The sequence below is a fragment of the Streptomyces sp. NPDC045778 genome (assembly GCF_056431945.1).
On record NZ_JBWKJZ010000005.1, the window covers coordinates 283,528 to 340,523 of the forward strand.

Annotated in this window: 44 protein-coding genes and 1 pseudogene (2 of these 45 only partly in view); 19 read left to right on the forward strand and 26 right to left on the reverse strand. The window is 74.1% G+C overall.

Annotated features, from left to right (window positions below):
- Positions 1–736 carry the 3' portion of an LURP-one-related family protein gene (locus AC07GB_RS09240; protein ID WP_478843135.1) on the forward strand. The gene continues 131 nt to the left of window position 1, outside the view, so the window shows 736 of its 867 coding nt (coding positions 132–867); its start codon lies beyond the left edge, outside the window; its stop codon occupies positions 734–736.
- Between the two features lie 125 nt (positions 737–861).
- On the opposite strand, the gene AC07GB_RS09245 is transcribed toward AC07GB_RS09240, so the two are convergent.
- Both AC07GB_RS09245 and AC07GB_RS09250 read right to left on the reverse strand, forming a co-directional pair.
- Complete coding sequence (locus AC07GB_RS09245; RefSeq protein WP_478843137.1) at positions 862–1,782, reverse strand: DMT family transporter; 921 nt, start codon at positions 1,780–1,782, stop codon at positions 862–864.
- Positions 1,779–2,675, reverse strand: coding sequence for a phosphatase PAP2 family protein (locus AC07GB_RS09250; protein ID WP_478843139.1), 897 nt, complete (start codon positions 2,673–2,675; stop codon positions 1,779–1,781). The genes AC07GB_RS09245 and AC07GB_RS09250 overlap by 4 nt, the downstream gene beginning before the upstream one ends.
- Positions 2,676–2,856: 181 nt before the next feature.
- On the opposite strand from AC07GB_RS09250, the gene AC07GB_RS09255 reads away from it, so the two are divergent.
- Positions 2,857–3,486, forward strand: a complete 630-nt coding sequence (locus AC07GB_RS09255; protein WP_478843141.1) for a TetR/AcrR family transcriptional regulator — start codon at positions 2,857–2,859, stop codon at positions 3,484–3,486.
- Between the two features lie 208 nt (positions 3,487–3,694).
- On the opposite strand, the gene AC07GB_RS09260 is transcribed toward AC07GB_RS09255, so the two are convergent.
- The 4 genes from AC07GB_RS09260 to AC07GB_RS09275 form a co-directional block, all read right to left on the reverse strand.
- A complete protein-coding gene (locus AC07GB_RS09260) occupies positions 3,695–4,762 on the reverse strand; it encodes a DUF2510 domain-containing protein (RefSeq protein ID WP_478843143.1) in 1,068 nt (355 codons plus the stop codon).
- A gap of 192 nt (positions 4,763–4,954) precedes the next feature.
- Positions 4,955–6,145, reverse strand: coding sequence for an anhydro-N-acetylmuramic acid kinase (locus AC07GB_RS09265; protein ID WP_478843145.1), 1,191 nt, complete (start codon positions 6,143–6,145; stop codon positions 4,955–4,957).
- 352 nt (positions 6,146–6,497) lie between these two features.
- Positions 6,498–7,496, reverse strand: a complete 999-nt coding sequence (locus AC07GB_RS09270; RefSeq protein WP_478843147.1) for an acyl-CoA dehydrogenase family protein — start codon at positions 7,494–7,496, stop codon at positions 6,498–6,500.
- The gene (locus tag AC07GB_RS09275; RefSeq protein WP_478843149.1) at positions 7,496–8,761 is read right to left on the reverse strand and encodes an acyl-CoA dehydrogenase family protein; all 1,266 of its coding nucleotides are present in this window, start codon (positions 8,759–8,761) and stop codon (positions 7,496–7,498) included. The genes AC07GB_RS09270 and AC07GB_RS09275 overlap by 1 nt, the downstream gene beginning before the upstream one ends.
- Before the next feature lie 123 nt (positions 8,762–8,884).
- On the opposite strand from AC07GB_RS09275, the gene AC07GB_RS09280 reads away from it, so the two are divergent.
- From AC07GB_RS09280 to AC07GB_RS09295, 4 genes are all read left to right on the forward strand, one after another.
- Complete coding sequence (locus tag AC07GB_RS09280; protein ID WP_478843151.1) at positions 8,885–9,667, forward strand: SDR family oxidoreductase; 783 nt, start codon at positions 8,885–8,887, stop codon at positions 9,665–9,667.
- Between the two features lie 131 nt (positions 9,668–9,798).
- Positions 9,799–10,413 (forward strand): TetR/AcrR family transcriptional regulator, encoded by a 615-nt coding sequence (locus AC07GB_RS09285; protein ID WP_478843312.1) that lies wholly within the window; start codon positions 9,799–9,801, stop codon positions 10,411–10,413.
- 45 nt (positions 10,414–10,458) lie between these two features.
- On the forward strand, positions 10,459–11,616 hold the full coding sequence (locus AC07GB_RS09290; protein ID WP_478843153.1) for an acetyl-CoA C-acetyltransferase: 1,158 nt from the start codon (positions 10,459–10,461) through the stop codon (positions 11,614–11,616).
- Positions 11,617–11,808: 192 nt separating this feature from the next.
- Positions 11,809–14,454: an ATP-binding protein gene (locus AC07GB_RS09295; RefSeq protein WP_478843155.1), complete on the forward strand. Its 2,646-nt coding sequence runs from the start codon at positions 11,809–11,811 to the stop codon at positions 14,452–14,454.
- Between the two features lie 80 nt (positions 14,455–14,534).
- On the opposite strand, the gene AC07GB_RS09300 is transcribed toward AC07GB_RS09295, so the two are convergent.
- From AC07GB_RS09300 to AC07GB_RS09315, 4 genes are read right to left on the reverse strand one after another with little or no spacing between them, the layout of a single operon-like run.
- Complete coding sequence (locus AC07GB_RS09300) at positions 14,535–15,590, reverse strand: NAD(P)H-dependent flavin oxidoreductase (protein ID WP_478843314.1); 1,056 nt, start codon at positions 15,588–15,590, stop codon at positions 14,535–14,537.
- Positions 15,591–15,604: 14 nt separating this feature from the next.
- Entirely contained in the window at positions 15,605–16,372 is a 768-nt protein-coding gene (locus AC07GB_RS09305) for a CoA-transferase subunit beta (protein WP_478843157.1), read from the reverse strand.
- On the reverse strand, positions 16,369–17,313 hold the full coding sequence (locus AC07GB_RS09310; protein WP_478843159.1) for a CoA transferase subunit A: 945 nt from the start codon (positions 17,311–17,313) through the stop codon (positions 16,369–16,371). The genes AC07GB_RS09305 and AC07GB_RS09310 overlap by 4 nt, the downstream gene beginning before the upstream one ends.
- A complete protein-coding gene (locus tag AC07GB_RS09315) occupies positions 17,310–18,149 on the reverse strand; it encodes an enoyl-CoA hydratase family protein (RefSeq protein WP_478843161.1) in 840 nt (279 codons plus the stop codon). The genes AC07GB_RS09310 and AC07GB_RS09315 overlap by 4 nt, the downstream gene beginning before the upstream one ends.
- 71 nt (positions 18,150–18,220) lie before the next feature.
- Here AC07GB_RS09315 and AC07GB_RS09320 point away from each other — a divergent pair, with 71 nt between their 5' ends.
- Positions 18,221–18,985 (forward strand): SDR family oxidoreductase, encoded by a 765-nt coding sequence (locus tag AC07GB_RS09320; RefSeq protein WP_478843163.1) that lies wholly within the window; start codon positions 18,221–18,223, stop codon positions 18,983–18,985.
- A gap of 63 nt (positions 18,986–19,048) precedes the next feature.
- Entirely contained in the window at positions 19,049–19,975 is a 927-nt protein-coding gene (locus AC07GB_RS09325; protein WP_478843165.1) for an SDR family oxidoreductase, read from the forward strand.
- A gap of 27 nt (positions 19,976–20,002) precedes the next feature.
- Here AC07GB_RS09325 and pcaG read toward each other — a convergent pair whose 3' ends face one another.
- From pcaG to AC07GB_RS09345, 4 genes are read right to left on the reverse strand one after another with little or no spacing between them, the layout of a single operon-like run.
- Positions 20,003–20,569, reverse strand: coding sequence for a protocatechuate 3,4-dioxygenase subunit alpha (gene pcaG, locus AC07GB_RS09330; protein WP_478843167.1), 567 nt, complete (start codon positions 20,567–20,569; stop codon positions 20,003–20,005).
- Complete coding sequence (gene pcaH / locus AC07GB_RS09335) at positions 20,566–21,324, reverse strand: protocatechuate 3,4-dioxygenase subunit beta (RefSeq protein WP_478843168.1); 759 nt, start codon at positions 21,322–21,324, stop codon at positions 20,566–20,568. Before pcaH ends, pcaG begins: the two co-directional genes overlap by 4 nt.
- A 33-nt stretch (positions 21,325–21,357) precedes the next feature.
- A complete protein-coding gene (locus tag AC07GB_RS09340) occupies positions 21,358–21,996 on the reverse strand; it encodes a CoA transferase subunit B (RefSeq protein ID WP_478843170.1) in 639 nt (212 codons plus the stop codon).
- Positions 21,996–22,751 (reverse strand): CoA transferase subunit A, encoded by a 756-nt coding sequence (locus tag AC07GB_RS09345; RefSeq protein ID WP_478843172.1) that lies wholly within the window; start codon positions 22,749–22,751, stop codon positions 21,996–21,998. The genes AC07GB_RS09340 and AC07GB_RS09345 overlap by 1 nt, the downstream gene beginning before the upstream one ends.
- A gap of 163 nt (positions 22,752–22,914) precedes the next feature.
- On the opposite strand from AC07GB_RS09345, the gene AC07GB_RS09350 reads away from it, so the two are divergent.
- The gene (locus AC07GB_RS09350; protein ID WP_478843174.1) at positions 22,915–23,379 is read left to right on the forward strand and encodes a MarR family winged helix-turn-helix transcriptional regulator; all 465 of its coding nucleotides are present in this window, start codon (positions 22,915–22,917) and stop codon (positions 23,377–23,379) included.
- Here the strand turns inward: AC07GB_RS09350 and AC07GB_RS09355 are convergent.
- The 3 genes from AC07GB_RS09355 to AC07GB_RS09365 all read right to left on the reverse strand — a co-directional run bounded on the left by AC07GB_RS09355 (position 23,366) and on the right by AC07GB_RS09365 (position 27,342).
- Positions 23,366–24,328: a DUF3048 domain-containing protein gene (locus tag AC07GB_RS09355; RefSeq protein WP_478843176.1), complete on the reverse strand. Its 963-nt coding sequence runs from the start codon at positions 24,326–24,328 to the stop codon at positions 23,366–23,368. The two genes, AC07GB_RS09350 and AC07GB_RS09355, sit on opposite strands and share 14 nt — an antisense overlap.
- A gap of 30 nt (positions 24,329–24,358) precedes the next feature.
- Positions 24,359–26,143: a hydroxysqualene dehydroxylase gene (locus AC07GB_RS09360; RefSeq protein ID WP_478843178.1), complete on the reverse strand. Its 1,785-nt coding sequence runs from the start codon at positions 26,141–26,143 to the stop codon at positions 24,359–24,361.
- A 125-nt stretch (positions 26,144–26,268) separates the two neighbouring features.
- Positions 26,269–27,342: an ATP-dependent DNA ligase gene (locus AC07GB_RS09365; RefSeq protein WP_478843180.1), complete on the reverse strand. Its 1,074-nt coding sequence runs from the start codon at positions 27,340–27,342 to the stop codon at positions 26,269–26,271.
- A gap of 75 nt (positions 27,343–27,417) precedes the next feature.
- Between AC07GB_RS09365 and ligD the strand changes: the two genes are divergently transcribed.
- A complete protein-coding gene (ligD, locus tag AC07GB_RS09370) occupies positions 27,418–28,440 on the forward strand; it encodes a non-homologous end-joining DNA ligase (RefSeq protein WP_478843182.1) in 1,023 nt (340 codons plus the stop codon).
- Positions 28,441–28,462: 22 nt separating this feature from the next.
- Here the strand turns inward: ligD and AC07GB_RS09375 are convergent, their stop codons facing one another.
- Entirely contained in the window at positions 28,463–30,670 is a 2,208-nt protein-coding gene (locus tag AC07GB_RS09375; protein WP_478843184.1) for an OmpL47-type beta-barrel domain-containing protein, read from the reverse strand.
- On the reverse strand, positions 30,670–33,123 hold the full coding sequence (locus AC07GB_RS09380; protein WP_478843186.1) for a ThuA domain-containing protein: 2,454 nt from the start codon (positions 33,121–33,123) through the stop codon (positions 30,670–30,672). Before AC07GB_RS09380 ends, AC07GB_RS09375 begins: the two co-directional genes overlap by 1 nt.
- A 323-nt stretch (positions 33,124–33,446) precedes the next feature.
- Between AC07GB_RS09380 and AC07GB_RS09385 the strand changes: the two genes are divergently transcribed.
- The 4 genes from AC07GB_RS09385 to AC07GB_RS09400 all read left to right on the forward strand — a co-directional run bounded on the left by AC07GB_RS09385 (position 33,447) and on the right by AC07GB_RS09400 (position 37,819).
- Complete coding sequence (locus AC07GB_RS09385; RefSeq protein WP_478843188.1) at positions 33,447–34,454, forward strand: multicopper oxidase domain-containing protein; 1,008 nt, start codon at positions 33,447–33,449, stop codon at positions 34,452–34,454.
- Between the two features lie 230 nt (positions 34,455–34,684).
- Entirely contained in the window at positions 34,685–35,761 is a 1,077-nt protein-coding gene (locus AC07GB_RS09390) for a LacI family DNA-binding transcriptional regulator (protein WP_478843190.1), read from the forward strand.
- Between the two features lie 366 nt (positions 35,762–36,127).
- A complete protein-coding gene (locus AC07GB_RS09395; RefSeq protein WP_478843192.1) occupies positions 36,128–37,300 on the forward strand; it encodes an acyltransferase family protein in 1,173 nt (390 codons plus the stop codon).
- Between the two features lie 258 nt (positions 37,301–37,558).
- Entirely contained in the window at positions 37,559–37,819 is a 261-nt protein-coding gene (locus AC07GB_RS09400; RefSeq protein WP_144321902.1) for a WhiB family transcriptional regulator, read from the forward strand.
- Between the two features lie 65 nt (positions 37,820–37,884).
- Here AC07GB_RS09400 and AC07GB_RS09405 read toward each other — a convergent pair whose 3' ends face one another.
- A complete protein-coding gene (locus AC07GB_RS09405; RefSeq protein ID WP_478843193.1) occupies positions 37,885–40,356 on the reverse strand; it encodes a glucosidase family protein in 2,472 nt (823 codons plus the stop codon).
- Positions 40,357–40,495: 139 nt separating this feature from the next.
- Between AC07GB_RS09405 and AC07GB_RS09410 the strand changes: the two genes are divergently transcribed.
- Positions 40,496–43,906: a hypothetical protein gene (locus AC07GB_RS09410; protein ID WP_478843195.1), complete on the forward strand. Its 3,411-nt coding sequence runs from the start codon at positions 40,496–40,498 to the stop codon at positions 43,904–43,906.
- 263 nt (positions 43,907–44,169) lie between these two features.
- On the opposite strand, the gene AC07GB_RS09415 is transcribed toward AC07GB_RS09410, so the two are convergent.
- Together AC07GB_RS09415 and AC07GB_RS09420 are read right to left on the reverse strand one after the other, a co-directional pair.
- Complete coding sequence (locus AC07GB_RS09415) at positions 44,170–45,138, reverse strand: acyl-ACP desaturase (protein ID WP_478843197.1); 969 nt, start codon at positions 45,136–45,138, stop codon at positions 44,170–44,172.
- Positions 45,139–45,266: 128 nt separating this feature from the next.
- Positions 45,267–45,761: pseudogene (locus AC07GB_RS09420) on the reverse strand (PucR family transcriptional regulator); the annotation flags it as partial.
- Between the two features lie 1,739 nt (positions 45,762–47,500).
- On the opposite strand from AC07GB_RS09420, the gene AC07GB_RS09425 reads away from it, so the two are divergent.
- A complete protein-coding gene (locus AC07GB_RS09425; RefSeq protein WP_478843199.1) occupies positions 47,501–48,376 on the forward strand; it encodes a DUF4394 domain-containing protein in 876 nt (291 codons plus the stop codon).
- 42 nt (positions 48,377–48,418) lie between these two features.
- Here the strand turns inward: AC07GB_RS09425 and AC07GB_RS09430 are convergent, their stop codons facing one another.
- Positions 48,419–50,707, reverse strand: coding sequence for an ATP-binding cassette domain-containing protein (locus tag AC07GB_RS09430; protein WP_478843201.1), 2,289 nt, complete (start codon positions 50,705–50,707; stop codon positions 48,419–48,421).
- A gap of 10 nt (positions 50,708–50,717) precedes the next feature.
- Positions 50,718–52,382: an ABC-F family ATP-binding cassette domain-containing protein gene (locus tag AC07GB_RS09435; protein WP_478843203.1), complete on the reverse strand. Its 1,665-nt coding sequence runs from the start codon at positions 52,380–52,382 to the stop codon at positions 50,718–50,720.
- Positions 52,383–52,802: 420 nt separating this feature from the next.
- On the opposite strand from AC07GB_RS09435, the gene AC07GB_RS09440 reads away from it, so the two are divergent.
- A complete protein-coding gene (locus AC07GB_RS09440) occupies positions 52,803–53,636 on the forward strand; it encodes an isocitrate lyase/PEP mutase family protein (RefSeq protein WP_478843205.1) in 834 nt (277 codons plus the stop codon).
- 56 nt (positions 53,637–53,692) lie between these two features.
- Here AC07GB_RS09440 and ssgD read toward each other — a convergent pair whose 3' ends face one another.
- Positions 53,693–54,109, reverse strand: a complete 417-nt coding sequence (gene ssgD, locus AC07GB_RS09445) for a spore wall synthesis regulator SsgD (protein WP_478843207.1) — start codon at positions 54,107–54,109, stop codon at positions 53,693–53,695.
- A gap of 339 nt (positions 54,110–54,448) precedes the next feature.
- Between ssgD and AC07GB_RS09450 the strand changes: the two genes are divergently transcribed.
- Entirely contained in the window at positions 54,449–55,507 is a 1,059-nt protein-coding gene (locus AC07GB_RS09450) for a WD40/YVTN/BNR-like repeat-containing protein (RefSeq protein WP_478843208.1), read from the forward strand.
- Here AC07GB_RS09450 and AC07GB_RS09455 read toward each other — a convergent pair.
- Positions 55,504–55,803: a YciI family protein gene (locus AC07GB_RS09455; protein ID WP_478843210.1), complete on the reverse strand. Its 300-nt coding sequence runs from the start codon at positions 55,801–55,803 to the stop codon at positions 55,504–55,506. The genes AC07GB_RS09450 and AC07GB_RS09455 overlap by 4 nt on opposite strands.
- Before the next feature lie 434 nt (positions 55,804–56,237).
- Here AC07GB_RS09455 and AC07GB_RS09460 point away from each other — a divergent pair, with 434 nt between their 5' ends.
- Positions 56,238–56,996, forward strand: partial view of an NB-ARC domain-containing protein gene (locus AC07GB_RS09460; protein WP_478843212.1) — the beginning only. 1,413 nt of this gene lie beyond the right edge of the window; 759 of the gene's 2,172 nt are visible here — the first part of the coding sequence; its start codon is at positions 56,238–56,240; its stop codon lies beyond the right edge, outside the window.

Here is a 56,996-nt window from a genome sequence, read left to right on the forward strand (position 1 = left end):
GCAGGTCCCGCCGCAGCCGGGCCCCGCGGCGGGCGCCCCCGCACAGGCGCCGTTCGCCGCGCCGCAGGCCGACCCGGCGAAGGTCCAGCGCCAGGTCCAGCAGCAGGCGGGCATCACCCCGGCCGCCCAGGGCGGCGGCACCCTGTTCACCGAGCCGGTCCTGGTGGTGAACCAGAAGGCCAAGCTGATCGAGCTGACCAACGAGTACAAGGTCATGGACCAGGCGGGCAACCAGCTCGGCTCGGTCACCCAGGTCGACCAGAGCGCGCTCAAGAAGGTCGCCCGCTTCGTCTCCAGCCTCGACCAGTTCATGACGCACACGCTGGAGATCCGTGACGTCCACGGACAGCCGCAGCTGCGCCTGACCCGCCCCCGCAAGTTCATGAAGTCGCGGGTCGTCGTGGAGCGCCCGGACGGCCAGCCGGTCGGCGAGATCGTCCAGCAGAACGTCTTCGGGAAGATCAACTTCGCGATGATGGCCAACGGCCAGCAGGTCGGTGCCATCAAGGCGGAGAACTGGCGCGCCTGGAACTTCTCGATCGTCGACCACGCCGACAACGAGGTGGCCCGGATCACGAAGACCTGGGAAGGCCTCGCCAAGACGATGTTCACGACGGCGGACAACTACGTCCTCCAGATCCACTTCCAGCTCCCGGAGCCGCTCCTGAGCCTGGTGGTGGCGACGGCCCTGACGGTCGACACGGCCCTCAAGCAGGACTCGCGCGGTCTCGGCTGACGAGGACTCCTGCGTACGCGGAGCGGCCGCACTCCCTGGGGGGGGGTGCGGCCGCTTCTGTGCGTCTTTGCTGTGTGTACTTGCCGTGTGTACTTCTGCGCGTGCGTCTGTGCGGACCGGTGGTGCTATCCGTGCCGCGCGGACAGCGGCTGCGCGGACAGGGCGTCCGCGGGCTCGGGCTGGCCGGGGATCGACGGCAGCGAGCCGGGGACGGGCGCGGGGGTCCGCGGCGACCGGGTCAGGAGCACCACCCCGTACGCGGCGAGCGCCGCGCCCGCCGCCGCGAGGAACACCCCGCCCGCGCCGCCCCGCAGCCGCTCGCCGAGCAGCGCGACGCCGATCGCGGACGCGGCCACCGGGTTGGCGAGCGTGACCACGGCGAGCGGCGCGCCCAGACCACCGCGGTACGCCGTCTGCGACAGGAACAGGCCGCCGACGGCCAGCGCCGCGACGAGAAGCGCCACGACCACGACCCGCGCGCTGAGCAGCGGCCCGGACGTGTCGGTCGCCGCGACCGTCACGGTCTGCGTGAGCGCGGAGGCCACACCCGACGCGAAGCCGGACGCGGTCGCGTGCCGCAGCCCCGGACGGGTGCCGCGCCGGGACAGCATCCCGATCACGACGGCCGTCACCGCGGCGACCGTCAGGGCCTCCGGCAGGGAAAGCGTGTCGTCGGGCGCCGGGCCCGACGCGGTGAGCAGCAGCGCGCCGAGACCGATCAGGGTGAGCCCCGTGCCGCGCCACTCCAGGCGGGTGACGCGCCGCCCGGCGAGGCGCGCGCCCAGCGGCACGGCGGCGACCAGGGTGAGCGCGCCGAGCGGCTGCACCAGCGTGAGCGGCCCGTACTTCAGGGCCGCGACGTGCAGCAGCGCGGCGGAGGCGTTGAGCCCGACGGACGCCCACCACGCACCGCTGCCGAGCAGCCCGAGCACCCGCGGCCCGCTGTCCGTGAGGCGCGCCGCCAGACGCTCCTGGGCGACGGCCGCGGCGGCGTACGCCACGGCCGAGACCAGGGAGAGCGCGACGGCGAGCAGCGTGGCGCTCACCGCACGGCTCCGGAGCCGACCAGCTCGGCGGCCCGGGCGGCTTCGCCGGCCTCGGCCGTGCGGCCCTCCGCGGGCACGGAGCGGCGTACCACCCGCGAGCGCGCCGGGCGCGGCGGCCGGACGACGGCCAGCGTGACGCCGAGCAGCGCGGCGGCCACGAGCGCGTCGAGCCAGTAGTGGTTGGCGGTCCCGACGATCACCAGGAGCGTCACGAGCGGGTGCAGCAGCCACAGCGGGCGCCAGCGGGAGCGGGTCGCCGCGATCATGCCGATCGCCAGCATCAGCGCCCAGCCGAAGTGCAGCGACGGCATGGCCGCGAACTGGTTGGCCATGGTGTCGGCCGCGGGCTTCGCCGCGTACACGGAAGGCCCGTACACCTGCGCCGTGTCCACCAGGTGCGCCGCGGGCAGCAGCCGGGGCGGCGCGAGCGGGAAGCCGAGGTGCAGCGCGAGCGCGGCGGCGGTGAGCACGGCGAGGACGCGCCGCGCCCACACGTAGTGCCGGGGCCTGCGCAGATACAGCCACACCAGGAAGAGCAGCGTGGCGGGGAAGTGCACGGTCGCGTAGTACGTGTTCGCCACGTGCACGAGGCCGTCGCCGTGCAGCAGCGCGTCCTGGACGAGGCCTTCGCCCGGCAGCCGCAGCGTCCGCTCGGCGTCCCAGACGCGGCGGGCGTTGCGCAGCGCCTCGCCGGTGTGGCCGTTCGCGAGCTGCCTGCCGAACTTGTAGACGAGGAAGAGCCCCACGACGAGGAGGAGCTCGCGCAGGAGGGGCGGCCGGGCGGTGGCGCGCTCGGCCGCCTCGACCGGCGGTGCGGTGGCTGTCCTCGGCGGCCCCGGGGGTATCCCGGGCTCTCCTTCGGCAGCCGCGGTGCGGGATTCGCGGGCTTCCATGCCCCGGCCCCTTTACGTGACGACTGGGTGGTGCGGTGATGTGGTGCGGTGCGGCAAGCGGTGATGTGGGCACCCCTGAACGCACACATCGATACGCCAGTGTACCGATACGGGAGCGTACCGGTACACTGGCGTATCGATAAGGTGGCCCCGGCAGGCGGCCCCACCGAGGAGAAGAGCCATGACGTCGCGGGAACCGGTACGTGAGCACGGGTGCGGCAAGCCGTCCGCCTCGCGCCGCTCCAAGCTCACGCCCGAGCGTGAGCAGGAGTTCTACGACGCGGTCCTCGACCAGCTCCGCGAGTGCGGCTACGAGGCCGTGACCATGGAGGGCGTCGCCGCCGCCACCCGGTGCAGCAAGTCCACGCTCTACCGTCAGTGGAAGACCAAGCCCCAGTTCGTGGCCGCCGCGCTGCGTGCCAACCGCTGTGTGCGGTTCGCGGGCATCGACACCGGCTCGGTGGCCGGTGACCTGCGGGAGGCGGCCCGCTCGGCCGCCGCGTGGAGCGAGCGCGACACGATGCTGGTGCAGGCCCTCAGCCACGCCGTCCAGCAGGACGCGGACCTCCAGCGGGCGCTGCGCGAGGCGCTGGTGGAGCCGGAGGTGCAGGCGATCGACGCCGTCCTGAGGCGGGGCGTCGAGCGCGGTGAGCTGGCCGCGAACCATCCGGCGACGGAGTTCGTGGCCGCGCAGCTCTTCGGCGTGCTGCGGGTGCGGCCGATGCTGGAGGGCAAGAACGCGGACGCGGAGTATCTGACGCGGTTCGTGGACGCGGTGCTGCTGCCGGTGCTCGGCCTCACCGGCGACTGAACCGGTGCTCGGCCGCAGCGTCGGCTCGACCGGTGTTCGGCCGCAGCGTCGGCTCGACCGGTGCTCGGCCGCAGCGCCGACCGAAAACGTGGGCCCGGGGCCGGAGGATGACCGGACCGGGCCCGCCCGCGCCGCACCGTGGGGACGGGGGCGGCGCGCCGTCACCGCCGGGCGGGCTGAGCGTGCTCAGTCCGCCCGACGGTGGTTCCTAGCGCTCCCGGGCGCCCCGGGGCGCCGCGACCTGCTGCCCGTCGCCGCCTCCGCCCCCGCCGCGGGCCTTCTTGATCCCCTTGGTGATCTGGTCCATGGCCGACAGGGACGGGGCGTCGTCGTGGTCGTCGATGCCGAAGCGGACGAGGACCATCGTCATGTCGTCGGCGGGTGACTTGAACGCGAGCGACTGGACGTAGCCGTCGGGGCCGCTGCGCGCGTCGACCTTCCAGCGGACCAGATAACCCTTCTGTCCGGCCACGGTGACGGCCTTCGAGGCGAGCTGGTCGTGCGACTTCGGGGCGCCGCCGTAGATCTTGCCGCCGTAGGATTCCTCCGCGTTCTTCTTGATGTCGGCCTTGGCGGCCGCCTCCGGGGTCGACGCGGTGACCTTGAGGCGGACCGCGGGCGCGGAGAAGGCGCCGCCGCGCACGCACTGCTTGGCGGAGTCGCCGGGGCAGGGGTACTTGCCGGTCGTCACGCCCGCGCCCGCGCCGCCCGACTGGCCCTCCCAGCCGTCGGGGACGGGCATGCTGATGCCGCTCGCGGTGTCGGTGGCGTACCCCTCCTCGGTCCGGGGGCCGCCGGACGGGCCGGGCGAGCCCTCGGGGTCCTCGCTGCCGCCGTCGTCCTGCCCGTCCGGCGCTCCGGGCTTCGAAGGCGCCGACGCGGCCGGGGGCTTGGCGCTGTCCTTGCCGTCGTCGTCCTTGTCGTCGTCGCCGGCGGTCAGCGCGTAGACCCCGCCGCCGATGCCCGCGAGCACCGCGAGGGCGACGGCCACACCGATCACCGTCCGTATTCGGCGCCGGGGCGGGCCCGGCGGCTGCTGGGGGTAGCCGGGTGTGGCGTAGCCGGGGGTCGCGTAGCCGGGGACGGGCGAGCCCGGCGCGGGCGGTCCGGCGGCGGGGAAGCCCGGCGTGGGCGGGCCGGGGGTGGGGAAGCCGCTGCCGCCCTGCGCACGGACGTGATCCGTCCACGTGTTTCCGTCCCACCACCGCTCGGACGGCGGGGCGCCAGGGGTCTGCCCGGGGTCCGGATACCAGCCGGGAGGAGTCGCGTGCGTCATGGGCGTCAGCGTATGGGCACCGCCTGAAAGCCCGATGAGAGGGGTCCGCCGGATCCGGCCAACTCCTGCCGGGCGGCGAGGATTCGCCCCTGTCGCACGGATATGCCCGGGGTCACCGCCCGGCGTCGGCCTCCGCTCATCCCCTCCCCGCGAATCGCCTCCCCACGAATCGTCCCCTCACGAATCGCCTCCTCACGAGTGGCCGTTCACCACGAGCCGGGTCGGCGCGCTCACGGCGTCCGCGCTGGCGAGGCCCGGGAGGCGGAATCCCGCGCGACCGGGGGTGAGGGAGCCGAGCACGCTGGAGTGCCGGGCTCCGGTGCTCGTCGGTACGGTGCCGGGCAGCCCGTGGGCCGTCAGGAAGCCCAGGACGGCGAAGGCGTACGCCTCCTTGGCGGTCGACGGCAGGCCCAGCTCGTCGGAGCCGCGGACCGGCACGGCCCTGCCCAGCTCGGACCGCAGCATCGCCATGAGCGTGGGGTTGCGGACCCCGCCGCCGGAGGCGATCACCTCCGTGGCGCCGGTCGTGCGCACCGCGTCGGCGACCGTCACCGCCGTGAGCCGCGTCAGCGTCGCCACCACGTCCTCGGCGCCCAGCGGCCCGAAGTCCGCCAACGCCTCCCGCAGATACGCCGGATGGAACAGCTCCTTGCCCGTCGTCTTGGGCGCGGGCTGCGCGTAGTACGGCTCGGTGAGCAGGCGGGCGAGGAGGCCCTCGTGCACGGTGCCGCGCGCGGCCAGCTCCCCGTCCCGGTCGAACGGCAGGTGGGAGGCACGGCCCTCCGGCGTCAGCTCCCGCACCGCCGCGTCGATCAGCGCGTTGGCCGGGCCCGTGTCGAAGGCGGTGCCGTCGGGGGCGGTGATGTTGGCGATGCCGCCCAGGTTCAGCGCCACGGGTGTGCCCGGCCTGCCGCGCAGCCACATCTGGTCGACCAGGCTCACCAGGGGCGCGCCCTGGCCGCCCGCGGCCACGTCGCGCGGGCGGAAGTCCGCGACCACGGGCAGGCCCGTGGCCTCCGCGATCCACGCGGGCTGCCCGATCTGCAAGGTGCCGCGCACCTGGCCGTCCGCCACCCAGTGGTAGACCGTCTGGCCGTGCGAGGCGACCAACTCGGCACGGCCGTCGCACAGTTCCCGGTCCGCCTCCACCGCCGCCGCGGCGAAGGCCTGCCCGATGAGCGTGTCGAGACGGCAGACGTCGGCCAGGCTGGTGGCCGCCGGGGGCAGGGCGGTGGCCAGGGCCGAGCGGAGCGCGTCGTCGTAGCCGCGGCTGATGAGGCCCAAGGGGGTCATGACGAGGCGGTCGCCGTCGAGGGTGAGGTCGACGGCACCGGCGTCGATGGCGTCGTAGGAGGTGCCGGACATCAGGCCGATCACACGCACGAAGTCTCCTCTTTCCGGTTCGGCAAGACCGCGGGCCGGGCCCGGTCCCTCCCACTATGCCTTCACCTCGGCGGGCCCCACCGGACCGCCCTGGCCCGCCAGGCTCAATTCCCTCCACGCTCCCGCCCCTTCCGCCCGTCTCCGTGCCCGCGCACAACCTCGGGACAGCCATGCCTTCCCTAACCGCCCGCCCGTTTCACAGCGCCGCCGCGCCCGCCCCGCCGCCGCCCCGGCGCGCCCTTCCGCCGCTGTCGGACCGGCTTGATTTCTCCCCGCGCGTCCGGCCTGCCCCGCGCCGCCGCGTGCCCCCTTCCACCGCGTCGGCGCGCCGGTCGGACGAGACGCTCCGGGGTCAGGCGGGCGGTGGCACGGCCCGGGCGCGCCACTGCCCGGTGCCGCCCCAAGCCCCCCGCAGGGCGCGGGCCTTGAGGAGCCAGAGGGACAGGTCGTACGCGGACGTGTACCCGATGGCGCCGTGGAGCTGGAGCGCGGCCCGCGCCGAGCGGTACGCGGACTCGGCCGCGCAGACCTTGGCGGCGGCCACGTCCCCCCAGGCCTCCGTCCCGTCGAGCGTCACCGCGGCCCCGAACACCAGCGGCCGCGCGAACTCGAGCCCCACCAGCACGTCCGCGAGGCGGTGCTTGACGGCCTGGAAGGACCCGACCGGCACGCCGAACTGCGTCCGCTGCTTCACATACGCCACCGTGCGGTCGAGCAGCGCGCACCCCACGCCGAGGCACTGCGCCGCCGTGGCGAGCGCCGCCCAGCGCAGGGCGCACCGGGCCGCCTCGTCCACCGCGGGGCCGGACGCGAGCACCTCCCCGCCCGGCAGCGGCCGGGCGAGCCGCCGCGCCGGATCGAGGGAGGCCCGCACGCGCGCGTGCCCGGGGGCGAGTCTCAACTGCCCGGCGCCGACAACGAGGACGACGGGGACGGCGTCCGCGTCGAGGACGTACGGCCCGGTGTCGGGGAGGGCGAGGGTCGCCCGCGCCTCGCCCGTCACCAGGGACGGCAGCAGCCGCTTCGCGGGCCCCGGCACGCCCAGCTCGGCGAGGCGGGACAGCAGCGCGGCCGCGGCCACGGTCTCGACGAGCGGCCCGGGCACGGCGTGCCGCCCCAGCTCCACGAAGGCGACGGCGGTGGCTATGGGCAGCTGTCCCACGCCCTCGTACTCCTCGGGTGCCGTGAGGGTGAACACTCCGGCGTCCGCGAGCCGGTGCCACACCGCCGCCCCGGGCGCGTGGTCCCCCGCGGCCCAGGCCCGCGCCACGGCGGGCGTGTCCGCGGCCTTCAGCAGGCCGTCGAGCGCCCGGGCGAACGCCCGCTGCTCGCCGTCCAGGAGGAACCTCATCAGCGCCGTCCCTTGGGCAGGCCGAGCAGGCGCTCGGCGATGATGTCGCGCTGGATCTCGTTCGTCCCCGCGTAGAGGGGGCCGGCGAGGGAGAAGACGTACCCCTCTGTCCAGTCTGCCCAGGGCGCGGGGGCCGGGGAGGCCGGGGCGGGGCGCTCGCCGCCGTCCGCCGCCCGGACGTCCGCCGACCCGCCGTCCGCCGACCCGCCGCTCGCCCTCTCACCGCCTGCCGGCCCGCCGCCCGCCAACTCCCCGTCCGCGCCCAGGAGGTCGAGGGCCGCCTCGTGCACCGCTATGTCGTACTCCGACCAGAAGACCTTGTTCAGGCTGGACTCCGCGCCGAGCTTGTCGCCCGCTGTCGCCCGCGCGGCGTGGGCCCAGGTGAAGAGCTGATACGCGCGGGCGCCGATCACCGCGTCCGCCACCCGCTCGCGCAGCGCCGTGTCGGCGGGGTCGCCGTGGGCGTGCCAGAGCCGGACCAGGCGGTCGGCGGTGGCGAGGAAGCGGCCGGGGGAGCGCAGGGTCAGGCCGCGCTCGTCCGCGGTGCTCGACATGGCGATGCGCCAGCCGTCGCCGGGGGCGCCGATCACGTCCTCGTCGGGGACGAACACGTCGTCCAGGAAGACCTCGGCGAACGCGGGTCTGCCGTCGAGGCGGCCGATGGGGCGGAGGGTGACGCCGGGCGCGTCGAGCGGGAACATGACGTACGTGAGGCCCTGGTGCGGCCGCTCCGCGCGCGGGTCGCTGCGGAAGAGGCCGAAGGCGCGGTCGGCGAACGCGGCCCGCGACGACCACGTCTTCTGCCCGCCCAGCCGCCAGCCGCCGGGCACGCGCCGGGCCGTGGAGCGCAGCGACGCGAGGTCGGACCCGGCCTCCGGCTCCGACCAGGCCTGGGCCCAGACGACCTCGCCGCGCGCCATCGGCGGCAGGACGCGGGCGCGCTGCTCCGGCGTGCCGTGGTCGAAGAGCGTGGGGGCGAGGAGGCTGATGCCGTTCTGCGAGACGCGGCCGGGGGCGCCCGCCGCGTAGTACTCCTCCTCGAAGAGGAGCCACTGGACGAGGCCGGCGCCTCGCCCGCCGAACTCCTCGGGCCAGGACACCACCGACCAGCGGTCCGCCGCCAGCGTGCCCTCCCAGGCGCGATGGGCGGCGAAGCCCTCCTCGGTCTCCAGCGAGGGCAGCGGAGCGCGCGGGACGTGCGCGGCGAGCCAGGCGCGCGCCCGCAGCCTGAACTCCTCTTCCTCCGGGGTGAAGTCGAGGTCCATCCCCCTGCTCCCCTCTCTCGCCCGCCCGGTCGGCGGTCCCGCCGCCCACTCTTCCCTAACAAGTGTTTGGTAGATTATCGTGAGGGTGGTCCGCAGTCGAGCACTCGATCGAGGGATTCACCCATGGGAGCGCCGGAGTACGTGCCAGGGCACGGCCTGCTCACCGGCCGCGCCGCCGTGGTCACCGCGGCGGCCGGAGCGGGCATCGGCGCGGCCACGGCCCGCCGCTTCCTGGAGGAGGGGGCCCGCGTCGTCATCGGGGACGCGCACGCGCGCCGCACCGAGGAGGTGGTGGCCGCGCTCGCCGGTGAGTTCGGCCCCGACCGCGTCGACGGCGCCCGCTGCGACGTGACCGAGGAGTCCGACGTGACCGCCCTCCTGGACCTCGCCGAGCGCCGCCACGGCAGCCTGGACATCGTGGTGAACAACGCGGGCCTGGGCGGCACAGCCGCCCTCACGGACATGACCGACGACCAGTGGCACCAGGTCGTCGACACCACCCTGACCGGCACGTTCCGCTGCACCCGTGCCGCCCTGCGCCGCCTGCGCGCCACCGGCGCGCCCGGCGTGGTGGTGAACAACGCCTCGGTGCTCGGCTGGCGCGCCCAGCACGGCCAGGCGCACTACGCGGCGGCCAAGGCCGGCGTCATGGCCCTCACCCGCTGCGCCGCCCTGGAAGCCGCCCCGCACGGCATCCGGGTCAACGCGGTCGCGCCGAGCCTCGCCCTGCACCCCCACCTCGCCAAGGTCACCACCGCCGACCTGCTCGACGAGCTGACCGCGCGCGAGGCCTTCGGACGGCCCGCCGAGCCCTGGGAGATAGCCAACGTGATCGTTTTCCTCGCCAGCGGCTACTCCTCGTACATGACGGGCGAGACGGTCTCGGTCAGCAGCCAGCACCCCTAGTCGGCCAGCAGCCGGCACCCCTATCCGGTCAGCAGCCGGCACCCTGGCCGGTCAGCGGCCCGCACCCCTAGGCGGAGAATGATCCCGTGCCGACCCAGAAACAGCCGCCCCAGAGCCCCGCCAAGCCCCCCGTGGCCCGGAAACGGAAGAAGCCTCCGGCGCCGCCCTCGCCCGAGCGCCGCGCCGAACTGCTCGGCATCGCCGCGGAGGTCTTCGCCGAGCAGGGGTACAACGCCACGACCGTCCGCAAGATCGCGGACGCCGCGGGCATGCTCGCGGGCAGCCTCTACTACCACTTCGACTCCAAGGAGTCGATGCTCGAAGAGATCCTGCGGATGTTCCTGACCGAGCTGTGGGACGGGTACGACGCGGTCCTGGCCGCGCCGCTCGGCCCCCGCGAGACGCTTGAGGCCCTCGTCACCGAGTCCTTCCGGGAGATCGACCGGCACCGCGCGGCTGTCGCGATCTACCAGAAGGAGTCCCGCCACCTGGTCGCCCAGACCCGCTTCGAGTACCTCCTGGAGTCCCAGCAGCGCTTCGAGAAGACCTGGCTCACCACGCTCGAACGGGGCGTGGCCGACGGTGTCTTCCGCGCCGACCTGGACGTCCGCCTCACCTACCGGTTCGTGCGCGACACCGTCTGGGTCGCCGCGTCCTGGTACCGGCCGGGCGGCGGCCACAGCCCCGAGGAGATCGCCCGCCAGTACCTGTCGATGGTCCTGGACGGCATCGCCGTCCGCGCCTAGCCCCGCGCCGCCGCGCGGCGCCCGTCACGCGAGGAGTACGCAGCCATGGCCGAGGCCTACATCGTCGAGGCGGTCCGCACGCCCGTAGGCAAGCGCGGCGGCGGCCTCGCCGCCGCGCACCCCGCCGACCTCGGCGCCCATGTGCTCACCGCGCTCATGGAGCGCAGCGGCGTCGACCCCGCCGCCGTCGACGACGTGGTCTTCGGCTGCCTCGACGCGGTCGGGCCGCAGGCCGGAGACATCGCCCGCACCAGCTGGCTCGCGGCCGGGCTGCCCGAAGAGGTGCCCGGAGTGACCGTCGACCGGCAGTGCGGATCCTCCCAGCAGGCCCTGCACTTCGCCGCGCAGGCCGTCCTCTCCGGCACCCAGGACCTCGTCGTGGCGGGCGGCACGCAGAACATGTCGATGGTCCCCATCGCCTTCGCCTCCCGGCAGGCGGCCGGGCCCCTCGGCCTCACCGAAGGCCCCTTCGCGGGCAGCGACGGCTGGCGCGCCCGCTACGGCGACCGGCCGGTCGACCAGTTCCACGGCGCCCAACTGATCGCCGACAAGTGGGGCATAACCCGCCAGGACATGGAGGAGTTCGCGCTCCGCTCCCACCGGCGTGCCCTCCGCGCCGTCGACGAAGGCCGCTTCGCCCGCGAGATCGCGCCCTATGGAGACGTCGTCACCGACGAGGGCCCGCGCCGCGACACGACCCTGGAGAAGATGGCGGCCCTGCCGCCCGTCATGGACGGCGGCAGCATCACCGCCGCCTGCTCCTCCCAGGTCTCCGACGGCGCCGCCGCCCTGCTCGTCGCCGGTGAACGGGCCGTGCGGGACCACGGGTTGACGCCCCGCGCGCGCCTCCACCACCTCTCCGCCCGGGGCGAGGACCCGATCCGCATGCTCTCCGCGCCCATTCCGGCCACCGCGCACGCCCTGAAGAAGACCGGCATGACACTCGACGCCATCGACCTCGTCGAGATCAACGAGGCGTTCGCGCCCGTCGTGCTCGCCTGGCTGCGGGAGACCGGCGCCGACCCACGGAGAGTCAACGTCAACGGCGGCGCCATCGCCCTGGGTCACCCCCTCGGTGCCACCGGTGCCCGCCTGATGACGACGCTCCTGCACGAACTGGAGCGCACGGGCGGCCGGTTCGGCCTCCAGACGATGTGCGAAGGAGGTGGCCAGGCCAACGTCACCGTCATCGAACGGCTGTGATCCCGCGACCCGCCGCCACCCGCCGCCCCGGGCGCCGCGCGGGCGTCCCGTACCCGTACCCCCCAGGTGGTCTGGCATATGACCGACCGTCACCCGTGCGGGAGTAGCTGAGCGGTCCGCGCTCCGCGACGGCCCCGGCCCGGCTAGTCTCAAGTTCTGTACGTCGATTGAGCGACCCCGGGAGGTAGCGCGATGACGCAGGGACGGCCCGGAGGTGGCACCTGGGCCCCGCTGTGGGAGCGCGACGAGGAGATCGGCGCGGTCGAGCGGGCCGTTTCCGGACTCTGCTCGGACATGACGACCGAGGGCGGCCTGCTCGTCTTCAGCGGCGAGGCCGGCATCGGCAAGACCGCGCTCATGACCGAGGTCCGTCGCGTCGCCCACGGCCGGGCCACCGTCTGGGCGGCACGCGGCGGCCCGACCCTCAGGACCGTGCCCTTCAACGTCGTACGACAACTGCTCCAGCCCGCCCTCGTGGCCCTGTCCCCCGACGAGGCCCGTGAATATCTCGGCGACTGGTACGAGATCGCAGGACCCGCCCTCGGCATAGCCGAGCCCGGGGGCGGCAGGCCCGAGCCGCAGGCCGTGTGCGACGGCCTGATCGCGGTGGTCTCCCGCCTCGCCCACCTCCACTGGCCGCTGGTGCTGCTCGTCGACGACGCGCACTGGGCGGACCAGGAGACGCTGCACTGGCTCGCCGCGTTCGCCGAGCGCCTCGACGACCTGCCCGTGCTCGTCGTGGTCGCCTACCGCCCCGGCGAGGCCGAGGGCGACAGCGTCCACCACCTCGCGCGCATCGCCGCCGCCGCCCGCCCGGCGACCCGGCTGCGCAAGCTCACCCCGGACGCCACGGCCGGGCTCACCCGCGCCACGCTCGGCGAGCACGCGGACGGCCCGTTCTGCCGCGAGGTCTGGGCCGTCACCGACGGCAATCCGTACGAGTCCGTGGAACTGCTCGCCAAGGTGCAGGACTGCGAGCTGGAGCCGGTGGAGGGCTCGGCCGCCGAACTGCGTGCCCTGAACCGCTCCGCCCGCGGCCGCGGCCTCGTCGCCCGCCTCGAAGAGCTGGGCACCGACGTCACCCGCTTCGCCTGGGCCGCCGCGATCCTCGGCTCCGCGATCTCCGTCGACCTCGCCGCGACCCTCGCGGGACTGCCCCGCGACGGCGCCGAGCTGTGCGCCGAGCGACTGCGCGCCGCCCGCATCGTGACCGGCGGCGAGGAGGGCCTGGAGTTCGTGCACCCGCTGATCGCCTCCGCCGTGTACCACTCCATCCCGCCCGCCACCCGCACCGCGATGCACGGCCGGGCCGCCTGGGCCGTCACCCGCTCCGGGCGCGGCGCCGCCGCGGCCTCCCGGCACCTGCTCGAAGTGATCCCGGACGACGATCCCGAACTCGTCGAGCAGCTGCGCGAGGCCGCCGCCGAACACCTCGCGGTCGGCGCGCCCGACGCCGCCCGGCGCTGCCTGGAGCGGGCCCTGCGCGAGCCGCCCCGGCCCGACGTGCACGCCCGCGTGCTCTACGAACTCGGCTGCGCGACCCTGCTCACCTCGCCCGTCACCACCATCGGGCACCTGCGCGAGGCCCTCTCCATGAGCGGCCTCAGCCCGGAGCTGCGCGTCGACGCGGTCTGCCGCCTCTCGCAGGCCCTGGTGCACAACGACCAGCTCACCGAGGGCCTGCGCGCCATCACCGAGGAGGCGGCCCGGCTGCCCGCGGGCCCCGACCGGCTGCGCCTCCAGGCCGTGCACTTCATGTGGGAGGGCATCCACGCGGGCGAGGAGGACGCGCCGGGCCGCTCCCGCCGGCTCGCCACGCTCGCCGGGTCCGTGTCCGGGCGTGACAACGCCGAGCGCGCGCTGCTCATCCTGCGTGCCTTCGACGCGATGACCCGCGGCGAGAACGCCGAGGAGGTCGTCGAGCTGTGCGACCGCGCCCTCGTCAACGGCCGCTTGGCACCCGGGCTCGGCTGGACCGACGCCGAGTGGAGCTTCGAACTGCGCCTGATGCTCGGCGGTTCGTACGCCTTCGCCGACCGGCTCGACCGCGCCGAGAGCCTGTTCACCGAGGCCGTCAAGGCGTACGAGACGGCGGGCTGGAGCGGCGGCCACCTCGCCCTCGCGCACGCCTTCCTCGGCTACGTCTACCGCAGGCGCGGGCGCCTCAGGGACGCCGAGAAGTCGCTGCGCGAAAGCCTGCGGCTCGCCGACCGCGTGGGCCAGGGCGGCCTGCCGATGCACTGGGAGGCGGCCAGCATGCTCATCGACACGCTGCTCGCCCGCGGCCACGCCGACGAGGCGAGCGCCGTCGCCGACCGCTACGGCTTCGCGCCGCCCAACGCCTCCACGATCTACGTCCCCGACGCGATGTCCGTACGCGGCAGGCTCCTTCTGGCCCTCGGCCACCGGGAGGAGGGGCTCAACGAACTGGAGGCCACCGCCAAGGCGCTGACGGCGCGCGGTCAGTACAACACGGTGCTCGCGCCGTGGGCCTACGACCTGGCGCGGGCCCTCGCCGACGAGGATCCGCGGCGCGCCGCCGACGTGGTCGCCGACGCGCGTGTGCAGGCCGAGCGGTTCGGCACCGACACGGCGATCGGCGAGGCGCTGCGGTGCGAGGCCGCGCTGGCCTCCGGGACACGCTCCGTCGCGCTGTACGCGAAGGCAGTGACGTATCTGGAGGCCTCGCCCTGCGCGTACGAACACGCCGTCGCGCGCGTGGAGTACGGCGTCGCCTCGGGCAGCGTGGACGAGCTGGAGCGCGGGCTCGCGCTGGCGCGCAGCTGCGGGGCGGACGGCCTTGCCGCCAAGGCCGAGCGGTTCCTCGCCGGGGTCTAGCGTCCGGGTGGAGTGGGCCCCCGGCGCGGGTCGACCGGCCTGCGGCCTCGTCCTCAGCCGCCGACTGGGCCGGACCTGTCCTAGGCGTGCTCGGGGGACCCCAGGCGCTCCAGGGTGTTCCCGGCCTCCCTCATGAGTCTCCCGACCAGCTCCTCGCACGTCGGGACGTCGGACAGGACGCCCGCCACCTGGCCCGCGGCCATGACGCCCCGGTCCGGGTCGCCGTCCACCATGGCGGACTTGAGCAGCATCGGGGTGTTCGCGGCGAGCAGGGCCTGGGGCCAGGTGAGGTGCTTGGCGCGCTTCAGGGCGCGGCCGTCGCGGGCCAGGGCGGGCCAGCTCTGGCCCGACATCCGGCGGAACGCCGCCGCGTGGCGCAGCGCGCGCAGGAGCGTCGCGGCGCGGCCGGAGCGCTCCAAGGAGGCCACCAGGTCCGTGCGGAGCATCCGGTGGGGGAGGCCGTCCACGCGCGAGGTCAGGGTGACGTCCTTGACCGTGGCGGCCAGATAGCGGGCCTTCACCGCGTCCGGGACCGGGGACTCGGCGGTGAGGAGGAAGCGGGTGCCCATGGCCACGCCCGCCGCGCCGAACGCGAGCGCCGCGACCAGGCCGCGGCCGTCGTGGAAGCCGCCCGCCGCGACCACGGGGATGTCCACGGCGTCCACGACCTGGGGCAGGAGCACGGTCGTGGCCACGTCGCCGGTGTGGCCGCCGCCTTCGCCGCCCTGGACGAGGACCGCGTCCGCGCCCCACGCCGCCACCTTCTCGGCGTGCCTGCGGGCGCCCACGGACGGCATCACGACGACTCCGGCCGCCTTCAGCTCCCCGACGAGGGCCTCGGACGGGGCCAGGGCGAAGGAGGCGACCCGCACGCCCTCGCCGATGAGGAGCCGGACGCGGTCGCGCGCGTCGGCCGCGTCCGCGCGGAGGTTCACCCCGAACGGGGCGGACGTGCCGGACCTCACCTCCCGTATCGCGGAGCGCAGTTGGCCCAGGGTCATCGTGGCGGAGGCCAGGACGCCGAGCGCGCCCGCGTTCGCCACCGCCGTCACCAGGCGGGGGCCCGCGACCCAGCCCATGCCGGTCTGCACGATCGGGTACCGCACGCCGACGAGCCGCGTCAGGGGCGTCTCCAGGAGCGGTGCCGCCGTCATGGGCGGACCTCTCGGTCGCGCAGCCCCGTGGGGTCCAGGACGTTGCGGATCAGGCGCAGTTCGGCCGCCGTCGGCTCGCGGGTGAAGGGCGGCCCCTCGGCGGCGGGCAGCGCGAAGGACGTCGCCTCGCGGACCTCCTCCACCGTCACGCCCGGATGCAGGGACACCAGGCGCATCGAGCGGTCGGGCGTGGCGAAGTCGAACACGCCCAGGTCCGACACGACACGGCGCAGGTCGTGATAGCGGGTCGCGGAGGGGCCGACGGCGGCGGCTCGGTCGTGGCCGACGCCGCTGACCATGTCGACCTTCTCGACGAACACGCGCCGCGCGTGCTTCGGAATCCAGTAACTGACCGCGTGGTTCAGGGTGTTCAGCGGCGCGCCGCGTACGCCGAGGAGCTGGCGGGTGGGGTGGTGCCAGTCGCCGACACACGAGATGTTCTGGTTGCCGAAGCGGTCGATCTGGCTCGCGCCCATCATCACGTGCCGCCGGCCGCCCATCGCCATCGTCAGATGGCGGCGGTACGGCAGCCAGCCCTCCGTCACACGCGAGCGCTCCCCGAGCGCGGGCACGTCCCCCATGAGCAGCGCGTCGCCGTCCGTGAGCAGCAGGTCGGGCGCGTACGTCAGCTTCGCGAGCCGGGCCGCGAGCGTGGGCACCGTGCCCATGGGGGAGGCCAGGACCTCGCCGTCGCCGTGCCAGGCGTCGGCGCAGGCGACCACGCAGTACTCGGCGCGGGTGACGGCGGTCGTGGGGCGCGTCATCGCTGCTCCTTGTGCCAGGTCCGGACGGCCTGGTGGTAGTCCTCCTCGTCGCCCGCGAGGAAGCGGTCACGGAACTCCGCCCAGGCGCCGGGGGCGGCCGCCGCGGTGGCGTACGCCTTCTGGAACGGCTCGTCGCGGCCGTAGTCCGGGACGCAGGACGTGAAGTGCGCGCCCCCGGGGGTCTCGGACACGCCCGCCACGCTGTGCCGCGAGACGAGGAGCGTCTGGGGCGCCGCGTGGGGGGCCGGGGCGTCGGCAGTGGCGGGGGCGTCGGCAGTGGCGGGGGTGCCGAAGTCGACCAGGCGCTCGCACGACACGTACGCCGTGTCGGCCGCCTCGCAGAACAAGTCGTCGAAGTACGGGTCGGGGCCCAGATACTGGCCGTTGCCCCGGCGGTCCGCGCGGTTCAGGTGCACCAGGGCCGCGTCCATGCGCAGGGCGGGGGCCGCGACCAGCTCCTCCCCGTCCTCGTACGGCGACGTGACCGTCCGCAGATGGGGGTTGACCCGCAGCACGTCCGAGCCGAGGCCCGCGCGCACCGGCAGGAACGGCAGGCGCTGGGCGGCAGCCGTGAGCCCTTGCAGGAACATCGCCTCGTCCAGCTCGACCAGGTCGAGCCCGCCGCGCTCGCGGGCGGCCCGGAAGTGCGGCTCCAGGGGGATCGAGTCGAGCGTCACGAAGGCCGTGACCAGCTTGCGGATCCTTCCGGCGGCGAGCAGCAGGCCGACGTCAGGGCCGCCGTACGTCACGACGGTCAGGTCGGTGACGTCGGAGCGCAGCAGGGCGCGCACCAGCGCCATCGGCTTGCGGCGCGCCCCCCAGCCGCCGATGCCGAGCGTCATCCCGCTCTCCAGGCGTCCCACGACGTCCTCGGGGGCCATGGTCTTGTCCCGGCCGCCCCGGCCCTGACGGGTGCCTGCCGCATCGCCCGTATCGCTCATGCCCTGTCCTCCCCGGCCGCCACGGAACCGTCGGACGGCGCGGCGGTCACAGCCCCGTCGGACGGCGCGGCGGTCACGGACCCGTCACACGGCGCGGTGGGCGCGCCGAAGCCGTCGCGGAGGCGGGCCGCCGCCCCGCTCAGGCTCGCCTCGAAGGTGAAGCCCTGCTCGAAGCGGTAGCTGCGGCGCACGTCCACCGGGTCGATGCCGTTGAGCGCGGCCTTGGCCAGGCGCAGCAGCGTGCCGTCCTTGCGGGCGATCTCGCGCGCGAGGGCGAGGGCCGCCGCGCGCAGGCCGGAGCGCGGCACGACCCGCCACACCGAGCCGTGCGCGTGCAGCTCGGCCGCGGTGGCCGTACGCGCCGTGTAGAACAGCGCGCGCATCAGGTGCTGGGGGACCAGGCGGGCCAGGTGCGTGGCGGCGCCGAGCGCGCCGCGGTCCAGCTCCGGGAGGCCGAAGGTGGCGTCGTCGCTGGCCACGATCGCGTCCGCGTTGCCCACCAGGCCGATGCCGCCGCCCAGGCAGAAGCCCTGGACGGCGGCGACGACCGGGACCGCGCAGTCGTACACCGCCGCGAAGGCCTCCGCGCAGCCGTGGTTGACCCCGAGCAGCGCGCCGTGCCCCGGGTCGCGGCGCAGCTCCTTGATGTCCACGCCCGCGCTGAACCCCCGGCCCTCGGCGGCCAGCAGGACGCAGCGCACCCCGGGGTCGCGGCCCGCGGCGCGCACCGCCTCCGCCAGGGCGAACCAGCCGTGCGCGGGCAGGGCGTTGACCGGTGCGTAGTCGACGGTGACGACGGCCACGCCCTCCTCGGGGGGCGAAGTGGAGACAGGCATCAGAGGATCCGCTACCTTTCGACCAGCGCCTTCAACCAAACATTTGTTAGTTCCTCAGGAAGGTAGCAGCGATGACTGACAATCGACAGGTGGTCGTGGTCACCGGCGGCACCCGCGGCGTCGGGGCCGGCATCGCCCGCGGCTTCCTCGCCGCGGGCGCACACGTCGTCACCTGCGCCCGCAGACCGCCCGAGCTGCCCGTCGAAGTGCCGGGCGCCACCGCCGAGTTCCGCCCGGCCGACCTGCGGGACGCCGAGGCGGCGCAGGCCCTGGTCGCCGGGGTCGCCGCCGACCACGGGCGGCTCGACGTCCTGGTGAACAACGCGGGCGGCACGCCCTTCGGCCTGCTCGCCGGCACCACCGCCGCCCGCCAGACGAAGATCGTCCAGCTGAACCTGCTCGCCCCGCTCTACACCTCCCTCGCCGCCCACGAGGTGATGGTCCGTCAGGAGACCGGTGGCGCCATCATCATGATCGGCAGCGTCAGCGGGACGCGCCCCTCACCCGGCTCCGGAGCCTACGGCGCAGCCAAGGCGGGCCTGGCGAACCTGGCCCGCACCATGGCGGTCGAGTGGGCCCCGCACGTGCGCGTGAACACCGTGGTGCTCGGCCTGGTGCGCACGGAGAGCACGCATCTGCACTACGGCGACGAGGAGGGCGTCGCCGCGGTGGCCCGCACGATTCCGCTCGGCCGCCTCGCCGACCCGGCGGACGCCGCCGACGCCTGTGTGTTCCTCGCCTCCGCCGCCGCGCGGTACATCAGCGGCGCGGCCCTCCAGGTGGACGGCGGCGGCGAGCGGCCCGCGTTCCTGGACGCCGCGACCGTGAACCACTGACCCCGCGGCGCCCCCTCGCCCGCAGGCCCGGCCGAAACCCCGTTCCGTACGAAGGAGTTCCGTATGACCGCAGCCGTCGATTCCGGGATCTGCGCGGGCCGCGTCGTGATCGTCACGGGCGCGGGCCGGGGCCTCGGCCGGGCCCACGCGCGCGCGTACGCGGCCGAAGGCGCGAAGGTCGTCGTCAACGACCTCGGGGCAGGGCTCGACGGCTCCGGCGTCTCCGGAGGCCCCGCCCAGGACGTCGTCGAGGAGATCCGCGCGGCCGGCGGCGACGCCGTCGCGCACTGCGGCGACATCGCGACACCTGAGGGCGCGGCGTCTGTCGTGCGGGCCGCCCTGGAGACCTACGGCCGCCTGGACACCCTCGTGAACAACGCGGGCTTCCTGCGCGACCGCATGCTGGTCAACCTCGACGAGGACGACTGGGACGCCGTCCTGCGCGTGCACCTGAAGGGCCATTTCCTGCCCCTGAAGCACGCGGCGGCGCACTGGCGGGCCGCCGCGAAGGCCGGGCGCGCCCCGCACGCGTGCGTGGTCAACACCAGCTCCGGAGCGGGCCTCCTGGGCAGCGTGGGGCAGGGCAACTACAGCGCGGCCAAGGCAGGCGTCCTCGGCCTCACCCTGGTCGCCGCCGCCGAACTCGCCGCCTACGGAGTGCGCGTGAACGCCATCGCGCCCGCCGCCCGCACCCGCATGACCGAGCGGACCTTCGCCGGCGCCATGGCCGCTCCCGGTCAGGGCGCCTTCGACGCGATGGCCCCGGAGAACGTGTCACCGCTGGTCGTCTGGCTCGGCTCCGCCGCCTCGTCCGGGGTCACGGGCCGCGTCTTCGAGGCCGAGGGCGGCCGCATCACCGTCATGGAGGGCTGGCGCCCCGGGCCGAGCGCCGACAAAGGCGCCCGCCACAGCCCCGCGGAAGCGGGCGAGACGGCCCTGAAGCTGCTCTCCCGCGCCGAGCCGCCCCTGCCCGCGTACGGAGCCCGCTGAGCGCACCCCCGCACCGGGGCGCCGAGGTCACGTGAACGCCAGGAACACCGTCTCGTCGTCCCCTTGGAGGTGGATGTCGAACCGGTACGTGCCGTGCGGGCCCGGGCGCGCGAGCAGCGTCGCGCGCCGGTCGGGGGCCAGGGAGCGGAGCAGGGCGTCGTCCGGGTCGTCCGTCAGGTACGCGCGCGTGTAGAGGTGGTCGAGGAGCCCGCGCGCGAACACCGCGAGACAGACGTACGGAACGCCGCCGGGCCTGAGGGTGCGCACCACCCAGTGCCCGTCCGGGTCCGTCGGCACCCGGCCGAAGCCCGTGAACGTGACGCCGTCGCGTCCCCTGGGCTTGCCGCTGACCGCGTCCTGGCGCAGCGAGCCGGGCGCGCCCACGCGCGAGCCGTCGGGCGCGGGCTGCCACGTCTCCACGAGGCCGTCGTCCACCGGGACGCCCTTGCCGTCGTACACGTACCCGTGGAGCGTGACGGCGTCCGGGTGGCCCACGGGCGCGATCTCGCCGCCGCGCGGGAACGGCAGCGCGTAGCCGTGGTACGGGCCGATGGTCTGCGACGGCGTCGGCGCGTGCGACGGCACGGGGCTCATGCGGCACCGCCCTCGAAGCGGGTGGCGGACGGGCCGTCCAGGACGATGTCCCAGCGGTAGCCGAGCGCCCACTCCGGCACCGTGAGACCGTGGTCGTACGCGGCCACCAGACGGCCCCGCGCCGCCTCGTCGGGGATCGACTGGAAGACGGGGTCGTGGGCGAGCAGGGGGTCGGCCGGGAAGTACATCTGGGTCACCAGGCGCTGCGCGAACGCCGTGCCGAACAGCGAGAAGTGCAGATGGGCGGGGCGCCAGGCGTTGTCGTGGTTACGCCACGGATAGGCGCCGGGCCGGATCGTGGTGAAGGAGTAGACGCCGTCGTCGTCGGTCAGGCAGCGGCCGAAGCCGGTGAAGTTCGGGTCGAGCGGCGCCGCGTGCCGATCGCGCCGGTGGGCGTACCTGCCGGCCGCGTTGGCCTGCCACAGCTCGACCAACTGTCCGCGCAGCACCCGCCCTTGACGGTCCATCAGCCGACCGGTGACGGTGATGCGCTCGCCCAGCGGCTCGCCCGGGTGCTGGCGGGTCAGATCGCGCTCGGGCTCGGTGACGTCCGCGACGCCGAAGACGGGCCCGGTCAGCTCCACCGCGTCCGGGTCGCGCACGGGCACGGCGGAGTGGCGCGGGTGGCGCAGGAGGGCTCCGCGGTAGGGCGGGACGCCGCACGGCGCGGCGGCGCCCGGTGCGGGCCGTCCCGGGCCCGGCGCGGTGCCCGCCCGGCGCGCGGCCACGCCGTCGTACGGGGGATGGGGGGTCATGCCGCTCCCTTCCGGACCGGTACGGGCCGGCCCTCACGCGTCCGGGACGCGCACCTTCGCCGCCGTCCGCGCGACGATCTCGGTGACGCCGACTCCCGGCGCGCACTCGGTCAACTGGAGTCCGTCCTCGGTGATGTCGAAGACCCCGAGGTCCGTGATGACGCGGTGCACGCACCGCCTGCCGGTGAGCGGCAGGCCGCACTCCTCGACGAGCTTGGGCGAGCCGTCCTTCGCGGTGTGCGCCATCGTCACGATCACCCTGCGGGCGCCGTGCACCAGGTCCATCGCCCCGCCGATCCCGGTGACGAGGCGCCCGGGGACCGCCCAGTTGGCGAGGTCCCCGCGCGCGGAGACCTGCATCGCGCCCAGGACGGCCACGTCGAGATGGCCGCCGCGGATCATCCCGAACGACAGCGCCGAGTCGAAGTACGCGGCCCCCGGCAGCACGGTGACCGTCTCCTTGCCCGCGTTGATCAGGTCCGGGTCGACCGCGTCCGGCGCGGGGTAGGGGCCGACGCCGAGCACGCCGTTCTCGGACTGGACGACCACCTCCACGCCCGGCGGCAGGAAGCCCGGGATCAGCGTCGGCAGGCCGATGCCCAGGTTGACGTACTGGCCGTCGCGCAGCTCGCCCGCGGCCCGGGCCGCCACCTGCTCGCGGGTCCAGGCCATCAGCCGCTCACCGTCCGCTTCTCGACGCGCTTGGCGGCGGCCTCGCGCGGGCCGAGCGCGACGACGCGGTGGACGAAGACACCCGGCACGTGCACCGCGTCCGGGTCGATGGCGCCGGGCTCCACAAGCTCCTCCACCTCCGCGACGGTCACCCGCCCGGCCATCGCGGCCAGCGGGTTGAAGTTCCGCCCGGCCTTGGCGAACACCAGATTGCCGTGCCGGTCGCCGCGCGCCGCCCGCACCAGCGCGAAGTCGGTGCGGATGCCGTGCTCCAGGACGTGGGCCACCCCGTCGAACTCCCGCACCTCCTTGGGCGGCGATGCCACCACGACCGCGCCCGCGCCGTCGTACCGCCAGGGGATCCCGCCGTCGGCGACCTGCGTGCCCACCCCGGCCGGGGTGTAGAAGGCGGGGATGCCGCAGCCCCCGGCGCGCAGCCGCTCCGCGAGGGTGCCCTGCGGGATCAGCTCCACCTCGAGGCCGCCGGTGAGGTACTGGCGCGCGAACTCCTCGTTGCCCCCGATGTACGAGGCCGTCACACGGGCGATCCGGCCCGCGGCGAGCAGCACGGCCAAGCCCGTGCCGAGCGCCCCGCAGTTGTTCGACACCACGCGCAGGTCCCTGGTCCCGCGCCGGTGCAGCGCCTCGATCAGCGCGCTCGGCACGCCGCTGAGCCCGAAGCCGCCGACCGCGAGCGACGCGCCGTCCCCCACGTCGGCCACCGCCTGCGCCGCCGTGGCGACCACCTTGTCCATCCGGGCAGCCTCATCTCCGCAGAGTCGTCAGCACACTGAGCATGTCCATCTGCCGTCCCGTGAACTCCAGTTCACGCTGCCACTGCCCTGGCGAGGCCGTCAAGGCTGCCTCAGGTCAGCTATCGTTCAGTGCACGAACCGTCGTGTCAGGGAGGGAACCGCCATGGCAGCGGTGGATCTGACCAGCCATCCGGGGCACCTCGCCCGCCGCCTCCAGCAGGCCCACCACCTCCTGTGGACCGCGATGGTCTCGGAGGAGACCACCTCGCCCCAGTTCGCGGTCCTCAACAGCCTGGTCGCCGAGCCCGGCCTCGACCAGCGCGGCGTCGGCGAGCGCGTGGGCCTCGACCGCTCCACCGTCGCCGAGGTCATCAGCAGGCTCAGCCGCCGCGGCCTCGTCGACAAGGTCCGCGACCCGCAGGACGGCCGCCGCGCCCTGCTGCGCCTCACCGCCGACGGCCGGCGCGTCCACCGCAAGCTGACGGTGCGCACGGCCCGCATGAACCAGGTCTTCCTCGCCCCGCTGAACGCCGCGGAGCGGCGGCTCTTCCTCGACCTGACCCAGCGGGTCGCGGACGCGGCCGAGCAGCTGCGCGACCCGCGACCCGCGCCGCTCACGCCGTCGTGAACACCACCCAGACGGGCCCCTGGGCGAAGGTGAGCGGCTCGCCCTCGCGGGTCGTGAACGTGGTGCCGTCCCGGGGCGAGCCGCGCCGCCAGCGCGCCTCGTAGGCGCGGCCGTCGCGCAGCACCCGCGCGCTGCCCGAGCCCACCGTGTCGCTGAACGGCGACGCGCTGCCCGCGCGGTCGTGGAAGCGCGAGTCGCGGATGTCGACGCGCTGCTCGACCACCGTGGCGGCGCCGAGCGCGGCACCGGACGCGGTGCGGGCGGGCGTGCCGTCCATCGCGATGTGCCAGCGTCCTTCGTACTCCACCCAGGTGAAGGTGAAGCGCGCGGCGGGGAAGAGCGTCGTGTGCCGGGTCGTGGGCGTGCCGCCCGCCGGGCGCGGCCCGAACCGGAAGCCCGTGCTCTTCAGGCCGTCGGCCGACACCCGCGCCCCCAGCGCGGCCGGGCGGACGTAGAGGTTGTGCGGCGCGGGCTTCGCGCCGCCCCGGTAGTAGGCCCTGCCGGGGGTCCCGTCCGGGGGCAGGGCGCGCAGCGGGGCCGCGGCGATCAGCGGGAGCAGCTTCCGCTGTGCCCCGGAGAAGGCGAGCGCCGGCTCGTCGAACTGGCGCAGCAGCTCCAGGTCCGTCTCCCGGGCGCTGCGCACCGGCCCCACCACGGGCGGCAGCCGGCGCGCGTAGACGGCCATCAGCCGGCTGAGCCCGGCCTCCACCCGCTCCACGTACACGACGTCCGCCGCCTCCAGGCCGGTCTGCGGGCGCGCGGGGCCCACGTTGTCGACCTTCACGGCGAGGACCCGGCCGCCGTCCGTGCGCGACGGCCGCCCGTCCGTCCGCTGTCTCTCCAGCGTGCAGGCGGGCGCGAGCGTGGCCAGGGCCAGCACCGCGACCGCCGTACGCCATGCTCGCGCTCCGCGCGCCGTGGTGTGCCCCACGCGTGTTCGCTGTTTCATGCCGGGGATGTACCCCGCGGACGGCTGTTTTCAGCCGAGGTCGAAGGCGTTCCGCAGACCGAGGCGGTAGCGCGTGCGGTCGGCGCGCTTGAGTCCCTCGATCTCCGGGGCGCGGTAGAGGGCCTTCACCGTGCACCGCTTCGCGTCCGAGCCCTCCCGGTCGAGCAGGGCGTTGACCGCCTGCCGCGCGGCCGCGTTGGCGCCCTCCATGGTGGCCAGGTCGATGTCCACGGCCACGTAGTCGCCCGCGAGGAAGAAGTTGGGGATCTTCGTCGCGGCCGAGGGGCGGTGGTGCAGCGTGCCCACCGGGTGGATCAGCAGCTCGTCGTCGTTCGTCGGGTTCGGGCCGCCGATGCCGTCGACGCCCGGGTCGAGGTGCCAGGAGTGCAGCTTGCCGTCGGTCAGGACCTGCTTGCCGGTGTCGTTGAGATGGGCCTTCAGCTGCGCCCACACCTCGCGCGCCACCTCCTCGCGCGTGCAGTTCTTCGCCGTCTTGCCGTACAGGATGCCCGGCTTGTCCCACTCGGAGATGTCCACCGACAGACAGTCCACCGCGACGCCGTCGCCGTAGTCGGCGGGGAAGTCCCGGCCCTTCCAGTGCGCGGCTTGCGCGATGCCCGTGAGCGACCAGGGGGAGTCGACGCAGTTGAAGTGCCCGTCGACGATCTTGGGACGCTCCGTCAGATAGAACTGGATGCCCGTCATCCAGTCCGTCCGCAGCTTGTCGCAGCGCGCCAGCTGCGGATCCGCCGCGCGCAGCGCGGCGCCCCACGTCCTGCGGGCGTGCTCCACCGGCATGGCCTGCACGTAGTGGTCGGCGGTGACGTCCTGGCGGGTGCCCGCGGAGTCCTCGATCACCGCTTTGGTCACCCGGCCGTCGCCGTACGCCACCTCGCGCACGGTCCAGCCGACGCGGAACTCCACGCCGAGGGACTTCAGATGTGCCACCCACGGGTCGATCCACGCCTCGTTGGTCGGCGCGTTCAGGATGCGGTCGGGCGGGCCGTCCGCGCCCCGGCCGAGCGCGTTGAACACGAAGGCCTCGCCGAGCGTGCCGACGGTGCGGGTGCTGGCCACCTCCGCCTTCGTCGCCACGATGTTGCGGGTCACGCCGATCGCGAGGATGCGCTGGTAGTCGTACGACATGTCCTTGGCGCGTACGAAGTCCCACCAGGGCTTGGCCTCCCACTGGTCGTCGCGGCGCTCGTCGCAGCTGGTCAGGAAGACCAGGGCGCGGTTCACGAAGTACGCGATCTCGTGCGCCGGGATGTTGAAGGCGGTGTCGAGGAACGCGGTGAGGGCGCGCGCGATGTCGTCGGGGGTCAGATCGGCGGGCTCGCCGTCGCGGCCGGGGATCGGGAGGCGGATGTCCTCGCGGCCGCCCGAGCGCGTGAAGCTCATCTCCGGAGGCGCGACCAGGTTGTCCCAGACGCCGTTGCGGTTCCCGGGGAAGGGGATGCGGCGCATCGTGTCCGGCAGGTTGTGGTAGATGCCCGGGATGAAGCGGAAGCCGTGCTCGCCCGGGAGCGGTTTGCGGGTGCCCTTCCCGCTGCCGGGGACGTCGAAGCTGCGGGCCTTGCCGCCCAGGGCGCGGCGCTCGTAGACCGTGACGGCGAAGCCGCGCTCGGCGAGTTCGTGGGCGGCGGTCAGGCCGGCCACGCCGCCGCCCAGGACGGCGACGGAGCGTCTCGCGCGCGGGGCCGCGTGCGCGGGGCCCGGCAGCCCGCCCAGGCCGAGGGCGGCCGCGCCGCCCGCTGTCGCCGCGCCCTTCACGAAGGTCCGGCGTGTGCTTCCTGCTGCCTGCGGCCGCCCCATGACACCCTCCCCTTACCGTAGGTAACGCCTGTGTCAGGCGCGGAGCCTACGGCCGTGTCCGCCGGGGCGGAAGCGGTGGGGAGCGGCTTGGCGGGAAATCGTCTGTGAGTGATGCGGCGAGGCCTCTACGCGGGGGGTGAGCCCAGCGCCTCCGTCAGGTCGTACCGGGCCGGTTCCTCCAGTTGGGCGTACGTGCACGACTCCGGGTCCCGGTCGGGGCGCCAGGTGCGGAACTGGGCCGTGTGGCGGAAGCGGACCCCGTTCTCCATGTGGTCGTAGGCCACCTCGCACACCCGCTCGGGCCGCAGCGGCACCCAGGTCAGGTCCTTCTTGCCGGACCACCGGTTCACCGCCCCTGGCAGCCGCGCGCTCTCGTGGGCGGCCTCGTCCGCCCAGGCCGCCCACGGGTGCCCCGCGGCGGAGTCCATCCGCAGCGGCTCCAGCTCCGTCATGAGCTGCTCGCGCCGCTTCATGGAGAACGCGGCGCACACCCCGACGTGCTGGAGCGTGCCCGCGTCGTCGTACAGGCCGAGCAGGAGCGAGCCCACGACGGGTCCGCTCTTGTGCAGGCGGAGCCCCGCGACCACGCAGTCCGCCGTCCGCTGGTGCTTGATCTTGTACATGAGGCGTTCGTTCTGGTGGTACCTGAGGTCGAGGGGCTTGGCGATCACACCGTCGAGGCCCGCCCCCTCGTACCGCTCGAACCACTCCCGTGCCACCTCCTCGTCGAGGGTCGCGGGCGCCAGGTGCACCGGTGCCGTCACGTCTTCGAGCGCCTTGGCGAGCAGCCGGCGCCGGTCGCGCAGCGAGAGGTCGACCACGGCCTCGTCGAACAGGGCGAGCACGTCGAAGGCGACGTACGACGCCGGGGTCCGCTCGGCGAGCAGCCGCACCCGCGAGTCCGCCGGGTGGATGCGCTCGGTGAGGGCGTCGAAGTCCAGGCGCCCGCCGCGCGCGACGACGATCTCGCCGTCCAGGACGCACCGCTGCGGCAGGCGCTCCCGCAGCGCGTCGACCAGCTCGGGGAAGTAGCGGGTCAGGGACTTCGTGCCCCGGCTGCCGATCTCCACCTCCGGGCCGTCCCGGAAGACGATCGCCCGGAAGCCGTCCCACTTGGCCTCGTACTGCATGCCCGGCGGGATCTTCGCCACGGACTTGGCGAGCATGGGCTTCACGGGGGGCATCACCGGCAGGTCCATGATCCCGATTCTGCTCCGGGGCAGGGGAAATCGCCCGATATGCGGGGTCGCGCGCGGGCGTCTAGCGTGGCTCGCATGGGTGGCGCGGGCGCGGCGGTGGAGCTGACGGCCGGAGAGCGGACGGTGCGGCTCTCCAGCCCGGACCGCGTGCTGTTCCCCGAGCGCGGCTTCACCAAGCGGGACCTCGCCGAGTACTTCATCGCTGTCGGCGACGGGATCCTGCGGGCCCTGCGCGACCGCCCCACCACCCTGGAGCGCTATCCCGAGGGAGTCGGCGGCGAGTCCTTCTACCAGAAGCGGGCGCCGAAGAACCTGCCCGACTGGATCCCGACCGGCACCATCACCTTCCCCAGCGGCCGCACCGCCGACGAGATCCGCCCGACCGAGGTCGCCGCCGTGGTCTGGGCCGCCCAGTACGGCACGCTCACCTTCCACCCCTGGCCGGTGCGCGCCGCCGACCCCGACCACCCCGACGAACTGCGCCTGGACCTCGACCCGCAGCCCGGCACCGACTACGCCGACGCCGTCCGGGCCGCCCATGAACTCCGCGCGGTCCTCGACGGGTTCGGGCTGCGCGGCTGGCCCAAGACCTCCGGCGGGCGCGGCCTCCACGTCTTCGTGCCGATCGAGCCGCGCTGGACGTTCGTACAGGTGCGCCGGGCCGCCATCGCCTGCGGGCGCGAGCTGGAGCGGCGCATGCCGGACGCCGTGACGACCGCCTGGTGGAAGGAGGAGCGCGGCGAGCGGATCTTCGTCGACTTCAACCAGACCGCCCGCGACCGCACCATCGCCTCCGCCTACTCGGTGCGCGCACGGCCGCACGCCCCCGTCTCCGCGCCCCTGCGCTGGGACGAGCTGGACGACGCCGTGCCCCGCGACTTCGACCTCGGCACCATGCCCGCACGCTTCGCCGAGGCCGGTGACGTGCACCAGGACATGGACGAGCACGCCTTCTCCCTGGAGGGCCTGCTCGACCAGGCCGACCGTGACGAGCGCGACCACGGCCTCGGCGACCTGCCGTACCCGCCGGAGTACCCGAAGATGCCCGGCGAGCCGAAGCGGGTCCAGCCGAGCCGCGCGAAGCACGACGACGGCTGAACCCGCCTCGGGGAGAGCGCGCCTACAGCTCCTTGATCCGGATGTCCCGGTACGACACCACGTCGGTGACCCCGTGGACCTGGAGGCCCACGTAGCCCGACGCGAAGCGGCGCCCGTCCGTGCCCGGGTCGTCGCCGCGCGGCGGCTCGAAGACCTGGCCGCCGCTGTTGTCGAACTCGTTGATGAGCACGCCGTTGCGGTAGACCGCGTAGTGCTGGTCGACCACGCGGATCTCGTAGTCGTTCCAGGTGCCCTTGGGTGTCACGCCCGCGCCCCCGAGGCCGACCCGGTCGAAGCCGTACACCGACCCGGTCTTGTACAGGTCGCCGTCGGGCCGGTCGAGGACCTGGACCTCATGGCCGTACTTGATGGCCACCCACTCCGGGCGCGGCTCCTCCGGATGGTCGTGGACCTGCGGGAAGCGCACGAACACACCGGAGTTGGCGTTGCCGGAGCCAGGCGCGTCGTCCCGCCACTGGAGCTTCAGCGAGAAGTCGCCGTACTTGCGCCCGGGGAACCACAGCATGCCGAGCCCGTTCCTCGTGGTGCCCGAGGTCATCGAGCCGTCGGCGTTCAGGCCGAACGAACCGCCGCCCACGTAGCTCCACTTGGCGAAGGACCTCTGCGTGCCGTCGAAGAGGTGCCGGTAGCCCTCGGTCTGTCCGGGCTCGCCGATGCCGGACTCCCGCGCCGCCTCGTTGATCTTGTCGTACTCGCGCTGGTCCAGCTCGCCCGCCCGCTTCAGACGGTCGGTCACCTTCTTCACGTGCTTGAGGAACAGCGCCTGCGACGACCAGTCCTTCTCGTCCTCGATCAGCTCGCCGACGCGGCAGCGGTTGTCGGTGACCCGGTTCGGGATGCCCGTGTCGACCGTGCCGACGAAGACCGTCAGGCGCTCGTCGTACTCCGGACAGGCGGGTCCCGGCACGCCGCCGCCCTCGTCGACCGTGAAGGACACCGACTTCGCGGGCGCGGTGTTGCCCGCCTTGTCGCTCGCCCGGTACGCCACCGTGTGCCGCCCGACGCGGTCGACCACCACCGGCGCGGTGTAGGCCACGTACGGGCCGCCGTCGAGGGAGTACTCGGCCTTGGCCACGCCCGAGCCCGCGTCGGTCGCGGTCACCGTGACCTTCGCCCGGCCGATGTAGGCGCCGTCGGAGTTCTTCTCGCCCTCGACCTTCGCCGAGGTCTCCGGGGGCGTCCTGTCCTCCTGCGGCGGCGCGACCACGGTGAACTCGACGGCCTTCTCCGGTGCCACGTTGCCCGCCTTGTCGGACGCGCGGTAGCGCACCTTGTGGGTGCCGAGGGCGTGCACCATGACGGGCCCGGTGTACGTCGTCCAGGCGCCGTCGCCGAGCGCGTACTCGACCTTGTTCAGGCCCGAGCCCGCGTCGGAGGCCGTCACCGTGACCGTCGCCATGCCCAGGTACTGGCCCTGGCCGTTCCGCTCGCCGCTGACCGTCGCGGAGGTCTCCGGCGGCGTTTTGTCGTCGGTCGGCGGCGGCACCACCGTGAAGTCGACGGCCTTCTCGGGGGCCACGTTGCCCGCCTTGTCGGACGCGCGGTAGCGGATCGTGTGGGTGCCGGGCGTGTTCACCACCACCGGCCCGGTGTACGGCTGCCAGGCGCCGCCCGCCCCGAGGGCGTACTCGACCTTGTCGACGCCCACGCCGTCGTCGGTGGCGGTCACGGTGACCGTCGCCGAACCGACGTACGCGCCCTCGGAGTTCGTGGCCCCGTCGACCGTCGCCTTGGTCTGCGGTGCCGTCGTGTCGCCGCCCCCGCCGTCGGTCACGACGAGGATGCCCTGCATCGCCCCGTGGCCGGGGATCGTGCAGTAGTAGCGGTAGCGGCCGGGGGTGAGGGTCACCTCGGCCGTCCACGTGCCGCCCTTCTCGTCGTTCGGGTTGGCGAGCAGGTTCAGCGGGACGTCGTTGTTGTACTCCGGGTCGGAGACGTCGAACGTCAGCGTGTGCGGCATCCCGGTGGTGTTGCCGGTCGCCACGCTGTTGTCGAAGACGATCGTCGTCCGGCCCGCGACCGCCGTCGCCGGCGCGGACTTGTACTTGCTGATGTCGTTGTCGGCGGTCCACGTCAGGGTCTGCTGCCGCGGCCCCGGCCCGTCGGGGCGCGCCCCGGCAGCCGAGGTCAGGCCGAGCACGAGCGCGAGCGCGGCGAGCAGCGCGGGCCACACCCTCCGGCGGCGCGCCCGCGGGGAAGCGGATCTCATCACGGTGCCTTCCTGGCCAGGTCCCGCGCGGCCGGGGTCGCCTCGCCGCCGGTGTAGGTCACGCGCCACAGCGCGGACCTGGCGTCCGAGGTGAAGAAGCCGCGCCCGTAGTCGAGGACGTACAGCGAACCGTCGGGGGCGAACTTCCAGTCCATGAGGTTCTTGATGCGGTCGTTGCCCACCGGGACGATTTTGCGGAGGGACTCGGCGTGCACCGGCAGGCCGCCCTCGCCGACCGTCCTCGGGTCGGTGAGCACCGCGTGCCGCGGCTGGTCGCCGTCGTAGAAGTCGCCGACGAACCACTTGCCGTCCCAGTACGCGGGCCACTTGTCCGTGCTCGTGCTCGCCGGGTCGTAGCGGTAGACGGGGCCGTTCATCGTCGCCTGCCCGCCGCCCTTGAGCCAGGGCAGGAGCTGCTTCTGCTCCTCCGCCTTGTAGCTCGGGACGCCGTCGGCGTCGCGGGGGTAGTCGATGCCGCCGCCCTGCGGGGAGTACCAGATGGTGTTGGGCTCGGCGGGCGGGATCTTCACCAGGCCGTCGTTGTTCGGCGACTCGTTGCGCAGGTTCTCGCAGTCGTACCAGCCGAGCGGCTTGCCCGGGTCGGGCAGATTGCGGTCGCGGTAGGGCTGGTTGTTGCCCATGCAGTACGGCCAGCCCCGGTTGGAGGCGTGGGTGATCGCGGCGAACGTGTCGTACTTGGCCGGGCCCCACGTCGTCGATGGCTGTCCCGCGTCGGGTCCGACCCAGCCGGCGTACAGCGTGTCGGTCTTCTTGTCGACGGAGATGCGCGCGGGGTTCCTGACGCCCATCACATAGATCTCGCCGCGCGTCTTGCCGCCGCCCTCGTCCGGCTCCTTGCCGGTGAAGAGGTTGCCCGGGGGAAGCGTGTACGTGCCGTCCGGCTCGGGGTGGATGCGCAGGATCTTGCCGTTGAGGTTGTTGGTGTTGCCCGCCGTGCGGCGGGCGTCGGCGAAGGAGACGCCCTTGAAGTTCGGCTGCGGGTTGTTGCCCGCGTAGCCGTCGCTGAAGCCGGAGGAGTTGTTGTCACCGGTCGCGATGTACAGGTTCCCCTTCGAGTCCCAGGCCATCCCGCCGCCCGCGTGGCAGCAGCTGTGCAGCTGCACGGGCCACTTGAGGAGCACCTTCTCGCTGTCCATGGCGAGCTTGCCGGACGCCTCGTCGTAGGTGAAGCGGGAGACGTACCGCTCGCCCATGTGCCTGTCCCGGTCGACCCGGGCGTGCGGCGTGTAGTGCAGATAGACCCAGCCGTTGTCCTCGAACCGCGGGTCCAGCTCGATGCCGAGCAAACCCTCCTCGTTCTTGGTCAGCTCACCGCCGCCGCCCTTGTTGCCGAAGACGCTCACGGCGCCCGCGAGCGTCGACTCCTTGGTCCTCGGGTCGTAGACGTGGATCTCGCCGCGGCCCTTACCCACGTCCGGGTCGTTCCAGTCGGTGACCACCGGCCGCGAGGAGTCGGCGCCGCCGCGGCCGATGTGGAAGACCTTGCCGTCGGGCGCGGTCACCAGGCCGTGCGGCTCGCCGATCTGGTCGTTCTCGCCGGGCTTGTTGGGCCGGGTCAGGCGCTCGGCCCGGTAGTTGGTGGTGATGGCCGCCTTGCAGTCGGCGCGTGCCAGGCGGGTCGTCCACAGCAGGGCGCCACGCAGATGCGTCCGGAAGTCCGTCTCGTCGTACGCGTCGGCCGTGCCGCCCATGCCGGTGTAGAAGGAGCGGCCGCCGTCGTAGTCACGGCACCAGGAGACCGGGTGGTCCCAGCCGTTCGCGCCCGCGCCCGGCTTGTACGTCGACTCGCGCACCCGCGCCACCGTGTGGACGGAACCCGACGGGTTGGTCTCCCAGTTGAGCCACCTGTCGGGGCGCTTCCACTCCAGGGGCAGGTCCTTGGTGGCGGGGCCCTGCCGGTCGCCGACCTCGACGGTCGCGCGCTGCACGGCCGCCGGGTCCTCGTCCTTGGGGCGGGCGCCGACCAGGCCCGTGAACCAGCTGGAGTACGGCTCCGCGCGGGCCGCGTCGTGCAGGCCGAGGAAGCCGCCGCCGGCCTCCACGTAGGCCTCGAGGCCCGCCTCCTGCTCGGGGTCGAGCACGTCACCGCCGCCGGTGACGAAGGTGACGGCGTTGAACGCGCCGAGGCGCTCGGCGTCCGTGAACACCGCCGGGTCGTCGGTCGCCGTGACCGTGAACCGCTGAGCGGCGGGGCCCGACCGGCCGATCTTCTCGATCGCGGCGATGGCGGCGTCGACGACCGGCGACTCGTCACCGGGCGCCGCGGATCCGTAGAAGGCGAGGACGCGGACGTCCGCGCCACCGGGCGGCGCGGGCAACGCCCGTGACATCGTTGTCTTCATCGCCTCCGCGTCGCTCGGCGGTTCGGGGAAGGGGCGCGCGGACGCGGCGGGGCCGGAGAGGACCCCGGCCGCGAGCGCCCCCGCGGCCATGCCCGCCGCCCAGGCGCGACGGGTGGCTCTGTGCCTGGATCTGCCGAACTCTCGTGGGATTAAGGGTTGTTGGCGCGGTGTGAGCCGCATGAGAACACCGACCCCTCGTTGGTCACGACTGCGGCGACTACAACAACAGCGCGGATGAAGCTAGCCCCCTTTCGACGGCTAGCCAAGAGCTATGACGTCAGTTCACTCGAACTTTGTCCTGCCTGTGGAGAAACGGGGTTCTTGCCGCTAGCGTGTGGCCGAATCCGGTGCTTCGCGTGCCGCGACCGTGCCTGACGCAGTGTCAGTTTCCGTTCTCAGTGGGGGAGTTCGGCATGGACAGACGGAGCTTCAACCGACGGATGCTGGTGGGCGGAGCGGTCGCGGCGGCCGGGGTGACATCGATGTCGGCCATGGCGCCGGAGGCGGTCCCGGCCGAAAACCCTCCCCGGACGGCCCCGGCGGGCGGCGAGGTGCGCCGCATCACGCTGTACGCCGAGAAGCTCCCCGACGGGCAGCTCGGCTACGGCCTCCAGCGGGGCAAGGCGTCCGTGCCCGGCCCGCTGATCGAGCTGAACGAGGGCGACACGCTGCACATCGACTTCGAGAACACCACGGACGCCGCCGTCAGCCTGCACGTCCACGGCATGGACTACGAGATCTCCAGCGACGGCACCAAGCACACCCGGTCCGATGTGGCCCCGGGCAAGAAGCGCACGTACACCTGGCGCACGCACGCGCCCGGCCGCCGCAAGGACGGCACCTGGCGCCCCGGCACGGCGGGCTACTGGCACTACCACGACCACGTGGTCGGCACGGACCACGGCACCGGTGGTCTGCGCAAGGGGCTCTACGGGGCGGTGATCGTGCGCCGCGAGGGCGACATCCTGCCCGACAAGACGTGCGTGGTCGTCTTCAACGACATGATGATCAACAACAAGCCCGCCCACTCGGGCCCCGACTTCGAGGCCACCGTGGGCGACCGGGTCGAGTTCGTGTCCATCACGCACGGCGAGTACTACCACACGTTCCACATCCACGGTCACCGCTGGGCGGACAACCGCACGGGGATGCTGACCGGCCCCGACGACCCCAGCCAGATCCTCGACGACAAGATCACCGGACCGGGGGACTCCTTCGGCTTCCAGGTGATCGCGGGAGAGGGAGTCGGCGCGGGCGCCTGGATGTACCACTGCCATGTGCAGAGCCACTCCGACATGGGGATGGTGGGGATGTTCCTGGTGAAGAAGCCGGACGGCACGATTCCGGAATACGTGCCGCACCATTCCCGTGCGGGGGCTGAGCCGAAGCCGGAGCCGGAGCCGGGCGGGGCTCACCACTAGAGGCCGTGGCGGGTCGTCGGGCGGCCGCGGGGCCGTCGTGGCTGGTCGCGCAGTTCCCCGCGCCCCTTCGGGGCGCTGTCTCCGCGGCTCCTCGGGGAGCTGTCTCCGCGGCTCCTCGGGGAGCTGTCGGCGCGGGAGGCGCGCGGGGGCCCGTGTGCTGCTGAAGGGCGCGCTCCGGGCGCCGCCGCCGCGGTTATTCTGATCGGCAACCGCCGATGAGGAGTTCCTAGGTGAGCGAGGCAGGGGCGCGTCCCACCCTGGAGGCAGTGGCCGCGCGGGCCGGGGTTTCGCGCGCGACGGTGTCACGGGTCGTGAACGGCGAGGCAGGGGTGCGGGAAGTACTCGCCGCGAAGGTCAGACGGGCCGTGGACGAACTGGGCTACGTGCCCAACCGCGCCGCCCGCAGCCTCGTCACCCGGCGCTACGACGCCGTCGCCGTCGTCATCGCCGAGCCGGAGACGCGCGTCTTCGCCGACCCGTTCTTCGCGCTCCAACTCCGCGGCATCAGCAAGGAACTGACGGCGCATGACGTCCAGCTCGTGCTGCTCCTCACCGAGGGGCGCACCGACCACGCGCGCGTGGGCCGCTATCTGTCCGGCGGCCACGTCGACGGGGCGCTCGTCTTCTCGCTGCACCTGGACGACCCGCTGCCGGTCATCATCAACGGCGCGGGCGTGCCCACGGTGTTCGGCGGGCGGCCCGGCTGGGCGGGCGGCGAGGACAGCGTGCGGTACGTCGACTGCGACAACCGCGGGGGCGCGCGCACGGCCGTGCGGCACCTCGCCGGGCTCGGCCGCACCCGCATCGCACACATCACCGGCGCGCTCGACCAGACGTCGGCGGCCGACCGCCTCGACGGCTTCCGGGACGTCCTTCCGGCCGCGGACGCCCGGCTCGTCGCCGAGGGCGACTTCACGCCCGCGGGCGGCGAGGGCGCCATGCGGCACCTGCTGGAGCGGTGCCCGGACGTCGACGCCGTGTTCGCCGCGAACGACCTGTCGGCCGCCGGCGCGCTGCGGGTCCTGCGCGCGTCCGGGCGCCGCGTGCCGGACGACGTGGCGGTCGTCGGCTTCGACGACATGCTGCCCGTGGCCGAGCAGGCGGAGCCGCCGCTGACCACGGTGCGCCAGGACATCGAGGAGATGGGCCGTCTGATGGCGGCCATGTTGCTGCGTGGGCAGGACCGGTGCCCCGCCCCGGATCCGGCCCCGCCGGGCACGCGGGCACGGCGCCGGGACGCCGACGACGTCGGGCACGCGGCGAGCCTCGTGCTGCCGACACAGCTGGTGCGACGGGAGTCGGCGTAGCGGAGAGGCGCCGCTGAGCGCTCGCCGGACGTTCTTCCGGTCCGGGCCTGTCGCTTCCGGTCCGGGCCTGCCGCCGATCCGGCCGCGGCGGAGTCAGGCATTCCGCCGCATTCCGGTGTCGGGGCGGCGGTGCCGCGCTTCCTTCTTCCGTTTTCTTTCCCGTCCGTACTGTCGGCGGTACACGGGACAGCGAAAGGGCCGGGAAATCTTGCGGCCAGGATCTTCAACCGTCAGCCTCTATGGACGACTTGAGGATCACGGGTGGCCCGCTCGGCGGGTGTGCTCGCGGTCCGGCACGCGCGGGCCAGGGGCCCGCCACGGGCACGCGGTGCCCGCAACGGGGCAGCAGCAAGCGGAGGGTTTCCCATGGCCACAGACGCCGTACGTCCAAAACTGTCCAGACTTCCATCCCTGAGCGGGATGCGATTCATCGCGGCGCTGCCCGTTTTCGCATTTCACGCGACGTCGGGGATGACTTTCCTGCGCGGCGACACCGGTGAATTCCTCACCGACCTCGTGAAGGACGCCGGCACGCCGAGCGTGAGTTTCTTCTTCGTGCTGAGCGGCTTCATCCTGACCTGGTCGGCACGGCCGCGCGACACGGTGCCGGGCTTCTGGCGGCGCAGGATGGTCAAGGTCTACCCGAACCACCTGGTCGCCTTCGCGGCCACCGTCACGATCATGCTGCTCGCGTCCGACCCGTTCGAGGCGAAGAAGTTCTTCACCAGCCTCTTCCTCGTCCAGTCCTGGGTGCCGGAGCTGCCGGTCCTGACCGGCATGAACCCGGTGGCCTGGTCGCTGTCGTGCGAGGTCTTCTTCTACCTGAGCTTCCCGTTGCTGCTGCCGCTGGTGCGGCGCCTCTCGGTGCGCGGCCTGTGGGTGGCGGCCGGCGTGCTCGCGGCCGTCCCCTGGCTCGCGGTGCCGTTCTCCGAGAACGTCATCGGCGGTGTCCCCCTGCTGCCCGGCCAGCCCCTCACGCACGAGCAGCTGTGGTTCGTCTACTTCTTCCCGGTGATCCGCATGGCCGAGTTCGTCCTCGGCATCGTGGTGGCGCGCCTCGTCCTCAGCGGGGCCGTGCCGCGCGTCGGCCTGATCCCGGCCGCGCTGTTCGCGGTCGGCGGGTTCCTCCTCAACGCGCAGGTGCCGTACCTGTACAGCGTCGGCGGCACGGCCGCCTTCTGGGTCACGCCGCTCATCGTGGCCGGTGCGACGGCCGATGTGCGCGGGACCCGCTCGGCGGTGCGCGGGCGCGTGATCGTGAAGCTCGGCGAGCTGTCATTCGGCTTCTACCTGGTGCACGTGATGTTCCTGGTGTCGGCGCAGCGATGGCTGGTGCAGGACATGTCGGACGGCGCCGCGCTCGCGACGCTCATCGGCTGCTTCGCGGCGAGCCTCGTCGTGGCGTACGCGCTGTTCACCTGGGTGGAGATGCCGCTCGTGCGGAGGTTCGGCAGTGCTCCGCGCCCGAAGGCGGTGCCGCCGGTGCCGCCTGCCGCCGCCGCTCCCGAGCCCCTCACGGCCGTGGACGCGAAGGACTAGACAGCGCCCAGGACACGCGCCCCCGGCCCGCCCTGGGCCGGGGGCGCGCGCCTTGGTCCCTTGCGCCGCCCGGGGCCCCGGGCGGCTCGAAGGCGGATCGCGCGACGCGCCCGGGGCGCGGAAAGGTGCGGTGGGCCCCCGCGCAGGCCCGTACGGTGGTCATGCCGAACGGTCGGTCGCCCCCTGCCCCGGGGGCCGCGTACGCCTCGTTGATCGAACGTTGATCGGTTGTTTCGCGCTTTCGTCCACGATCACTGCATGCACATTGACACCACGGTGACCGAAGCCGAACTGGCCTGGCAGGAGCAGGCGCTGTGCGCGCAGACCGGACCCGACTTCTTCTTCCCCGACCCCGGCAGCTCGGTGCGCGAGGCGAAGCGCATCTGCCGCCTGTGCGACATGCGCTCCGCCTGCCTCGCGTACGCGCTGGACAACGACGAGCGATTCGGCGTCTGGGGCGGGCTCTCCGAGAAGGAACGGCAGAGCCTGCGGCGCGAGAAGGTCTCGCGTTCCGCCTGAGCGCTCCGCCTGAGCGCTCCGCCTGAGCGGCCTGCCCCGGCCGCGCCCCGCGAGCCGTACGCGACTCAGGCGTACGTGACCGTGAACCTCTCCGTGCCCGCCGGCACGCGCACGTCGTCGCCTTCGACCGGCAGCGCGCGACCGTCCGCCGTCGCCGCCCGCACCGGGCCGAAGCGGCACGGATAGACGTACCGCACGCCCCGCGGTGCGTCGGTGACGTCCACGGTCACGGTGCGCTCGCCCGCGTCGTGCGCGAGCCGGTAGCCGAAGGGCGCGCCGTACAGCGTCGGCGCCGCGCCGACCGCCACCGATGCGCCGTCCGGCACCCAGTGCGGGCGCACGCCCGGGGCCACGTACACATGGGGGTCGCGGTCCTCGTCCGCCTCGAAGAAGAGGATGTCGCGGATCAGGAGCAGATACTCCGCCGCCGCCCAGCCGTGCGGGATGTCGCCCATGTACCAGGGGCGGTGCGGCACCTCGCCGTAGTCGGAGGCGACGGGGAAGGCGTGCTGCTCGTTCCAGGCGCCGAGCGCCACCGCCCGGCCGTCCGCGCGCGGCGAGGCGGCGGCCACGGTCCAGCCGAGCAGCGCGTCCGTCCGCGCCGGGTCCCCGGCGAGCAGATACGCGTGCGCCAGCTGCATCGTCAGATACGGCCCGTACGCGTTCCACGCCGCCTCGTGCCGGAAGCCGCCGGTGACGAAGTGCGCGTACATCGTGTCGAGCGTGTGGCGCGCCGCCAGGTCGATGTCGTCGCCCAGCTTGCTGCCCATGTGCAGCCGCAGCGGATGGAAGTACGCCGCCGCGCCGATCATCGTCGAGTCGAGCCTGCCCACGTCGCCGGGGCCGGTCGGGATGTACGTCTCCCAGTCGCCGCGCCGCCGCTGCTCGGCGAGGACCCAGCGGATCGAGGCCGCCGTGGCGGCCTTCAAGTCGTCGAAGGCGGCCCAGAGTTCGCCCACCTCCGGAGTGCCGAGGCGTTCGGCGAGCCGGGCCGCCTCGTAGAGGCCCGCCAGGCCCCACAGATCGTCCCAGTAGTGCGGTTTGTCCCGCTCGCCGAGGTGCTCGGCGCTCCAGCCGCTGTGCAGCAGGCCGTACGGGTCCCGGTTGTCGCGCAGCCAGCGCGCGGCGTCGACGACGTACGGCGCGTACAGCTTCGCGCCGAACGCGGCGTCGCGGCCCCGCGTGCGGTCGAAGCGGCCGATCGCCCACAGCGCCTGGCCGTTGCTGTCCCACTCGCGGTCGTCCTTCTCGTGCGGGCCGCCGTAGAAGCCGTACTCGGCGCACGGCCCGATCCGGCCCGTGCCGCGGTTGAACCGCAGCGGGTAGTGCGTGCCCAGCTGGTGCTCCGCCAGGGCGGTGTCGCCCACCAGCGAGCACGCCGTGGCCTCCACCGACGAGTCGCGGATCCAGAACGAGTCGTACACCGTCGGGCCCGGATGGATCTCCCCGTGGTCGGAGAGCACGAGCAACTGCGCCCGCGCCTGCCGGAACCGGTCGGCCAGGTGCGCCACGGGCTCCGGCAGCTCGGGCCGCACGCCCTGGCCGAGCAGCCTCGCCGCCCAGAACGCCCGGTTCGCCTCGTCGAGTGCGGCGGCGGGCGTCGCGCGCAGCTCCGCCAGGTCGTCCGCGCCGCTGTACAGGTCGACCGGGAGGCGCACGTCAAGGGTGAACACCTCGTCGTCCGCGACCCGGAACGGCCACGCGAACACCGCGCTGCAGAGCCCCGCCACCTGGTCCTGCGCCTGGAGCGCCGCGTTGAGCTTGCCGCTCGTGACCAGGTCGTGGAAGGGGCTGTGGACCAGATACGCCGCGGGGTCGGCGGTGAAGTCCGGGTTGCCGTACACGCCGTAGTCCTCCGGCGGGACGTCGAAGACCGGGCCCCAGCCGCCGTTGGTCTCCACCCGCGCCTCGTGCGGCAGGTACCGCAGGAACGTCAGGCGCCGGTCGGTGAGCTGCTCGCCGCGCCGGTCGTGCCGCTGGAACCCGCTCGGCCCCGCGGGCAGCACCGCCAGGCACAGCCGGCCCTCGCGCGGCCGCCCGTCCGGACTGCCCACCGCGAGGCGGACCACGGCCAGGTCCCGCCCGCGCGCGCCGACCGGGACGGCGAACGTCCGCTGCACGCACTCGACGCCGTCCGCCGTGCGGAACACCGTCACCACCACCGGCAGGTGCGGCGCCAGGATCCGCTGCTCCACCGTGCCGCACTCCGCGAGCTGCGGCAGACGTACGGTGCCCGCCGCCGGGTCGTGCAGGAAGAAGGCCAGACAGTACTTGTCGTAGACCGGCTCGACCTCGCCCGCCTGGCCCACCAGCGACTCCTGGCGGTGGTCCTTGACGCCCACCATGTGCCAGTAGCGGTACAGGGCGTTGGAGGCGAAGGCGGCCTCCTTCGACGCGTACGTACCCCGGTCGAAGTCGTCGCTCCAGTGCCGGAACGCGGCCTGCGCCCACCACGGCACGGGATACGGCACCCGCGCCCGGTCCGCCCACGCGCGCCACATGACCTCGTAGAACATCCACTCGTGCGTCTGTGCCACGCCTCTCCACCCCCAGGGGCCGACGACCGCGCCCTGAGCACCCCACGAGGTCGCTCAGGGGCTGTCCGCCCACCATGGCACCACCGTCGCGGGCCGTAAATCGCTACGGCAGGACGGGCGCCCCGGGCAGAATCGGCGCATGGCACGCCCTGATCCGGCCGCCGAGGCCGCCCGCCTGCTCGCCGACCTCGACCCGCTGCCGTACCCGGAACGGATGCGGCGGCTCGCCCGCGCCGCGCGAGCGCGCCGCGACGAGGTGCCGGGGTGGCTGGTGGCGCTGGAGGGCGGCGAGACCGCGCCGGGCCGCAGATGGGGCCGGGCCCGGCGCGGACCCGAGAGGACGGGCCGGTTCGTGCCCGGCCGCGCCTATGAACGCGGCGTCGCGATCGTGCTCGCCGCCATCACCGGGGACACCGCGTGGATCGCGGCCCGCCTCGCCGACCCCGACGCGTTCGTCCGCGGCCACGCGCTGCGCGCCGCCGACTCCGCGGGCGTGCCCGACGCCGCCTTCGAGGCCGCGCTCACCGACGCGCCCCAGGCGGTCCGCCGCCGGCTGCTGCGCGCGCTCGCCGCCGGGCGCCGCACCGCCCTCGCCGACCGGCTCGTCGACGGCGTCCGGCGCGACTGGGGCGACGCCGAGGCGGCGCGGCTGCTGCCCGGCTGCTCCGAGGACGTCGTGGCCCGGCTGCTCCCCGAGGTCCTGTACGCCGTGCGCGCCTTGAGCGCCCTTGCCAAGCGGCACCACGGCGTCCTGCTCGACGTCGTCACGCGCGAGTTCGCCGCCGCGCCCGAGGGGCTGCGCGACGCCTGCTGGGAGCGGTGCGCGGGGGCCCTGGAGGCGGGCGCGACACACGACCCGCGGCGCGTGCTCGACCTCCTGGAGCGGTACGCGCCGACCTCCTTCCCTCGCCAACTCCTGCCCCATCTCCCTGCGTTGGCCGCCGTCGCGCCCGGCCGCACGCTGGCGCTGCTCACCGGCGAGTGGGGGGCGACGCTCCGCGGCAGCGGCCGGCTCACCCCGTCCGTGCTGCGCCGCCTCGCCCGGCACGGCGGCCCCGCCATGACCGCCTATGCCCGCTCCGTCGCCGACGACTCCGGAGCCCTCGCCCGGTTGCTCGCGGCGCACCCGCCCGCCGCGCGCCCCGCGCTGTACGCCGCCGCCGTCGAGGGCCGGGGGCCGGGGCCCGCCACCGTCGACGGCGTGCTGTGGGACGCCCTGCCGCGCCACGCCGCCGCCGACGCGGCCCGCCGCGTCGCCGCCCGGGCCCGCGCGGACGGCGCGTACTGGACCACCGTGCTCGCCGCCGAGTCCTACCTGCCGTGCGCGGAGGTCCGCGAGCGCCTCGTCGCCGCCACGCGCCGGCCCGACGCCGACGACCGGGCCGAGGCCTGGCCGTTCCTCGTCCGCAACGCGGCCCGCTCCCGCGACCCGGCCGAAGTCGCCGCCGTCGTACGGGACATGGTCGGACGGCTCGCCAACGAGCGGGACCCCGTGCGCTCCGAGGCCCTGTACGCCCTCTCGGCCGTGCGGCCCGCGCTGCTCACCCCCGACGCCGTGCCGGACCTGGACAGGCTCTCCGCCGACGCCGTGGCCGCCCGTGACTGCTCGTACGACACCAGGGACGCACTCAGCTCCCTCGCGCTCGCCGTGCTCCGCGAACACGCCGCCAACGCCCGTACAGACCTGGTGAGTTGGGGACTTCGCACCCTCACCCGCCTCACCGGCGGCACCGGGCGCGCCGACTTCGGGCGGCTCGACCGGCTGCTGCGGCGCGGCCAGGAGCACGCGGTGTACGAGGCGCTGCGGCCCTGGATCGAGGCGGGCGCGGAGAAGGCCGACTACGGCCTGGCCTTCGCCCTCGCCCGCGCCGTCGGACGCCGCGCGCGGGGCATGGCCCCGCTCCAGGACCTGCTGTGGCAGGCGATCCAGTACGGCGACAACCCCACGGCGGCCACGGCGATCGGCCTGTGGCTTCAGGCCGCGCCCACCTCGGTCGACCGCGACGAGCGCGTCGCGCGGGTCCTCGCCCGCGAGCCGTCGGCGGCTGCCCTGGCCCCCGTGCACACCGCCCTCACCCACCGCCGCACCGACCTGATCGACCCGCTGCTCGGCACGCGGCCACCGTACGGCCGCTTCCTGGCCGCGGGGTCCACGTGGACCCTGCCCGCCGGGCCGTGGGCGCTGCGCCGGTGGACGGCCCGCCAACAGGAGGCGTGGGCACGGCAGTCGGGGGCCGCCGCGGCCGACGAGAAGCTGCCGCTCGCGGACCGCGCCGCCGCGCTCGCCCGCTGCGCGGCCGTGCCCGGCGTCGGCACGGACGTCGTCCGGCACTGGAGCACGTCCGCCGACGTACGCCTCGCCGAGGCGGCCCTCGCCGCGCTCGCCCGCACCGACCGGCCCGGCGACGCCGTGCCCGCGCTGCTCGCGCACGCGGGCGACGACCGGGCGCGGGTCGCGGTGTACGCGGCGAGCCGGGCCTCCCGGTACGCGCCGCCGTCGCTCCTCGCGGGGCCGCTGCGCGCGGTCCTCGTCGGGCCCGGGGCGAAGGTCACCAGCCGCAAGGAGGCCGCCCGGCTCACGGCGACCCGCCTGCCCGCGGCGCCGGCGGCGGCCCTGCTGCGCGAGGCGTACCGGGCGCCGGGCAGCCACCCGGACGTGCGGGCGGCGTGCGTGGCCTGCTGCGCCGGGCTGCTCGGCGAGGAGCCGGCCTGGGAACTGCTCGCCGACGCCGTCGAGGGCGAGGTCCGGTCCCGGCACGCCGTCCTTCGGACGCGGCCCCTGGAGGTCGCGCCCGCGCACCGGGAGCGGTACGCGCGCCTCGTGCGCGACGTGAGCGCCGCCGACGACGCCGAGACGGCCGTCCTGGCCTTCGGGGCGCTGCCCCGGTGGGCGCCGTGGTCGGCCGAGGCCGCGGCGGTCCTCGGGGCGGCCTGCGCGGATCCGGAACGGGGCCGGGCCGTGTGGCGGGCGGCCGCGGACGGCCTGGTCGCGGCGGCGGTCGTCGGGGGCGACGAGGCCCTGTGCGCCGCGCTCGCCTCGCTGGCGGCGGTGCCCGGGGAGGCGGGGGTCGCGGCTCGGCGCCGGGTCGAGCACGTGGTCGCGGGGCTCGTGGTGGCGCCGGGGGGCGCGGGGCGGGCGGTGGCCCGGCGCGCGGGTGAACTCCTTGCCTCCTACGACGATTTCGTGCCGTTGGCTGTGCGGTTGCTGGTGGCCGGACTGGACGTGGGCGGGGTGGGGGTGGGGCGGGAGCTGGAGCGGGTCGCGGAGCTGCATGAGGGGCGGCCGGTGCTGGCCGGGGCGACCGCGCGGGCTCTGGCCGAGCGCCTGGCCGGGGCGGACGCCTCCCTCGCAGGGGCGGCCCTCCTGCCGGTGGCCCGGACCCTGGCCGCGGGCCCCGGCCCCGCCCGCCCCCTCTTCGCCGTCTCCCTCACCCAGACCCTCGGCTCCCGCACCGGCTGGCCCCCACCCTGGCGAACCCTCCTCACCACGCTGCGCCACCACGCCCTCCCCGACACGCGGGACGCGGCATTGACGGTGACGTTGCCGTGAGCCACCGGGGCTTGACCGCGCAGCCGGAATGGACCCGGCCCGCCCACACCCGAGCACACGGACAGCACCACCCGCAGCGCGGAGCGTCGGGGCGAACCCGGCAAGGCTGGGGAGTTTCGGGTGGGAGGGTGGGAGGAGACCCGTCAGGGCAGCCGCCCAGTCGTCCACGCCCCGGGGCTCAGCGGCCGCGCGGAGCCCCGGGGCCGAGCCCCGCGAAGCCGAGGGCGGGTGGGCGGGGGGCAGACCTGTTCGCCGGGCCGGCCTCAGGCCCTGGCTGCGATGCGAGCCCGCCGCGCCGCCAGCCGCTCGTCGAAGCGCCGCGCCTCGCCGTCGAGCCCGTCGAGGAAGAGGCCCAGCTCCTCCTGGGCCTGGGTCCCCTCGGGGCCGAGCCCGGGAATGCTCATGATCTTGAGGAAGCGGAGGACGGGCTGGAGCACGTCGTCGTGGTGGATGCGGAGGTTGTACACCCCGCCGATGGCCATCTTCGCGGCGGCCCGCTCGAAGCCGGGAATACCGTGCCCGGGCATGCGGAAGCCGACGACCACGTCCCGTACCGCCATCATCGTCGCGTCGGGCGCCAGCTCGAAGGCGGCCTTGAGGAGATTGCGGTAGAAGACCATGTGGAGGTTCTCGTCGGTGGCGATGCGGGCCAGCATCCGGTCGCAGACCGGGTCGCCCGACTGGTGCCCGGTGTTGCGGTGGGAGATCCGGGTGGCCAGCTCCTGGAAGGCGACGTACGCGACCGAGTGAAGCATCGAGTGCCGGTTGTCCGACTCGAACCCCTCGCTCATGTGTGACATGCGGAATTGTTCCAGCTGGTCGGGGTCCACCGCGCGGGAGGCGAGCAGATAGTCCCGCATCACGATGCCGTGGCGGCCCTCCTCGGCCGTCCAGCGGTGCACCCACGTGCCCCAGGCCCCGTCGCGGCCGAAGAGCGATGCGATCTCGTGGTGGTAGCTCGGGAGGTTGTCCTCGGTGAGGAGGTTGACGACGAGGGCGATGCGGCCGACGTCGGTGACGGGCGACTGCTCCAGCTGCCAGGCCTCGCCGTCCTCGAACTGGCCGGGGAAGTTGCGCGCGTCGGAGAACGGTACGTACTCGTGCGGCATCCAGTCCTTGGCGACCTTCAGATGGCGGTTCAGCTCCTGCTCGACCACTTCCTCCAGCGCGAACAGCAACCGGGCGTCGGTCCAGGTGTCCGGGCTGCCGAGGTGCGGAGAGGTAAGCGTCACGGGTGCTCCAGGGGGGAGGGGGATGGGGACGGGAAGGGGGCGGCATGGGGTGCCGCGAGCGGGGTTACCTACGGCATCGTAGGTTACGTTCCCGTAGGTTAAGCCCGCAGTAAAGAGTGACGGTGGTCTCAGCGCACTGCCAGGCGCCGGGTGACGGCCGCGCTGAGGACGCGTACGCCCCGCGTCGAACCCGGCGCGAGGCCGGTCAGCTCCCGTACCCGGCGCAGTCGGTAGTCCAGGGTGCGGGGGTGGACGTTGAGGGCGGCCGCCGTGGCGGCCCGGTCCATGTCGTGGTGGTAGTACGTGTCGAGGGTGACCACGAGGTCCGGTCCGGGTTCGAGGTGCCGGGCCACTGTAGCGAGCCAGGAGTCGACGAACGACACGTCGGCGACGGCGAGTTCGACGAAGACGTCCGCCACGGTGTGCGGCCGCAGCCGGGCGGGCGCGCGCCGCAACGGGGTCGTCCGGCTGATGCGCCGGGCCCGCTCCAGGGCGTCGGCCAGCTCCGCGAGCGGCGCGGTGGCGGAGCCGGCGGCGCAGGGGCGCCCGATGGCTCCGGCGAAGTCCCGCACCAGCTCGAGGGCGAGGTCGGGCACGGGGTCGAAGACGAGACCGGGCGCGACGGCGGGACCCGGCCCGGGGGCGGAACCGGACCCGCCGACCGCAGAACCTGGGCCCGGTCCGGGGTCGGAGCTGGCGCGAGGACCGTTGACGGGCGCGGAGTCAGGCCCACCGGCGGCGGAATCGGGACGAGGACCGGTTACGAGGGCGGCGCCAGCCCCCCTGTCCGCAGAGCTGGGGCCTGACCTGGGGGCGGAACCGGACCCGCCGACCGCAGAACCGGGACCCGGCCCGGGGGCGGAACCGGACCCGCCGACCGCAGAACCGGGACCCGGTCCGGGGGCGGAGCCAGACCCACCGGCCGCAGAGCCAAGACCCGGCCCGGGGGCGGAGCCGGAGCGCGGACCGTTGACGGGGGCGGAGCCAGGCCCACCAGCGGCGGAACCGGAACGAGGACCGGTGACGAGGGCGGCGCCAGCCCCCCTGTCCGCAGAGCCGGGCCCTGGGTCAGGGACGGAGCCGGCGCGAGGACCGGTTGCGAGGGCCGAGCCAGGCCCAGCGGACGCGGAGCCGGGCCCAGGACCGGCACCAGGGGCGGAGTCGGGATTCGGCCCAGGACCGGCACCAGGGGCAGAGTCGGGATCAGGCTCAGGACCGGTGCCAGCGGCAGAGTCGGGATCAGGCCCAGGCCTGGCACCAAGGGCAGACACGGGATCCGGCCCAGGCCCCGAGCCGCCCCCGCCGCCCGCGGCGGTCCGTGATCGCGTCCCCGGCCCGGGCCCCGCCCCCGCCCCGGCCCCCACCTCCGGCACCAGAGCGATCAGCTCCCCACCCCCACCCCCCACCGGGCACCACACCATCGGCACCCGATGGGCCCTCACCAGCGCCTCGACCTCGCGCTCGGGGCCGCCACGGCCGCCGGCCCCGTCCGGCACCCGGATCACCGTCACCGCGAAGGACCCGGGCAGTTCCATGTCCACGGCCGAGGCCAGCTCCGCCGCCATGGGGTCGTCGGCGAGGAGCGCCCTGGCGAGCAGGGCGACCTGCTCGACGTACGGCAGACGGCGGCTCAGGGCGGTCACGAAGCCCTGGCAGTAGGCGGCGATGCCGCGCTCGCCCTGCGGGGCGAACCAGCTCATCATCCGCAGGAGTTCCTGGGCGCCGCCGCCGCGCTGGGCGTCGACGGCCTCGTTGATCTCGCGCAGCATCAGCGCGGTGTGCAGGCGCAGGACCTGCTGCCGCGACTCCAGGGACATGCCGGAGCCGCCCCGCACCTCGCCCATCGAGGCGATGGCGGCCAGGTCGCTCGCTGTCAACGCGGTGTTGTCCGGCGACAGTTCGAGCGTGCGGCGGCGCAGCCACACCGCGTACTCCAGCGTCTCGGCCCGCGCGCGGGAGTCGGCGTCCAGGCAGGCGAACTCCGGGATCTCGCGCGTGTACGTCTCTACCTCCCGGCGCGCGCTGTGCGCCGCTCGCCGGGCCAGCTCGGCGAAGAGGCTCCCCATGGCCGCGAGCATCCCACCGCGCGCGAAGGGCCCGACAGGGGGAAACCGGTCGGCGTTCACACCTCGCACACATTTTGGCCGAGGAGGGGGGCGGCCGTTTGTCACCGTGCGCAAAGTTCCGCGAACGGGGCGCCCCAGTCCCTGGATGCGCTTGTCGGCCCCAGGTGACCTGGGCTTAATGGGAACCGCGCACCCGCCCGTGGGGGAACACCGTGGCGATCGGAACAACCGGCATGTGCCCCATGACGTATTCGAGGAACAACGGGAGGGAACCACTGATGAAGATACGAAGCAGAATGCGCAGCAGAAGCAGAAGGAGATGTGCGGCGGCGGTCGCACTCCTCACCGCGTCGACCGCGCTCGTGATGGGCGCCCCCGGCACCGGTTCGGCGGCGCCCGCCGTCACCCCCAGCGTGCAGGCGTTCGGGATCAGCGGCGACGGTGTCCTGATGGCCGCGTTCAAGACCGACAATCCGCGGCAACTGGACTGGGTACGGGAGATCGCCGGCCTCCAGGGCGACCAGAAGGTGGTCGGCATCGACTTCCGCGTCCAGGACGGCAAGTTGTACGGGGTCGGCGACAAGGGCGGGATCTACACGTTCAAGTGGCCGCCCGAGGTCCCGGAGCCGACCGCCACCAAGGTCTCCCGGCTCCAGTTCGACCTGTACGGCGCCAACTTCGGCGTCGACTTCAACCCGGCGGCCGACCGGCTCCGCGTGATCAGCGACAACGGCCAGAACCTGCGGCACAACCTGAACGACCACACCACGGTCGAGGACGGCGTCCTCACCACACCGCCCGTACCCGGGTGGACACGCGGCGTCAGCGCGGCCGGCTACACGAACAACGACCTGAACGGGGCCACCGGAACCCTCCTGTTCGACATCGACACCAAGGCCGACCAGCTGGTCGTCCAGGCCCCGGCCAACAACGGCACCCTGTCGACGATCGGTTCCCTGGGGGTCGACGCGGGGCCCAACGCGGGCCTCGACGTCTACAGCACCCTCTCGGGCGGCAAGACCGTCTCGAACACGGGCTTCGCGATCCTCGGCCCCGCGTCCGGAACGGGCAACTCCAGCCTCTACGACGTCAACTTGTTCACCGGCGAGACCACGGTCATCGGCCGGTTCCCCGTGAACATCACGGACCTGGCCATCTACCCCGGCAGGTGAGCCCGCGCCGCGGCCCGGCGCCCGCCGGGCCGCGGTGGACGCCTACGCGGCCACCGACCGCCGCAGGTGTTCCGCCGTGAACGAGCCCTCGGCGGAGAGCAGTTCGCGCGGTGTCCCCTCGAAGACGACGCGGCCGCCGTGCTTGCCGCCGTCGGGGCCGAGGTCGATGACCCAGTCCGCGTGCTTGACGACGTCCAGGTTGTGCTCGACGACCAGGACGGTGTTCCCGGCGTCGACGAGCCGGTCGAGCAGGGCGAGGAGCCCGTCGACGTCCGCCATGTGCAGGCCGGTCGTCGGCTCGTCCAGGACGTACGTCGTCCCGGTCCGGTGCAGCTGGGTGGCGAGCTTGATGCGCTGGCGCTCGCCGCCGGAGAGGGTGCTCAGCGGCTGCCCGAGCGTGAGGTAGGTGAGCCCGACGTCCCGCAGGGCGCCGAGGCGGCGGCGCACCGCCTCCTCGGGGAAGTCCGCGAGGAACGCGAGGGCCTGCTCGGTGGTCATGTCCAGGACGTCCACGATCGAGCGGCCGCCCACGGTCAGGCCGAGGACCTCCCGCTTGAACCGCCGCCCTTCGCAGGCCTCGCAGGTCGTCGTCACCGGGTCCATGAACGCCAGGTCGCTGTAGATGATCCCCCGGCCCTGGCACCGCTCGCACGCGCCGCTGGAGTTGAAGCTGAACAGGCCCGCCTCCGCGCCCGTGTGCCGCGCGAACAGGGCCCGTACGCGGTCCATGACGCCCAGGTAGGTCGCCGGGGTCGAGCGGGCCGAGATGCCGATGGCGGACTGGTCGACGACCACGGCGTCCGGGTGCTGCGCGGTGAACGCGCCGGACACGAGCGTGCTCTTGCCCGAGCCCGCGACGCCGGTGACCGCGGTGAGCACGCCGGTGGGCACGCGTACGCTCACGTTTTTGAGGTTGTGCAGGTCGGCGCCCTTGATCCAGACGCCGCCGACGGGCTCGCGCGGATGCTCCTTCACGCCCGAGGCGCGCCGCAGGGAGCGGCCGGTGAGCGTGTCGGCGGCGCGCAGTTCGTCCGGGGTGCCCTCGAAGACGACCAGACCGCCGTGGGCGCCCGCGGCCGGGCCCATGTCGACGACGTGGTCGGCGACCGCGATGACGTCCGGGTCGTGCTCGACGACGAGGACGGTGTTGCCCTTGTCGCGCAGACGAAGGAGCAGATCGCCCAGGCGCCCCACGTCCCGCGGATGCAGGCCGACGCTCGGCTCGTCGAAGATGTACGTCATCCCGGTGAGGCTGGAGCCCAGGTGCCGGACCATCTTCAGGCGCTGGCCCTCGCCGCCGGAGAGCGTGGCGGTCTCGCGGTCGAGACTGAGGTAGCCCAGGCCGATGGCCTCGACGCGTTCGAGCGCGGCGACGGCGGCCCGCGCGACGGGACCCGCGACCGGGTCGTCGACGCGGCCCAGCTCCGCGATGAGGTCGGTGACCTCCATCCGGGCGCAGTCGGCGATGTTCAGGCCGTTGACGCGGCTGGCGAGGGCCGCCGGGTTCAGCCGCGCGCCCGCGCAGGCGGGGCAGCGGCCCTCGACGAGATGGGCCTGCACCAGGTCGCGGGTCTTCTGGGAGAGCGCCGACAAATCCCGGTGGAGGTAGAGGCGCTCGAACCGGTCCGCGAGGCCCTCGAAGTCGATGTCACGCGCGCCACCGGTGTTGTCGACGTTGACCTTCCTGCTGTCGGGGTGCCCGCGCAGCAGGAAGTGCCGCTCCTCGGCGGTGAAGTCGCCGACCGGCTTGTGCGGGTCGAGGTCGGGGGAGTGGGTGTACGTCTGGCCCTGCCAGGTCCCCGCGGCGAACGGCGGGAACAGGATCGCGCCGTCCGCCAGGGACTTGGCGGGGTCCAGGATGCGGTCGTAGTCGGGCCGCACGGTGCGGCCGAGGCCGGCGCACTCGGGGCACATGCCGCTCGGGTCGTTGAAGGAGTACGCGGTGGCCGGGCCCGCGCTCGGCGTTCCGTGGCGCGAGAACAGGACCCGGATCACCGAGTAGATGTCCGTCATCGTGCCGACGGTGGACCGGGAGTGGCCGCCGATCGGCTTCTGGTCGACGACGATCGCGGGCGCCAGGTCCTCGATGGTGTCCGCGTGCGGCCGCTCGTACTTCGGCAGGCGGTTGCGGACGAACCAGGTGAAGGTCTCGTTGAGCTGGCGCTGCGACTCCACGGCGATGGTGTCGAAGACGACCGACGACTTCCCCGACCCTGAGACGCCGGTGAAGACGGTGAGCCTGCCCTTGGGGACGCGCAGGCTCACCTCCCGCAGATTGTTCTCGCGGGCTCCGGTGATGGTGATGTGGTCATGGGCGGTTGCTGCGTGCATGCCGCCGAAGCTATGCGGTATACCCGACAGCCTCTGTCCGGTTTTCCATGGTCTCCCGATGACGGCCGGTGATCTCCTTGATCTCGCCGTCGAGCAGCAGCCAGCGCGTGATGCCGATCGACTCCAGGAACGGCAGGTCGTGGCTGGCCACGATCAGCGCGCCCTCGTACGACTCCAGGGCCGTGGACAGCTGTCGTACGCTCGCCATGTCGAGGTTGTTCGTCGGCTCGTCGAGCAGGAGCAGCTGGGGCGCGGGCTCGGCCAGCATGAGCGCCGCGAGGGCCGCGCGGAACCGCTCGCCGCCGGACAGGGTGCCTGCCTGCTGGTCGGCCTTGGCGCCCCGGAACAGGAAGCGGGCGAGGCGCGCCCGCACCCGGTTCCTGGTCGCGTCCGGGGCCTGCCGTGCCACGTTCTCGGCGACGGTCAGGTCGTCGTCGAGCACGTCGAGGCGCTGCGGCAGGAAGCGCAGCGGCACATGGGCGAGCACCTCGCCGCCGACCGGCGCGAGGTCGCCACTGATGGTCCGCAGGAGCGTGGTCTTGCCCGCGCCGTTGCGGCCCACCAGGGCGATCCGCTCCGGCCCCCGCAGCTCGAACTCGCCCCGTACGCGGGCCCCGTACCGCAGTGTCAGATTGCTCAGGGTGAGGACGGTGCGGCCCGGTGGCACGGCCGTGTGGGGCAGGTCGACGCGGATGTCGTCGTCGTCCCGCACGGCCTCCACCGCGTCGTCGAGGCGTTCCTTGGCCTCGGCGAGCTTCTCCTCGTGCAGGACGCGGTGCTTGCCCGCGGACTCCTGGGCGGCCCGCTTGCGGTTGCCCATGACGACCTTCGGCTCCCGCTTCTGGTCCCACATCTTCTGCCCGTAGCGCTTGCGCCGGGCCAACTTGACCTGTGCGTCGGCCAGTTCGCGCTTCTGCCTGCGCAGGTCGGCCTCGGCGACGCGCACCATGCGCTCCGCCGCCTCCTGCTCGACGGCCAGCGCCTCCTCGTACGCGGTGAGGTTTCCCCCGTACCAGGCGATCTCGCCGTCGCGGAGGTCCGCGATCTGGTCGACCCGCTCCAGGAGTTCGCGGTCGTGGCTGACCACCACGAGGACGCCGGACCAGGCGTCGACGGCCGCGTAGAGGCGGCGCCTGGCGTGCAGGTCGAGGTTGTTGGTGGGCTCGTCGAGCAGCAGGACGCCGGGAGCGCGCAGCAGCAGCGCGGCCAGGCGGAGCAGGACCGACTCGCCGCCGGACACCTCGCCCGTGGTGCGGTCGAGGCCGATGTGGCCGAGCCCGAGCTGGTCGAGCGTCGCCGCGGCGCGCTCCTCGACGTCCCAGGCGTCGCCGACGGCGGTGAAGTGCTCCTCGCGCGCGTCGCCCGCCTCGATGGCGTGCAGGGCGGCGCGCGTCCCGGCGATGCCGAGGACCTCGTCGACGCGCAGCGCGGTGTCGAGGGTGACGTTCTGCGGCAGGTAGCCGACGTCGTCGGCGGTGCGCACCGTGCCCGCGGCCGGGGTCAGCTCACCCGCGACGAGCTTCAGGAGCGTGGACTTGCCCGAGCCGTTGCGGCCGATGAGGCCGGTCCTGCCGGGGCCGAACGAGGCCTGGAGGCCGTCGAGGACGGGGGTGCCGTCGGGCCAGGTGAAGGACAGCGACGTACAGGTGATGGATGAGGTGGGGGCGGTGGACATACGGCCTCGCGGTTGCTCGGTGGGGTGATGGGGGCAACGCGTGTGAGACACCGCGGGGGGCCGGGCGTGGCGGGCCTGAGGGGCCGGACACGGAAGGAGGGCCCTGTGCCGGGGCGGGACGGCTCGTACGCCGAGGTCGCACGCGACGCACACAGCGGTCGATAGCTGTGTGACGCGGTGTCTCAAGACCTCAGACGAGCAACGTCCTTCTCCAATCGGCGGCAACAGAAGCGTGGTACACGGTAGGAAGGGGCCGGAAGGCGTGTCAACGCATTTATCGCCGCGCTCCGGCGTGGGCGGCGCGACGGCGTGGGCGCCGGAGTGGGCGCCGGCCCCCGCCCGGGCGGCGCCGGCCCCCGCCGACGACCGTGTCGGATTCCTGCCAGACCCGGTGCGGCGCGGGCTGGTTGAGTGCTGCGCATGACGCACGTGAACGAGACCGCGACCGCCTTCCGTGAGCTGCACGTCCCCGGCTCCCCGCTGGTCCTGCCCAACGCCTGGGACGCCGCGAGCGCCCGGCTCGTCGAGACGGCGGGAGCCGCCGCCGTCGCCACCACCAGCGCCGGGCTCGCCTGGGCGCTCGGCGCCGGTGACGGGGACCGGCTCACCCGCGACCAGGCGCTCGGCGCCCTGGCCCGGATCGTGGACGCGGTCTCCGTGCCCGTGACCGCCGACATCGAGAGCGGCTACGCCGAGGACGCCGCGGGAGTCGCCGACACCGTCCGGGCCGTCCTCGCCGCGGGCGCGGTGGGCGTGAACATCGAGGACGCCCCGCACGGCGGGGGCGAGCCGCTGCGGCCGGTCGCCGAGCAGGCGGCACGGATCGCGGCCGCGCGCGGCGCCGCCGACGCGGCGGGCGTGCCCCTGTTCGTGAACGCGCGGATCGACACCTGTCTGCGCGGCGTGGGTGAGTCGGCGGGGGAACGGCTCGCGCTGACCCTGGAGCGGGCCGCCGCGTTCCTCGACGCCGGGGCCGACGGTGTCTTCGTGCCGGGTCCCGTCGACCCGGAGACGGTCGGGGCCCTGGTCGCGAAGGTCGAAGGGCCGGTGAACGTGATGGCGGGGCCGGGGGCGCCGCCGGTGGCGCGGCTCGCCGCGCTCGGCGTGGCGCGGATCAGCGTCGGCTCGGGCATCGCGCAGGCGGCACACGCGCTGGTGCGCGCGGCGGCGCGGGAACTGCTCACCGAGGGGACGTACGGATCACTGGAGGGCGGCCTGGACTTCGGTGAGCTGAACGGGCTGTTCGGCGGCTGACGGCTGACGGCTGACCGCTGACCGGGCGCGGGTGCGGACGCGGGTGCGCCCGCGCCTCAGCAGGCGTCGCGCATCAGGTCGGCCAGGTCCTGGTCCAGGTCCACGTGCCGGTGCTCCTGGCCCACAGGGACGAGGGCCATCGTGCGGTGCAGGAACCGGCGCAGCTCACCCGCGCGGACGTGCACGATGGCGGTGCCCTCGGGGGCGTGGAACTCCAGGACCGTGCGCTCGTAGCCGTACGGCCGCACCCGGACGTCGCCGTCGCCCACCGCGTTCTCCACGCCCTGGGTGAGCAGCTCGCGGGCGAACGTCCAGTGCACCTCGACGCCCTCCAGGGTCGCGGGGGCGGGGAAGCTCATGCGCACCGCGAAGGGGTCCCGCTGGTCGTAGTGGAGCGTGGCCGGGATGGTCGGCATCCGGGGCGCGGCGGCGACCAGGCGGGCCTCGACGGCTTGCTCGATGACAGTGGACAAGGCCTGCTCCCTTGACTCTGGCGACTGGACGACCTGGGTGTGCACGACGGTGGTCGGGCACTTGAATAGACGTGGGAATCGGCAGATCCGTGCATGCGAGGCCCGGTCGGACCGAGTGACCTCTGTCACCGCGACAGCGAGAACCGGGGCGCGGTTCCTGGCGTCGGCCGCCCGAGTGCCCCGGTTCGGCCATCTGGACGCCACCCGCGCCGTGGGCTAGCTTCGCCCGCCAAGAGGGGCACGGGGCAGCCGAGGCATGCGGACTTCAGGGGGCGTGTGGTGCGTACGGGACGTTTGGCGCGGCGTGGGGCGGGCGGTCTGGGAGTGACGCTCGGGGCGGTGGCGCTGGCGGCGACGTCGCTCGTGGCCCCCGGAGCGGCCGGAGCGGTGGACGGGGCAGGTGGGGCGCCCGCTCACGACCGCTCCCCGGCCTGGAAGCTCAAGCCCACCGGAACCGACGCCCGCTTCCGGGGCCTCGCCGCCGTCAGCCGGAACACCGCCTGGGTGGCCGGTTCGAAGGGCACCGTCCTGCGGACCGCGGACGGCGGCGCGCACTGGCGGGACGTGTCGCCGCCCGGCGCGGCGGGCCTGGAGTTCCGTGACGTCGAGGCGTTCGACGGGCGCCGGGCCGTGGTGCTCGCGATCGGCGAGGGCGAGGCGTCGCGGCTCTACCGCACCGCCGACGGCGGCAAGACCTGGACGGAGTCCTTCCGCAACGCGGACCCCAAGGCGTTCTACGACTGCGTGACCTTCTTCGACCGCCGCAACGGGCTCGCCCTGAGCGACCCGGTGGACGGCAAGTACCGCATCCTGTCCACCGCGGACGGCGGCCGCTCCTGGAAGGTGCTGCCGGACAAGGGCATGCCCGCCGCCCAGACCGGCGAGAGCGCCTTCGCCGCGAGCGGCCAGTGCCTGGTGAGCGCGGGCCCGCGCGACGTGTGGCTGGCCACGGGCGGCGCGGCCCGCGCCCGGATCCTGCACTCGGCCGACCGGGGTCTGACCTGGAAGGCCACCGACGCGCCCCTGCCGGCGGGGGACCCGGCGCGCGGGGTCTTCGGCCTCGCCTTCCGCGACCGTACGCACGGACTCGCCGTCGGCGGCGACTACCGCGCGGGTGAGCCGTCGCCCCGGGCCGCCGCCGTGACCCGCGACGGCGGCCGCACCTGGCGGCCCGCCGTGCGCCCCGTGCCCGCCTACCGCTCGGGCGTCGCCTGGCTCCCGCACAGCCGCACCACGGCCCTCGCCGTCGGGCCCACCGGCACCGACCTCACGACGGACGCGGGGCGCTCCTGGCGCACGGTCGACGGGGGCTCGTACGACACCGTGGACTGCACGCGGGACCTGGGCTGCTGGGCGGCGGGCGAGAAGGGGCGCGTGGCGCGCCTCGAACGCCGCTAGGCGGGCAGTTCCTGCCGGTAGTCCGACAGGGCGGGCGCGGTCTTCGTGGCGCGGAACTCGGTGATCCGGTACTCGCACACCCCACCGGTGACGAACGGGTCCAGGGCCGCGATCGCCTCGATCCGAGCGCGGCTGTCCCCCACGGCGAGGATCACCCCGCCGTCCCGCGGGTTCTTCCGCCCCGACGCGAGGAACACCCCGGCGGCGTACTGCGCGTCGAGCCAGGCGACGTGCTCGGCGAGCAGGGCGTCGACGCGGTCGAGCGGGGCGGTGTAGGTGAGTTCCATGACAAACATGATCACGAGGCTATCGCGGGCCGACGCAGCTCGATGCCGAAGGGAGAGCCAGGGCGCGCGGCGAGGAGCTTGTCCTCCGGGCCGCGGGTACTGGCTTGATTTGCTGTGCCGTTCGGATCGCCTGGTTACTCGATCAGGCGCGGGCGGGTACAACGCTGGAACGGTAACGCGCTCGGCCACGGTGAAGCGGGGAAAGGGCGGCGGAATGGAGCAGGCACGGCCGTCGCGCTGACGACCACCCTGCCGCGGGCCGCCGCCCTGCCACGCCACCGCGCCGCCCCCCACACGCCCGCCCTGACGCCCGCGACGGCCGCCCGTCGCGTCACCACGAGCCGGGGCCGCACGCCCCGTCGCCCCCCACCTCCACGCCGGGCCCGGTGCGGCGCGGTGGCCGCACGGCATACGGTGAGGTGTCGCGACGGCAAAGGAGCCCTGTGGAGGACGAGTTGGGACAGGAAGCGGCCCGCGGCGGGCACAACGACCTGTCGGGGACCGTGCACGGCCACAGCGTCCAGGCCGGTCACGTCGCGGGCGACGTGACGTTCAACGTGCTGCCGTCCCCCGCATGCCCGTACGTCACGCCATACGAAGTGCCGCCCCTCAGCGCACGGTTCTTCAACCAGGTCGACGTCCTCGCGCGCCTCGACGCCCTCGCGGAGCCCGGCCAGGACGTCCCCGTGGGCGTCGCGGTCCTCCAGGGGCTGCCCGGCGTCGGCACCACAGCGGTGATCCGACGCTGGGCGGAGCGGAGGCGCGCCTGGTTCAGGGGCGGGCAGCTCTACCACGACTTCGCCGCCCTGCGCGACGGGCGGGAGGGCGCCGACGTCTCCGAGGCGGCCCGGCAGTTCCTGCGGTCCCTCGGCGTCGACGAGCCCCTCATCCCCGACACCCTCCACGAGCGCGCCGCCCGCTTCCGGTCCCGCACGGCCGAACAGCCGCTGCTCGTCGTCCTGGAGAACGTCAGCCGCGCCGCGCAGGTGCGCGCCCTGCTGCCCCGCGGGCCCGGCAGCGTCGTCCTCGTCACCTTCGGCGGCGAAAGCGGCGAGCTGGGTGAACTGTCCGTCGACGCCCAGCTGGTGTACGTCGACCCGCTGGACGAGGCCAGCGCGCTGCGGCTGCTCGCGGACCGGTGCGCCGGGGCCGTGGCCGCCGATCCCGCGGCCGCCGCCCGCGTGGTCGAGCTGTGCGGGCGC

What these genes read in the sequence shown, in the direction of transcription:
- AC07GB_RS09360 (WP_478843178.1), bottom strand. Translation starts at nt 26,143, where the DNA reads ATGGGGCGGCCGCAGGCAGCAGGAAGCACACGCCGGACCTTCGTGAAG.
- AC07GB_RS09425 (WP_478843199.1), top strand. Translation starts at nt 47,501, where the DNA reads ATGCGCAGCAGAAGCAGAAGGAGATGTGCGGCGGCGGTCGCACTCCTC.
- AC07GB_RS09440 (WP_478843205.1), top strand. Translation starts at nt 52,803, where the DNA reads ATGACGCACGTGAACGAGACCGCGACCGCCTTCCGTGAGCTGCACGTC.
- AC07GB_RS09365 (WP_478843180.1), bottom strand. Translation starts at nt 27,342, where the DNA reads ATGGACCTGCCGGTGATGCCCCCCGTGAAGCCCATGCTCGCCAAGTCC.
- AC07GB_RS09320 (WP_478843163.1), top strand. Translation starts at nt 18,221, where the DNA reads ATGACTGACAATCGACAGGTGGTCGTGGTCACCGGCGGCACCCGCGGC.
- AC07GB_RS09315 (WP_478843161.1), bottom strand. Translation starts at nt 18,149, where the DNA reads ATGCCTGTCTCCACTTCGCCCCCCGAGGAGGGCGTGGCCGTCGTCACC.
- AC07GB_RS09280 (WP_478843151.1), top strand. Translation starts at nt 8,885, where the DNA reads ATGGGAGCGCCGGAGTACGTGCCAGGGCACGGCCTGCTCACCGGCCGC.
- AC07GB_RS09310 (WP_478843159.1), bottom strand. Translation starts at nt 17,313, where the DNA reads ATGAGCGATACGGGCGATGCGGCAGGCACCCGTCAGGGCCGGGGCGGC.
- AC07GB_RS09350 (WP_478843174.1), top strand. Translation starts at nt 22,915, where the DNA reads ATGGCAGCGGTGGATCTGACCAGCCATCCGGGGCACCTCGCCCGCCGC.
- AC07GB_RS09410 (WP_478843195.1), top strand. Translation starts at nt 40,496, where the DNA reads ATGGCACGCCCTGATCCGGCCGCCGAGGCCGCCCGCCTGCTCGCCGAC.
- AC07GB_RS09270 (WP_478843147.1), bottom strand. Translation starts at nt 7,496, where the DNA reads ATGAGGTTCCTCCTGGACGGCGAGCAGCGGGCGTTCGCCCGGGCGCTC.
- AC07GB_RS09290 (WP_478843153.1), top strand. Translation starts at nt 10,459, where the DNA reads ATGGCCGAGGCCTACATCGTCGAGGCGGTCCGCACGCCCGTAGGCAAG.
- AC07GB_RS09455 (WP_478843210.1), bottom strand. Translation starts at nt 55,803, where the DNA reads ATGTTTGTCATGGAACTCACCTACACCGCCCCGCTCGACCGCGTCGAC.
- AC07GB_RS09400 (WP_144321902.1), top strand. Translation starts at nt 37,559, where the DNA reads ATGCACATTGACACCACGGTGACCGAAGCCGAACTGGCCTGGCAGGAG.
- AC07GB_RS09255 (WP_478843141.1), top strand. Translation starts at nt 2,857, where the DNA reads ATGACGTCGCGGGAACCGGTACGTGAGCACGGGTGCGGCAAGCCGTCC.
- AC07GB_RS09430 (WP_478843201.1), bottom strand. Translation starts at nt 50,707, where the DNA reads ATGCACGCAGCAACCGCCCATGACCACATCACCATCACCGGAGCCCGC.
- AC07GB_RS09340 (WP_478843170.1), bottom strand. Translation starts at nt 21,996, where the DNA reads ATGGCCTGGACCCGCGAGCAGGTGGCGGCCCGGGCCGCGGGCGAGCTG.
- pcaH (WP_478843168.1), bottom strand. Translation starts at nt 21,324, where the DNA reads ATGACCCCCCATCCCCCGTACGACGGCGTGGCCGCGCGCCGGGCGGGC.
- AC07GB_RS09395 (WP_478843192.1), top strand. Translation starts at nt 36,128, where the DNA reads ATGGCCACAGACGCCGTACGTCCAAAACTGTCCAGACTTCCATCCCTG.
- AC07GB_RS09295 (WP_478843155.1), top strand. Translation starts at nt 11,809, where the DNA reads ATGACGCAGGGACGGCCCGGAGGTGGCACCTGGGCCCCGCTGTGGGAG.
- AC07GB_RS09375 (WP_478843184.1), bottom strand. Translation starts at nt 30,670, where the DNA reads ATGAGATCCGCTTCCCCGCGGGCGCGCCGCCGGAGGGTGTGGCCCGCG.
- AC07GB_RS09325 (WP_478843165.1), top strand. Translation starts at nt 19,049, where the DNA reads ATGACCGCAGCCGTCGATTCCGGGATCTGCGCGGGCCGCGTCGTGATC.
- AC07GB_RS09345 (WP_478843172.1), bottom strand. Translation starts at nt 22,751, where the DNA reads ATGGACAAGGTGGTCGCCACGGCGGCGCAGGCGGTGGCCGACGTGGGG.
- AC07GB_RS09385 (WP_478843188.1), top strand. Translation starts at nt 33,447, where the DNA reads ATGGACAGACGGAGCTTCAACCGACGGATGCTGGTGGGCGGAGCGGTC.
- AC07GB_RS09305 (WP_478843157.1), bottom strand. Translation starts at nt 16,372, where the DNA reads ATGACGCGCCCCACGACCGCCGTCACCCGCGCCGAGTACTGCGTGGTC.
- AC07GB_RS09380 (WP_478843186.1), bottom strand. Translation starts at nt 33,123, where the DNA reads ATGGCCGCGGGGGCGCTCGCGGCCGGGGTCCTCTCCGGCCCCGCCGCG.
- AC07GB_RS09275 (WP_478843149.1), bottom strand. Translation starts at nt 8,761, where the DNA reads ATGGACCTCGACTTCACCCCGGAGGAAGAGGAGTTCAGGCTGCGGGCG.
- AC07GB_RS09355 (WP_478843176.1), bottom strand. Translation starts at nt 24,328, where the DNA reads ATGAAACAGCGAACACGCGTGGGGCACACCACGGCGCGCGGAGCGCGA.
- AC07GB_RS09250 (WP_478843139.1), bottom strand. Translation starts at nt 2,675, where the DNA reads ATGGAAGCCCGCGAATCCCGCACCGCGGCTGCCGAAGGAGAGCCCGGG.
- AC07GB_RS09260 (WP_478843143.1), bottom strand. Translation starts at nt 4,762, where the DNA reads ATGACGCACGCGACTCCTCCCGGCTGGTATCCGGACCCCGGGCAGACC.
- AC07GB_RS09435 (WP_478843203.1), bottom strand. Translation starts at nt 52,382, where the DNA reads ATGTCCACCGCCCCCACCTCATCCATCACCTGTACGTCGCTGTCCTTC.
- pcaG (WP_478843167.1), bottom strand. Translation starts at nt 20,569, where the DNA reads ATGAGCCCCGTGCCGTCGCACGCGCCGACGCCGTCGCAGACCATCGGC.
- ligD (WP_478843182.1), top strand. Translation starts at nt 27,418, where the DNA reads ATGGGTGGCGCGGGCGCGGCGGTGGAGCTGACGGCCGGAGAGCGGACG.